At 61.5% G+C, this 57,671-nt stretch carries 47 protein-coding genes and 1 pseudogene (2 of these 48 running past the window's edge); 20 read left to right on the forward strand and 28 right to left on the reverse strand.

Annotated features, from left to right (window positions below):
• From ACLEJQ_RS03650 to ACLEJQ_RS03665, 4 genes are all read right to left on the reverse strand, one after another.
• On the reverse strand, nt 1-2,911 hold the 5' portion of the coding sequence (locus ACLEJQ_RS03650) for an efflux RND transporter permease subunit (RefSeq protein ID WP_440792277.1). Its footprint begins 263 nt before the window's first position; the window shows 2,911 of its 3,174 coding nt (coding positions 1-2,911); the start codon lies at nt 2,909-2,911; its stop codon lies beyond the left edge, outside the window.
• On the reverse strand, nt 2,911-4,077 hold the full coding sequence (locus ACLEJQ_RS03655) for an efflux RND transporter periplasmic adaptor subunit (protein ID WP_440792279.1): 1,167 nt from the start codon (nt 4,075-4,077) through the stop codon (nt 2,911-2,913). The genes ACLEJQ_RS03650 and ACLEJQ_RS03655 overlap by 1 nt, the downstream gene beginning before the upstream one ends.
• Before the next feature lie 27 nt (nt 4,078-4,104).
• Complete coding sequence (locus tag ACLEJQ_RS03660; protein WP_440792281.1) at nt 4,105-5,253, reverse strand: acyltransferase family protein; 1,149 nt, start codon at nt 5,251-5,253, stop codon at nt 4,105-4,107.
• 176 nt (nt 5,254-5,429) lie between these two features.
• Nucleotides 5,430-6,560 carry a serine hydrolase domain-containing protein gene (locus tag ACLEJQ_RS03665; RefSeq protein ID WP_440792607.1) on the reverse strand — a complete coding sequence of 377 codons (1,131 nt, stop codon included), beginning with the start codon at nt 6,558-6,560 and terminating at the stop codon, nt 5,430-5,432.
• 182 nt (nt 6,561-6,742) lie between these two features.
• On the opposite strand from ACLEJQ_RS03665, the gene ACLEJQ_RS03670 reads away from it, so the two are divergent.
• Nucleotides 6,743-7,621 (forward strand): LysR family transcriptional regulator, encoded by an 879-nt coding sequence (locus ACLEJQ_RS03670; RefSeq protein WP_440792283.1) that lies wholly within the window; start codon nt 6,743-6,745, stop codon nt 7,619-7,621.
• A gap of 36 nt (nt 7,622-7,657) precedes the next feature.
• On the opposite strand, the pseudogene ACLEJQ_RS03675 reads toward ACLEJQ_RS03670, so the two are convergent.
• A pseudogene (locus ACLEJQ_RS03675) lies at nt 7,658-7,831 on the reverse strand (ABC transporter substrate-binding protein); the annotation flags it as partial.
• Nucleotides 7,806-9,527 (reverse strand): AMP-binding protein, encoded by a 1,722-nt coding sequence (locus ACLEJQ_RS03680; RefSeq protein ID WP_440792285.1) that lies wholly within the window; start codon nt 9,525-9,527, stop codon nt 7,806-7,808. The pseudogene ACLEJQ_RS03675 and the gene ACLEJQ_RS03680, both read right to left, overlap by 26 nt.
• A 348-nt stretch (nt 9,528-9,875) precedes the next feature.
• Here ACLEJQ_RS03680 and ACLEJQ_RS03685 point away from each other — a divergent pair, with 348 nt between their 5' ends.
• Nucleotides 9,876-10,832: a LysR family transcriptional regulator gene (locus ACLEJQ_RS03685; RefSeq protein WP_440792287.1), complete on the forward strand. Its 957-nt coding sequence runs from the start codon at nt 9,876-9,878 to the stop codon at nt 10,830-10,832.
• Here the strand turns inward: ACLEJQ_RS03685 and ACLEJQ_RS03690 are convergent.
• Complete coding sequence (locus ACLEJQ_RS03690) at nt 10,822-11,091, reverse strand: hypothetical protein (RefSeq protein ID WP_440792289.1); 270 nt, start codon at nt 11,089-11,091, stop codon at nt 10,822-10,824. The genes ACLEJQ_RS03685 and ACLEJQ_RS03690 overlap by 11 nt on opposite strands.
• A 126-nt stretch (nt 11,092-11,217) precedes the next feature.
• On the opposite strand from ACLEJQ_RS03690, the gene ACLEJQ_RS03695 reads away from it, so the two are divergent.
• The 10 genes from ACLEJQ_RS03695 (at nt 11,218) to ACLEJQ_RS03740 (ending at nt 22,787) form a co-directional block, all read left to right on the forward strand.
• Nucleotides 11,218-12,129 (forward strand): dihydrodipicolinate synthase family protein, encoded by a 912-nt coding sequence (locus ACLEJQ_RS03695; RefSeq protein ID WP_440792291.1) that lies wholly within the window; start codon nt 11,218-11,220, stop codon nt 12,127-12,129.
• Entirely contained in the window at nt 12,122-13,639 is a 1,518-nt protein-coding gene (locus tag ACLEJQ_RS03700; RefSeq protein WP_440792293.1) for an aldehyde dehydrogenase, read from the forward strand. Before ACLEJQ_RS03695 ends, ACLEJQ_RS03700 begins: the two co-directional genes overlap by 8 nt.
• On the forward strand, nt 13,636-14,982 hold the full coding sequence (locus tag ACLEJQ_RS03705) for an NAD(P)/FAD-dependent oxidoreductase (RefSeq protein ID WP_440792295.1): 1,347 nt from the start codon (nt 13,636-13,638) through the stop codon (nt 14,980-14,982). Before ACLEJQ_RS03700 ends, ACLEJQ_RS03705 begins: the two co-directional genes overlap by 4 nt.
• A 72-nt stretch (nt 14,983-15,054) precedes the next feature.
• Complete coding sequence (locus tag ACLEJQ_RS03710) at nt 15,055-15,903, forward strand: glycine betaine ABC transporter substrate-binding protein (protein WP_440792297.1); 849 nt, start codon at nt 15,055-15,057, stop codon at nt 15,901-15,903.
• Between the two features lie 74 nt (nt 15,904-15,977).
• Nucleotides 15,978-17,096, forward strand: coding sequence for a quaternary amine ABC transporter ATP-binding protein (locus ACLEJQ_RS03715; protein WP_440792299.1), 1,119 nt, complete (start codon nt 15,978-15,980; stop codon nt 17,094-17,096).
• On the forward strand, nt 17,093-17,941 hold the full coding sequence (locus ACLEJQ_RS03720) for an ABC transporter permease (protein ID WP_440792301.1): 849 nt from the start codon (nt 17,093-17,095) through the stop codon (nt 17,939-17,941). Before ACLEJQ_RS03715 ends, ACLEJQ_RS03720 begins: the two co-directional genes overlap by 4 nt.
• Nucleotides 17,938-18,774: an ABC transporter permease gene (locus ACLEJQ_RS03725; protein WP_440792302.1), complete on the forward strand. Its 837-nt coding sequence runs from the start codon at nt 17,938-17,940 to the stop codon at nt 18,772-18,774. The genes ACLEJQ_RS03720 and ACLEJQ_RS03725 overlap by 4 nt, the downstream gene beginning before the upstream one ends.
• Before the next feature lie 13 nt (nt 18,775-18,787).
• The gene (locus tag ACLEJQ_RS03730) at nt 18,788-19,786 is read left to right on the forward strand and encodes a 4-hydroxyproline epimerase (RefSeq protein ID WP_440792303.1); all 999 of its coding nucleotides are present in this window, start codon (nt 18,788-18,790) and stop codon (nt 19,784-19,786) included.
• A gap of 17 nt (nt 19,787-19,803) precedes the next feature.
• Nucleotides 19,804-20,817: a GlxA family transcriptional regulator gene (locus ACLEJQ_RS03735; RefSeq protein WP_440792305.1), complete on the forward strand. Its 1,014-nt coding sequence runs from the start codon at nt 19,804-19,806 to the stop codon at nt 20,815-20,817.
• A gap of 227 nt (nt 20,818-21,044) precedes the next feature.
• Nucleotides 21,045-22,787 carry an OPT family oligopeptide transporter gene (locus tag ACLEJQ_RS03740; RefSeq protein WP_440792307.1) on the forward strand — a complete coding sequence of 581 codons (1,743 nt, stop codon included), beginning with the start codon at nt 21,045-21,047 and terminating at the stop codon, nt 22,785-22,787.
• A gap of 18 nt (nt 22,788-22,805) precedes the next feature.
• On the opposite strand, the gene ACLEJQ_RS03745 is transcribed toward ACLEJQ_RS03740, so the two are convergent.
• The 4 genes from ACLEJQ_RS03745 to ACLEJQ_RS03760 all read right to left on the reverse strand — a co-directional run bounded on the left by ACLEJQ_RS03745 (nt 22,806) and on the right by ACLEJQ_RS03760 (nt 25,427).
• Entirely contained in the window at nt 22,806-23,288 is a 483-nt protein-coding gene (locus tag ACLEJQ_RS03745) for a DoxX family protein (protein WP_440792309.1), read from the reverse strand.
• A complete protein-coding gene (locus tag ACLEJQ_RS03750; RefSeq protein ID WP_440792311.1) occupies nt 23,285-23,503 on the reverse strand; it encodes a tautomerase family protein in 219 nt (72 codons plus the stop codon). The genes ACLEJQ_RS03745 and ACLEJQ_RS03750 overlap by 4 nt, the downstream gene beginning before the upstream one ends.
• 92 nt (nt 23,504-23,595) lie before the next feature.
• The gene (locus tag ACLEJQ_RS03755; protein ID WP_440792313.1) at nt 23,596-24,789 is read right to left on the reverse strand and encodes an MFS transporter; all 1,194 of its coding nucleotides are present in this window, start codon (nt 24,787-24,789) and stop codon (nt 23,596-23,598) included.
• A gap of 11 nt (nt 24,790-24,800) precedes the next feature.
• Nucleotides 24,801-25,427 carry an isochorismatase family cysteine hydrolase gene (locus ACLEJQ_RS03760; RefSeq protein ID WP_440792315.1) on the reverse strand — a complete coding sequence of 209 codons (627 nt, stop codon included), beginning with the start codon at nt 25,425-25,427 and terminating at the stop codon, nt 24,801-24,803.
• Between the two features lie 201 nt (nt 25,428-25,628).
• Between ACLEJQ_RS03760 and ACLEJQ_RS03765 the strand changes: the two genes are divergently transcribed.
• The 3 genes from ACLEJQ_RS03765 (at nt 25,629) to treA (ending at nt 28,774) form a co-directional block, all read left to right on the forward strand.
• The gene (locus ACLEJQ_RS03765) at nt 25,629-26,129 is read left to right on the forward strand and encodes a winged helix-turn-helix transcriptional regulator (protein ID WP_440792609.1); all 501 of its coding nucleotides are present in this window, start codon (nt 25,629-25,631) and stop codon (nt 26,127-26,129) included.
• Between the two features lie 336 nt (nt 26,130-26,465).
• On the forward strand, nt 26,466-26,873 hold the full coding sequence (locus tag ACLEJQ_RS03770; protein WP_440792317.1) for a VOC family protein: 408 nt from the start codon (nt 26,466-26,468) through the stop codon (nt 26,871-26,873).
• A gap of 269 nt (nt 26,874-27,142) precedes the next feature.
• Nucleotides 27,143-28,774, forward strand: coding sequence for an alpha,alpha-trehalase TreA (treA, locus tag ACLEJQ_RS03775; protein WP_440792319.1), 1,632 nt, complete (start codon nt 27,143-27,145; stop codon nt 28,772-28,774).
• A gap of 204 nt (nt 28,775-28,978) precedes the next feature.
• On the opposite strand, the gene ACLEJQ_RS03780 is transcribed toward treA, so the two are convergent.
• Both ACLEJQ_RS03780 and ACLEJQ_RS03785 read right to left on the reverse strand, forming a co-directional pair.
• Nucleotides 28,979-30,205: a zinc-dependent alcohol dehydrogenase gene (locus tag ACLEJQ_RS03780; protein WP_440792321.1), complete on the reverse strand. Its 1,227-nt coding sequence runs from the start codon at nt 30,203-30,205 to the stop codon at nt 28,979-28,981.
• Nucleotides 30,206-30,387: 182 nt separating this feature from the next.
• Entirely contained in the window at nt 30,388-31,377 is a 990-nt protein-coding gene (locus ACLEJQ_RS03785) for an MBL fold metallo-hydrolase (RefSeq protein WP_440792323.1), read from the reverse strand.
• Nucleotides 31,378-31,790: 413 nt separating this feature from the next.
• Here ACLEJQ_RS03785 and ACLEJQ_RS03790 point away from each other — a divergent pair, with 413 nt between their 5' ends.
• Nucleotides 31,791-33,752 carry a methyl-accepting chemotaxis protein gene (locus ACLEJQ_RS03790; RefSeq protein ID WP_440792325.1) on the forward strand — a complete coding sequence of 654 codons (1,962 nt, stop codon included), beginning with the start codon at nt 31,791-31,793 and terminating at the stop codon, nt 33,750-33,752.
• Between the two features lie 187 nt (nt 33,753-33,939).
• On the opposite strand, the gene yghU is transcribed toward ACLEJQ_RS03790, so the two are convergent.
• The 5 genes from yghU to ACLEJQ_RS03815 form a co-directional block, all read right to left on the reverse strand.
• Nucleotides 33,940-34,779, reverse strand: a complete 840-nt coding sequence (gene yghU, locus ACLEJQ_RS03795) for a glutathione-dependent disulfide-bond oxidoreductase (protein WP_440792327.1) — start codon at nt 34,777-34,779, stop codon at nt 33,940-33,942.
• 80 nt (nt 34,780-34,859) lie between these two features.
• Nucleotides 34,860-35,594 carry a substrate-binding periplasmic protein gene (locus ACLEJQ_RS03800; protein WP_440792329.1) on the reverse strand — a complete coding sequence of 245 codons (735 nt, stop codon included), beginning with the start codon at nt 35,592-35,594 and terminating at the stop codon, nt 34,860-34,862.
• 24 nt (nt 35,595-35,618) lie between these two features.
• Nucleotides 35,619-36,962 carry a GGDEF domain-containing protein gene (locus tag ACLEJQ_RS03805; protein ID WP_440792331.1) on the reverse strand — a complete coding sequence of 448 codons (1,344 nt, stop codon included), beginning with the start codon at nt 36,960-36,962 and terminating at the stop codon, nt 35,619-35,621.
• 1 nt (nt 36,963) lies between these two features.
• Nucleotides 36,964-37,722 (reverse strand): substrate-binding periplasmic protein, encoded by a 759-nt coding sequence (locus tag ACLEJQ_RS03810; protein ID WP_440792333.1) that lies wholly within the window; start codon nt 37,720-37,722, stop codon nt 36,964-36,966.
• Between the two features lie 117 nt (nt 37,723-37,839).
• A complete protein-coding gene (locus tag ACLEJQ_RS03815) occupies nt 37,840-38,835 on the reverse strand; it encodes an aldo/keto reductase (RefSeq protein ID WP_440792335.1) in 996 nt (331 codons plus the stop codon).
• A gap of 117 nt (nt 38,836-38,952) precedes the next feature.
• Here ACLEJQ_RS03815 and ACLEJQ_RS03820 point away from each other — a divergent pair, with 117 nt between their 5' ends.
• Nucleotides 38,953-39,876 (forward strand): LysR family transcriptional regulator, encoded by a 924-nt coding sequence (locus ACLEJQ_RS03820; protein WP_440792336.1) that lies wholly within the window; start codon nt 38,953-38,955, stop codon nt 39,874-39,876.
• A 42-nt stretch (nt 39,877-39,918) separates the two neighbouring features.
• On the opposite strand, the gene ACLEJQ_RS03825 is transcribed toward ACLEJQ_RS03820, so the two are convergent.
• Nucleotides 39,919-41,538, reverse strand: coding sequence for an inorganic phosphate transporter (locus ACLEJQ_RS03825; RefSeq protein WP_440792337.1), 1,620 nt, complete (start codon nt 41,536-41,538; stop codon nt 39,919-39,921).
• 509 nt (nt 41,539-42,047) lie between these two features.
• Between ACLEJQ_RS03825 and ACLEJQ_RS03830 the strand changes: the two genes are divergently transcribed.
• The 3 genes from ACLEJQ_RS03830 to ACLEJQ_RS03840 all read left to right on the forward strand — a co-directional run bounded on the left by ACLEJQ_RS03830 (nt 42,048) and on the right by ACLEJQ_RS03840 (nt 45,344).
• A complete protein-coding gene (locus ACLEJQ_RS03830) occupies nt 42,048-43,145 on the forward strand; it encodes a carboxynorspermidine decarboxylase (protein ID WP_440792339.1) in 1,098 nt (365 codons plus the stop codon).
• Between the two features lie 25 nt (nt 43,146-43,170).
• Nucleotides 43,171-44,409: a saccharopine dehydrogenase family protein gene (locus ACLEJQ_RS03835; RefSeq protein WP_440792611.1), complete on the forward strand. Its 1,239-nt coding sequence runs from the start codon at nt 43,171-43,173 to the stop codon at nt 44,407-44,409.
• A gap of 434 nt (nt 44,410-44,843) precedes the next feature.
• Nucleotides 44,844-45,344 carry a GNAT family N-acetyltransferase gene (locus ACLEJQ_RS03840; protein ID WP_440792341.1) on the forward strand — a complete coding sequence of 167 codons (501 nt, stop codon included), beginning with the start codon at nt 44,844-44,846 and terminating at the stop codon, nt 45,342-45,344.
• Here the strand turns inward: ACLEJQ_RS03840 and ACLEJQ_RS03845 are convergent.
• The 9 genes from ACLEJQ_RS03845 to ACLEJQ_RS03885 all read right to left on the reverse strand — a co-directional run.
• Nucleotides 45,291-45,524, reverse strand: coding sequence for a DNA polymerase beta superfamily protein (locus ACLEJQ_RS03845; protein WP_440792343.1), 234 nt, complete (start codon nt 45,522-45,524; stop codon nt 45,291-45,293). The two genes, ACLEJQ_RS03840 and ACLEJQ_RS03845, sit on opposite strands and share 54 nt — an antisense overlap.
• On the reverse strand, nt 45,521-46,474 hold the full coding sequence (locus tag ACLEJQ_RS03850; RefSeq protein WP_440792345.1) for a DUF3829 domain-containing protein: 954 nt from the start codon (nt 46,472-46,474) through the stop codon (nt 45,521-45,523). Before ACLEJQ_RS03850 ends, ACLEJQ_RS03845 begins: the two co-directional genes overlap by 4 nt.
• Entirely contained in the window at nt 46,471-48,135 is a 1,665-nt protein-coding gene (locus ACLEJQ_RS03855; protein ID WP_440792347.1) for a J domain-containing protein, read from the reverse strand. Before ACLEJQ_RS03855 ends, ACLEJQ_RS03850 begins: the two co-directional genes overlap by 4 nt.
• Nucleotides 48,132-49,838: a molecular chaperone HscC gene (locus tag ACLEJQ_RS03860; protein WP_440792349.1), complete on the reverse strand. Its 1,707-nt coding sequence runs from the start codon at nt 49,836-49,838 to the stop codon at nt 48,132-48,134. Before ACLEJQ_RS03860 ends, ACLEJQ_RS03855 begins: the two co-directional genes overlap by 4 nt.
• Before the next feature lie 229 nt (nt 49,839-50,067).
• Nucleotides 50,068-51,732: a diguanylate cyclase domain-containing protein gene (locus ACLEJQ_RS03865; RefSeq protein WP_440792351.1), complete on the reverse strand. Its 1,665-nt coding sequence runs from the start codon at nt 51,730-51,732 to the stop codon at nt 50,068-50,070.
• 176 nt (nt 51,733-51,908) lie between these two features.
• A complete protein-coding gene (locus ACLEJQ_RS03870) occupies nt 51,909-52,607 on the reverse strand; it encodes an outer membrane protein (protein WP_440792353.1) in 699 nt (232 codons plus the stop codon).
• Between the two features lie 65 nt (nt 52,608-52,672).
• A complete protein-coding gene (locus tag ACLEJQ_RS03875; protein ID WP_440792355.1) occupies nt 52,673-53,149 on the reverse strand; it encodes an SRPBCC family protein in 477 nt (158 codons plus the stop codon).
• 40 nt (nt 53,150-53,189) lie between these two features.
• Nucleotides 53,190-56,603 (reverse strand): beta-ketoacyl synthase N-terminal-like domain-containing protein, encoded by a 3,414-nt coding sequence (locus tag ACLEJQ_RS03880; RefSeq protein WP_440792357.1) that lies wholly within the window; start codon nt 56,601-56,603, stop codon nt 53,190-53,192.
• A 78-nt stretch (nt 56,604-56,681) separates the two neighbouring features.
• Nucleotides 56,682-57,671, reverse strand: partial view of an acyl carrier protein gene (locus ACLEJQ_RS03885; RefSeq protein WP_440792358.1) — the 3' portion only. 93 nt of this gene lie beyond the right edge of the window; 990 of the gene's 1,083 nt are visible here — the last part of the coding sequence; its start codon lies beyond the right edge, outside the window — the gene reads right to left on this strand; the stop codon is at nt 56,682-56,684.

The raw sequence follows: 57,671 nt of genomic DNA on the forward strand, positions 1-57,671 counted from the left end.
CGGCTGTCAGTGGGTCATGACCCTGATGTTCGAGATCCCTGGCGAACTCGACGATCAGAATCGCATTCTTCGACGCCAGGCCCACCAGCACCATCAGGCCGATCTGGGTGAAGATATTGTTGTCGCCGCCTGTCAGCCAGACGCCTGCCAACGCCGAGAGCACACCCATCGGCACGATCAGAATCACCGCCAGAGGCAGTAAAAGGCTTTCATACAACGCCGCCAGTACCAGAAACACCAGCAAGGTACTCACGGCCAATACCCAGACGGTCGCGTCACCTGCCAGGCGCTGTTGGTAGGTCAGCTCAGTCCACTCCATGCGCACACCCTGGGGCAGGGTCTGCCGGGCGATGCGCTCGATGGCGGCCTCTGCCTGGCCTGAGGAATAGCCAGGGGCGGGGGCACCGTTGACGTCTGCCGCAGTGAACGCGTTGTAATGCACCACCATCTCCGGCCCGTAGCTCGGGTTCACCGACAGCAGCGTGGAGAGTGGGACCATGTCACCGTAGGTATTGCGGACCTTGAAGCGCATGATGTCTTCGGAGTTGGCCCTGAACTGTGCGTCGGCCTGCGCGCGGACCTGGTAGACACGACCGAACAGATTGAAGTCGTTGACGTACAGGGAGCCCAGGTAGATCTGCAGAGTCTCGAAGATTTCCGTCACCGAGACACCGAGTCGCTTGGCTTTGACCCGGTCCAGATCGACGTCCAGCTGCGGCACGTTGATTTGATAACTGGAGAACAGCGGCCCCAGTTCCGGTGCCTTGGCGGCTTCGGCCATGAACGCCTTGACCGCCGTATCGAGGGCCACATAGCCGACGCTTGCGCGGTCCTCGATCTGCAGTTTGAAACCACCAAGCGTCCCCAGCCCCAGGACCGGCGGAGGAGGGAATACCGCCGTGAAGGATTGGCTGATGCCACGGAATTGCGTGTTGAGGTCGGCGGCAATCTGATTGGCCCCGAGGGCTTTGCCAGGGCGCTCGTCGAACGGCTTGAGAATCACGAAGATGATGCCTGAGCTGGAGGAGTTCATCAGGCCGTTGACTGACATTCCCGGAAACTCGAGGGTATGGGCGACACCTGGATGCTTGAGGGCGATGTCGTTCATCTGCTGGATGATCTGCTCGGTGCGATCCAGCGAGGCCCCCGCAGGCAGTTGAGCGAAACCGACCAGAAACTCCTTGTCCTGGGCCGGCACGAACCCGGTCGGCAGGCTATGGCTGAGCCAGGCGCATGCGCCAAGCAGTACGCCAAACAGCACGAGTGTCCTGCCTTTGTGGGCCAGGACGCTCTGCACGCCAGCGCCATAGCGCTCCTCGGCCTGGCGTGAGCGGCGGTTGAACCCGTTGAAAAATCTTCCCAGCACCTTGTCGATCCCACGCTCCAGTACATCCTTGGGCGCACCGCGTGGTTTGAGCAGCAGGGCGCAGAGCGCCGGCGACAAGGTCAGTGAATTGAACGCCGAAATCACCGTGGAGATGGCAATGGTCAGGGCGAACTGGCGATAGAAGCCGCCGGAGAGACCGGGCATGAACGCCAACGGGATGAACACGCAGACCAGCGTGAGGGTGATGGCGATGATCGGCTTGCTGACCTCGGCCATTGCCTTGTGGGTCGCCTGTTGCGGTGACAGTCCCTGGGCGATGTTACGTTCAACGTTCTCCACCACCACGATGGCATCGTCGACCACGATGCCGATTGCCAGCACCAGCCCGAACAACGACAAGGCATTGATGGAGAAACCGAACGCCAGCAGGAACGCGAGTGTCCCCACGATCGATATCGGCACCGCCAGCAGCGGAATCACCGAGGCCCGCCAGGTTTGCAGGAACACGATGACCACCAGCACGACCAGCACGATGGCTTCGAACAGGGTGCTGATGACGGCCTGGATGCTTGAGCGAACGAATTGGGTCGGATCGAAAACGATCTTGTAGTCGACCCCGGTCGGCATATCGACCTTGGCCTGGGCCATGATTTCACGGGCTTGCCTGGAAATATCCAGCGCATTGCCACCGGCCATCTGGAACACCCCGAAGCCCACCGCAGGCTGTCCGTCCACCAGCGAGCGAAGGGCATAGGTCGAGGCTGCCAGTTCGATGCGGGCGACATCGCGCAGGTACGTCACGCCCCCATCAGGCACCGTCTTGATGACAATATCGCCGAACTCCTGCTCGGTCTTCAGCCGGCCCTGGGCATTGACCGAAAGCTGCAGCGAGACCCCGGCCTGCATGGGCGATGCGCCGATGACACCCGCTGCAACCTGGATGTTCTGCTCACGGATCGCCTCGACCACTTCACCGGCGGTGAGCCCACGCTGGACCACTTTGTCGGGGTCGATCCAGACACGCATGGCATAGTCGCCACCACCCCAGATCCGCACCTCGCCCACGCCGGGGATGCGTTCGAGCTGGCTTTTGATGTTGAGGATGCCGTAGTTGCGCAGGTAATTGGCGTCGTATTCGTTATTGGGCGATACGAGGTGGATCGCCAGGGTCTGGGTCGAGGAGGATTTGCTGGTGGTGACCCCCAGGCTCAGCACATCGGCCGGCAGTCGCGGCAGCGCTTCCGAGACGCGATTCTGCACCAGCTGCTGGGCTTTGTCCGGATCGGTGCCCAAGGCGAATGTCACATTGATCGCCAGTGTGCCATCGCTGTTGGCCTGCGACTGCATGTACAACATGCCTTCCACGCCATTGATGCGCTCCTCCAGCGGAGCAGCGACGCTTTCAGCCACGACCTTGGGATTGGCCCCGGGATACTGTGCATTCACCACGATCAGGGGCGGCACCACATCCGGGTATTCGGACACCGGCAGGCGCGCGAGCGAAAGCAGGCCTGCGAGCAATACCAGGGCGCTCAGGACGCCCGAGAAAATGGGGCGCTGGATGAAGAATCCGGAAATATTCATCATTGTTGCGCCTGTGGTTGTGACGGCGCCGGTACTGGCGCGACCTGGGTGCCCGGCATTGCCAGGTGCAGCCCACTGATAACCACCTGTTCCTGGGGCTCGAGCCCCTGGTCAATGACGCGCAACGCGCCCTGGCGGATGCCAGGCTTGACTTGCCGATACTGGACGCGGCCCTCGGCGTCCACCACCAGCACATATTTCTTGTCTTGATCGGTGCCGATGGCGCTGTCTTCCACCAGCGTGGCGGGGCGGCTGGCGCTGCCTTGCAGCAGAACCCGTGCAAACAGCCCCGGACGCAATTCCCCGTTGCTGTTATCAAAACTGGCCCTGACCCGAATGGTGGCCGATCGGGTGTCCAGCCGGTTGTCCAGTGAAGTCAGGGTCCCCTGGCGGGGATAACCCTCTTCATGGGCCAGGCCCAACATGACCTGCACCGGGTCGCCGGCCGGGCGGTTTCCCAGATAGCGCAGGAACGTTTGCTCATCCACATCGAAGTCAGCGTAGATCGGGGAGATCGATACCAGATTCGTCAGGGCCGTCGAGCGCTCTCCGACATCGACAATATTTCCCGGCGTCACCTCGACGCGTGAGGCCCGGCCATCGAATGGCGCCAGGATACGGGTGTGTTCCAGATCGAGCCGGGCCAGCTCGACCCGTGCCTGGGCTTCGTTGACTCGCGCCTGGGCCTCATTGGCGCTCTGTACGCGCTTGTCGAGGTCGGTTTTGGCGATGGCGTTGCTGGTTATCAGGTGCTCATAGCGCTCCAGCTCTTTCTGGGCGAACAGGCTCATGGATCGGGCGGCCACCAGCGCGGCCTGGGCTTGTTGCAGAGTCGCCGCGTAAGGACGCGGGTCAATCTGGAACATCAGGTCGCCTTTGCGCAGCAGTGCTCCATCCTTGAAATGCACGCTCATCAGCGTGCCCGCCACCAAAGGCTTGATGACCACGGTATCGGTTGCAACCAGCCGACCGGTGTAGCTTTGCCAGTCGACCACATCGCGCTTGAGCGCTGGCATGACTTGCACCTGGGGCAATGGGGCGGGCTCGGTCCTGGCCTGGACGGCAGGCGAGCGCACGCTGATTGCGAATCCCGCGAGTGCCGTCAGTGCGATCACGCCAAGCGCCCACGCCGGTACGCCGGACAATCTTTGAATAAACGATGACATGGTAAGAATCCCTTCTTAATGGAGAGCTCAGATTTGAGAGGCGACCACGGGCTGTTCGAGGCGATGGGCCTTGCCCCAGCGGCGCATGGCCGGTCGCTCCACGAACGCGAACAGCATCCAGCCACCCACCAGCGACAGGCAAAAGGTTGCGGCAAGAATCAGCGCGGCCGGGACGACGGCGAACCGCTGCCCATCAATGAAAGAAGTCACGCACATCATGATCAACAGATGGATCATGTAGAAACCGAACGAAACCTCACCCAGCCAGACCATCACAGGGTGGCGGAACCAGGATCGGTGTTGCGCGACATCGGTGGCAGCCAGGCTGGTGATCAGAAGGGCGATTGGAATGACGGTCGTCAGCGACAGGCTGTAGATGAAAGGTACTTCGCCGGCAGCGTAGTAAGCGATTGCCATCAAGGCCAGTGCCGGTGCGACCGGGATGCTCGGCCAGCGTCCAGCCATCAGGATCCGCGCCATCAACATGCCGAGCACGAACTCGAACAGTCGCAGCGGTGGAAAGTAATAAGCCAGCCACCACTGATTGAGGGAGATCGGGTACTCGGCGATCTGCGGTGTACCGTTGACGAATCGGGCGATCAACCACTGGGTCGCAGCCATTGCACCCACTGCCAGGCCAGCGGTCAGCCAAAGCCGGTCCTGGGGGATTCTCCACAGTGCGCGTAGCAGGAAGGGAAACGCCAGGTAAAAGACCAGCTCGCAGCACAGCGACCAGGAGGGGCCGTTGACACTCAGGAAAACCGACATGTCCGGAACCCAGGCGTGAATCAATAGCAGGTTGGGCAACCAGGCGCTGACGACCGTCAGCGGTACGGCGAACAGAATCATCGCCAGGACAAAGGTCACCAGGTGGTTGGGGTAGATCTTGACCAGGCGCCGCCGCCAGAACGCGCCCAGGGTGTCGTTCCGGCGTGCCGACCAGGTGATGACAAAACCACTGAGCACGAAGAAGAACGACACGCCGAGCCAGCCTCCCACGCTGAATAATCGCTGGAAGACGGCGATGACATCTTGGTCGGCGAATGGGTTGAAGCCGATGATTTTCGTCAACGAAGCGTGAAAGAAAAACACCGATGCAGCGGCGACGAATCGAAACCCGGTAAGGGAGTCCAGGCGCACGTTGGCGTGGTTGTGATACAGCTGTGAATGCGTCATGAGTCGATACCTTTCAATAAAGATCCGCGGCACGGTCGGGATCGACGTGCCTGATCGTTTCCAGAGGGCAGATAGCCAAGGCAAAGCTGAACAACTCAAGCTGCATTCTCATCGAGGCCGGCTTGCGAGCCGGTCCTATCCGTCATGTCTCCTTTCGCAGCACTGGATTGGAGGCTTCAGACGCCGTAGACGGCGTTGCACAGATCCACGGTGAATTGGCCGAACATGCCTTCGAAGGCGGTGTTGGTGAACGCTACAACGGACAGTTGCTGCGCTGGATCGACGAACCACGAATGACCAAAGGCCCCGCCCAGGCGCCAGGTGCCGACGGACTCCGGCGCCTGTGCCGCTTGCGGATCGGTCAACACGGTGAACCCCAGGCCGAAGCCACGGCCTGGCCAGTTGGCCAGTTCCAGGCTGCCGGTCTGCACGGTGCCCATTTCCTTGGCCAGGCTGGCCGGCATCAGTGCGCCGCCGCCCTGGCGCAGGGTTTCGAGCAGCGTGAGAAACTCTTCAGCGGAGCCGATCATCCCGGAGCCGCCGGAGTCATAGGCGCTGTCATCCAGCGCTCGATCAGCGTCCATCCGGATGCCGGCGGTGTTTTCGAAAACCTCTACCACCTCAACCCCTTTCATTCGCCGTGGAGCGGGGTCGTCATTGAGGTAGGCGGCCGTCAGGCGAGCGTGATCCACAACGCGGAAGCGGGTGTCGGTCAGCCCCAGCGGCTCGCAGACCAGGCGCTCGACAGCCTCGCTCAGGCTGGTTTCACACACCCGTGCGATCAGCGCACCCAACACGTCGGTGGCAATCGAATAGCCCCAATCGGTGCCTGGACGATACAGCAGCGGTGCGCTCGCCAGCCGGCGGATATTTTCATCGAGGGTCAGCGGTGCGTTTTCCAGCCCATCGCATACACCGGCCCGCGCATACGCTCCGCCACCTGGGGCTTCGAGGAAACCGTAACCCAGGCCCGCGGTATGGCTGAGCAACTGGCGTACGCTGATCGCAACACGGGTGCCGTCCGCCAGGGTTGGCTGGAATTCCGGCAGCCAGCGGGCGATGGGGTCGTCCAGGCCAATACGGCCTTGGGCAACCAAGGCCAGGGCGGCTGCCGAGGTGATGGGTTTGGTGACCGAAGAGAGTCGGAACAAGGCATCGGTGCGCATGGGGATGCCAGCCTCCCGGTCGGCCAGCCCCGCGGCTTGGCGATAGATGATTTCACCACGCCGGGCAACCATCACCACGGCCCCCACGAGGCGTTTGTCCTCGAGCGCGCTGTTCAAGGCGGCGTCGATTCGCGCCTGCATAGGTTCGGTGGCAACTGCACTGGATAAAACAATGGACGCTTTGACGGTCATGATCCCGATTCCCTGCTGGTAGTAGACGCCGTCATGCTAGGTCGCAGACGTGAGGGGAAACAGAGGCTAGAATTCCGGACACATCGGACGTTTCGTTCCGCAATTCAACGCGCGGAACTCAAGGAGAGTGCGTGGATAACCTCAGCGGAATCTCGGTTTTCGTGCAAGTGGCCGAAACCCGCAGCTTTGTAGCGGCGGGACGACAACTGGGCGTGTCGTCCTCGGCCGTGGGTAAAAGCATCGCGCGCCTGGAGCAGCGCCTGGGCGTCAGGCTCTTCCACCGCAGCACGCGAAGCATCAACCTGACGGCAGAAGGCACGCTTTTCCTGAGCCGGTGCCAGCGGGTGCTCAACGAGCTGGAAGCGGCGGAGCTCGAGCTGTCGAGCAACAGCAGTGAGCCTCGGGGTAAGTTGCGCGTGAGCCTGCCGTTGGCCGGGCAGTTCCTGTTCACCTTGCTGTCGCGATTTGCCAAGCGCTACCCGGACATTCACCTGGAACTGGATTTCAGCGATCGCCTGGTTGATGTGGTAGAGGAGGGTTTCGACGCGGTGGTCAGGACCGGCGAGTTGAACGACTCGCGCCTGGTGGCGCGTCGGCTGGGGGCTTTTCGCTTTTTGCTGGTGGGGGCGCCGGCCTACTTCCAGACCCAAGGCGTCCCTGCGGATGCTGGCGACCTGAGCCGCCATGACTGCCTTCTCTATCGCGTGCCGTCTACCGGAAAGCTGGAGCGCTGGCCGCTGCCGGACAACGCCGCCAATGGTACGCAGGATCTTAAGGCGGTGATGGTCTGCAACAACATCGACATGCTCTTGAACGCGGCCATGGAAGGGCGTGGCATCGCCTGCCTGCCTGAATTCGCCGTCAAGCAGGCCATTGAATCCGGCGACCTGCAGGCCGTACTGACCGAGGAAGTGACCCGTACCATCCACTTCAGTGTCCTGTGGCCGCCAAACCGGTTCATCATCCCTAAGCTGCGCTGCTTCGTGGATTTCATCTCGTTGCATATGTGAGCATGGAAGCGATGTGGGGTTCGGTCGGGCATCGTCTCAAGGTGCCCAGATCTCCACATCTTGGGTATTCACCGCCTTGGGCAGCAATCCCGCGGCAAAAAAAGCATCGGCAATCTTCTGTTGCTCACCCAACTGATCGGCGGATACCCGCTGCACCTGATAGCTACGGTGGGCGTTGGCCGCCTCAACGGTTTCCATGTCGAGATTGCCCCCGCTGTGGGAAGTCTTCTTCGAAGTGTTCTTGCGCGCCGCGTGTCCCGCTCTGGCGGCGTTGCACTTCCATCTGCCGCAGTTCCACCCGGCGGATTTTCCCAGAGATGGTCTTGGGCAGTTCGGTGACGAACTCGATGCGGCGCACCCGCTTGTAGGGCGCCAGGTGCTCACGGGCGAAGGCCAGGATGTTGCCGGCAAGTTCCGCATTGCCGGGTTCGCCATGGGCCAGGATCAGGAACGCCTTGGGCACGGCAAGGCGCACAGGGTCGGGACTGGGCACCACGGCCACTTCCATCACCGCCGGATGCTCGATCAGCGCGCTCTCCAGTTCAAACGGGCTGATGCGATAGTCGGAAGCCTTGAACACGTCGTCGGCACGGCCGACGAAGGTGATATAGCCGTCTTCATCAATCTGCGCGGTGTCGCCGGTGCGGTAGTAACCGTCGCGCATCACTTCGGCGGTTTTTTCCGGACTGTCTTCGTAGCAGAGCATCAGGCCAAGGGGACGCACGTCGAGCGGCAGGGCGACTTCGCCTTCATCGCCTGGAAGGCCATCGGGGTCGAGCAGGGTCACCTGGTAGCCCGGCAATGGGCGCCCCATGGAACCGGGCTTGAGCACCTGGCCGGGCGTGTTGCCGACCAGGGCGGTGGTCTCTGACTGACCGAATCCGTCACGCAGCGGCAGGCCCCAGGCGTGCTGGATCTGCTCGATGATTTCCGGGTTGAGCGGCTCACCGGCGCCCACCAGTTCCCGCAGGCGCAGGCGGTCCTTGATCCCGGTCAGGTCCTCCTGGATCAACATGCGCCACACGGTGGGCGGGGCGCACAGGCTGGTGACGCCGTAGCGCTCCAGGGTGGCAAGCAGCACCGGGGCGCTGAAGCGCGCGACGTTGTGAATGAAGATGCAGGCGCCGGCGTTCCACGGCGCGAACAGGCAACTCCAGGCGTGCTTGGCCCAGCCGGGTGAGGAAATGTTCAGGTGCAGGTCACCGGGCTTCAGGCCGATCCAGTACATGGTCGACAGATGGCCGACCGGGTAGCTCTGGTGACTGTGCAGCACCATTTTCGGTTTGGAAGTGGTGCCGGAGGTGAAGTACAGCAGCATCGGGTCGGTAGCCAGGGTGCTGCCCTCGGCTTCGAAGTGCTCCGGGTATTCATTGGCAGCACTGTGGGAGACCCAGCCGGTGCAGGATGGACCGACGCAGACGCGGCTGCAGCCGTCGCCCAGTCCGACAAACTTGTCGACATGGGCGCTGCCGACCACCAGGTGCCTTACCCGACCCCGTTCGATACGGTCACCCAGGTCTTCGGCGGTGAGCAGGGCGGTGGCGGGGATGACCACGGCGCCGAGCTTGAACGCGGCCAGCATGGTCTCCCACAGGGCGATGTCGTTGCCGAGCATCAGCAGGATGCGCTCGCCGCGCCGCACGCCGAGGGCGCGCAGGTGGTTTGCCACTTTGTTGGAGCGCGTGGCCAATTGCTGGAAGCTGTAGCGCTGTTCGCTGCCGTCTTCTTCGACGATCCACAGGGCATTGGCATCATTGCCCTGGGCCATGGCATCGAAGTAATCCAGCGCCCAGTTGAACTCGCTCAGCTGCGGCCAGCGGAAATCCCGCACGGCCGTGGCGTAATCGGTACGGTGGGCCAGCAGGAAATCGCGAGCGGCGAGGAAGGGTTGGCTGTTGTTATTCATGGTTCGCCCTGATTGTTATTGTGGGGGCTTGCTGGCTTGGAAACGGCGCTGGTCACGCCAGCCTGAGCACGAGTATAGGGTGGCTTTTTTTCGATAAGTATTGGCAGAAAAGCCTGATCAACATGCAAAAACACGCGATGCCGAATCAGGTAAGCCGGCCTTCATGCAGGTTCTTTCACGGCATCGAGTAGCCAGGTTAAAGGCTGTCGTTGCCTGCGCCCGATCGCTGATGGGGCTATAGCCAGCCGGGTGTTTTCCGCTAATCTCGGCCCAGCGCCGCAAACTGACGGTCACTCCTCTTCTATGCAGGCCCGCGGGCCTCCAACCGGGAATCAACTACCCCAGGCTATGGTCAAGCACATCGAACCCGACATGACGCTGCTGAAAATGCCGTCTCTCAAAGCGGTAAAGTCGTTCGTAGCGGCTGCCAAATACCAGAGCTTTACCCGTGCGGCGGAAGCCCTGTGCGTCACCCAGGCCGCGATCAGCCGACAGATTCGTGAGCTGGAGGGTTATCTTGGGGTCAATCTCTTCAAGCGGGTCGGCCGGGCAGTGGAGTTGACCGAGGCCGGCGTGATTTTCTTCAACGCGGCCCAGATGTCTTTCGTCAATATTTCACAAGCGGCCGAGCGCATCCGCACGAAAAACTCCGGCAAGAAGATCCTGACGCTTTGCTGTTCCCCGGCGTTCTCCGCACTGTGGTTGTCAGCGAGGTTGCCAACGTTTTTCTCGCAAAATCCCGACATCGACCTGAATCTCATCACCACCCAGAGTTTCCTGTCGATGGAGCCTGGGATCAAGCCCGACATATTCATCACCAAGATGGCCAGGATCCAGGATGGCTATCGCAGCTATCCGTTGTTTCACGACATCATTTACCCCGTCTGCACGCCCCGATACCAGGCCGACCATCCTGAGTTGTCGAGCCTGGAGGCCTTGCGCGATGGCGTTCTGTTGAACCTGAGCCCCTATGGCCGCGCCCAGGTCGCCGAGCACGTCGACTGGGGCGTCTGGCTTGCGTTCCACCGTATCGTCATGGACGAGCGTCCCCATGACAGCCCGCACGTACTCAATGCCAATGACTACAACCTGATCATCAGCATGGTGCTGACTCATCAGGGCGTGGCGCTCGGCTGGAATCACCTGGTCGCGCACCTGATTGAAAACGGCACGCTGGTGCGTCCGGTCCCCGACGAGATGGTGCTCAAGGAAAGCCAGCATTACCTGACCTTCAGGGAAGACCGCCAGAGCGATGATGCCTGCTGTCGTCTCAGAGACTGGCTGCTATCCCAATTCAGCCAGTAGCACCCGTTGCACGCCACCACGGCTCGATTGATAACATTTTGTTATGCATTGATCGGCGTAAAGGTTTCTTGTCGAGGCGCAAGGGCGCGACGTAATCTTGATCCAAGCCGCAAGCAATAACCGGCGTTAGTTTAAATAAGATCTGGAACTTACGATTGCCATAGTCGTAGGTTTTAAAATAAGAAGCCGTCGTCACTGCCAATTGGGATAGATACGGTCTGAAAATATTGAAAGCTGCATGAATCCATCCAGCCTGCATCGAAAGAATCTTGCCAACGGATAATCATCTGTTCCGATGACATGATGGGCCAGATTCTCTGGCGCAAAGTTCGCAGGGCTTACTGATTGTTGAAACTTCCGGTCACTCATATTCGGAGAAATCGTCTTGAGATTCGAAGGCATTTATACACCCGCCGTCACGCCGCATAAACCAGGTGGTGACATCGACTGGAAGGTATTTTCAGAAGTCCTGGAATATCTGGTAGAGGCGAAAGTCCATGGAATCATTATTGGCGGCTCTACGGGTGAGTATTATGCGCAAACCGCAGAAGAGCGTCTGAAACTTGCCGCTCACGCCAAGGACGTCATTAACGAGCGTGTGCAGCTGATCATCGGTACTGGTGCGATCCGAACCGAAGACGCCGTGTTGTTTGCCCAGGACGCCAAGGCCATCAAGGCCGACGCCATCTTGGTGACTACCCCGCCTTATGCACTTCCGACCGACCAGGAAAACGCGATCCATGCGTTGACCATCGACCGTGCGGCCAATATGCCGATCATGTTGTACAACTATCCGGGACGGATGTGCGTACAAATGAGCGAGGAGTACCTGGCGCGCGTCGGCAAATCAAAAAATGTTATCGCGATCAAGGAAAGTTCCGGTGACATGGGGCGTGTCCATTTGCTTGCCCGTGAGTTTCCACATATTGCACTTTCCTGCGGCTGGGATGATCAGGCGCTGGAGTTCTTTGCCTGGGGCGCAAGAAGTTGGGTGTGCGCGGGTTCCAACTTTCTGCCCAAAGAACATGTCGCGCTATACGAGGCCTGCGTGATTGAAAAGAACTTCGATAAGGGTCGCCAGATCATGTCCGCGATGATGCCCTTGATGAATGCGCTGGATGGCGGGAAGTTCGTTCAATCCATCAAGTTCGGTTGCGAATTGAATGGACTCAAAGTAGGCGATGTACGTGCGCCGCTACGGCCGTTGAATTCAGACGACCAGCGCGGCCTTCAGACCGTTATCGCCAATGTGAAGCGCACCGTCGCCCACATCACCTCGGGAGCCAACCATGCGTGATTTACTGACTGCGGTCGAATATGCGGCCATTGCCAAATCGATGACGTTTGCGTCGAACGCGTTCATCGATGGTTCGTTCAAACCCGCGATTTCGGGCAATACCTTTACCACCCTCAACCCCGCCACGGGGGAGGCGCTTGCCGAAGTCGCCGCCTGCAATGCAGACGATGTGAACTTCGCCGTCAGCAAAGCCAAGGAGGCTTTTGACGATGGTCGCTGGCGGTCGCTGCCGCCCGGTGAGCGCAAGGCCGTGCTGTTGAAGTTTGCCAAGTTGTTGGAGATCAACAGCCATGAACTGGCGGTCCTGGAAAGCCTGGACAGCGGCAAGCCAGTGCGCGAGTGCCAGTTGGTGGATGTGCCGGACACTGTCCATACGTTGCGCTGGCACGCCGAGTTGATCGACAAGATTTACGACAACACCGCCCCCGTCGGCAGTGGCGCGCTGGCCCTGGTGGTGCGCGAGCCGATCGGCGTGGTCGGTTGCGTCCTGCCGTGGAATTTCCCGCTGCTGATGTTGGCCTGGAAAATCGGCCCGGCGCTGGCCGCCGGTTGCTCAGTCATCGTCAAGCCCGCCGAGCAAACCAGCCTGACCACATTGCGGGTCGCCGAACTGGCCCATGAAGCGGGCGTGCCGGCCGGTGTGCTGAACATCGTCACCGGCACCGGGAAGGAAGTCGGCGAGCCGATCGGCTTGCACAAGGATGTCGACATGGTCAGCTTCACCGGCTCGACAGCCACCGGCCGGCGTTTCCTGCACTACGCCGCGGACTCGAACCTCAAGCGCATCGTGCTCGAATGCGGCGGCAAGAATCCGGCCGTGGTCATGGACGATGCCGAAGACCTCGACCTGGTGGCGGAACAAGTGGTCAATGGCGCGTTCTGGAACATGGGCGAGAACTGCTCGGCGACTTCACGCCTGCTGGTGCATGAGTCGGTCAAGGACGAGTTGCTCGAACGAATGGGCGCTTACATCCGTGAATGGAAGATGGGCGACCCGCTGGACCCGCACAATCGCGTTGGTGCACTGGTCAGCCCGGAACACTTCGAAAAGGTGAAGTCGTACCTTGAGTACGCCACCGCCGGAAAACTGGAAGTGGCCTATGGCGGTGAAACCGAGGGCGATGCCTTCGTCCAGCCCACCGTTTTCGTCGGAGTCGATCGCGAGAGCCGGCTGTTCCAGGAAGAAATCTTCGGTCCCGTGCTATCGGTCACGACTTTCAGTTCGATCGCCGAAGCGGTGGCGCTGGCGAACGACTCGGTATACGGCCTGGCGGCGTCGGTCTATACCGCCAGCCTGCGCAAAGCGATCAGGCTGTCTCGGGAAATCCGCGCCGGAATCGTCACCGTCAATTGCTTCGGCGAAGGCGATGCTTCCACGCCGTTCGGTGGTTACAAGGAGTCCGGTTTCGGTGGTCGGGACAAGTCTGTTTTCGCCCACGACCAGTACACGGAGCTGAAAACCATCTGGATCGACGTGTCCGATCGCTCTGTGGACGAGACCGTAAAATGAGCCGCCATTCCATCAAGCGCCTGCCGGTGGACACCGGGGTTTCCGGGTGGGAAGCCATTTCGACGCGTGTCACGCCGGTGCGCATGCTTGATGGCGATGTCACGGCGGACTGGTTGATCATCGGTGCCGGCTTTGCCGGCCTGTCAGCCGCACGCCGGCTGTCTCAGTTGCGTCCCCAGGACTCCATCGTCGTGGTAGACGCCCTGGAGATCGCCAAAGGGCCGGCCGGGCGCAACTCCGGCTTTATGATCGACGTTCCTCACAGCCTGTCATCGGGGGAGTATTCGGTGGCCGGAGAGTCCGCCACGGCGCTTGAGATCGCCCAGAACCGTTTCGCCATCGGGTTTGCAGCGCAAGCGGCGCAGGAATACGGCATGACCGCCGAAACGTTCGATCCGTCCGGCAAGATCAATGCGGCGGCCACCGAACGGGGCATGAAGCTGAACCTCAACTACGCCAAGTCCCTGCAAGGCATTGGCGAACAGTACGAGCTGCTCGACGCGGCCCAGATGCGCGAGATCACCGGCTCGAATTATTACCACGGCGGGCTCCATACGCCGGGCGCGGTGATGATTCAACCGGCGCAGTACATCAGGGACCTGGCCCAGGGCCTGGCTGACAAAATCAGCCTGTTCGAACGCTCCCCCGTGATCGAGTTGTCCAGGCAGGGCAGCAGTTGGCTGGCCCGGTCCCATCGCGGTCGGGTCAGCGCCGGCAAAGTGATCCTGGCGGTCAACGGCCATGTCGAGGATTTCGGACACTTTCAGGGGCGCCTGTTGCACGTGTTCACCTACGCCTCGATGACCGCGGCCTACAGCCATGCTGAGTTCGATCGGGAAGTCACCGGTCGCGCCCGGTGGGCATTGTTGCCCGCCGATCCGATGGGGGCCACCGTGCGAAAAATCAGCGCCAACGGGCTCTCGCGTATCGTCATCCGCACCCGATTCACTTACGACCCGAGTATCCAGGTCTCGCTCAAGCGTGTCGCCCAAGTGGCCCAGGAGCAGCGGCATTCCCTGGACGCGCGTTTCCCTGAATTGAAATCGACACCGCTGGAGTTCAGTTGGGCTGGCCGTTTGTGCTTGAGCCGCAACAGTGCCCCGGCGTTTGGAGAGGTGGAGCAGAACCTGTTTTCGGCGTGCTGTGAAAACGGCCTGGGTACCGTGAAAAGTACCTTGGCCGGTGTCATGGCCGCTGAGCTGGCAACCGGTACGGATTCAAGGTTTCTCGAGACCTTCAGCCGCAGCCCCGAGCCCAGCAGGCTCCCGCCCAGAATAATAACCAACCTGGGGGTCGGCTCGGTCATCCGCTGGCAAGCCCTCAGAGCCGGTCGAGAAGGTTGACTGCCCTGTACCACAACGGCTTTCGGTCCCCGCAAGCCATCACTCTCTGTTGACATGTAGATGAGGAAGACCATGAAAAGAATGTGGAAGGCGCTGTGCGCCATCGCAATGGTGGGCTTGATGAGCATGTCCGCCCAGGCGGAAGAAAAGACGATCACCATGGGGACATTGTCGTGGGAAGACCTGACGCCCATCACAGGCATTACTAAAAAGGCCCTGGAAAATTCCGGCTACACCGTGAAGGTCGTGGAGTTCTCGGAGTGGGGCATTGCGTATGCCGCACTGACCAAAGGCGACATTCAGGTGCTGGCGTCGCAGACCGACTATGCGGCCTACGACTACTGGAACAAGAACAAGAACCGTCTTGAAAAACTCTCGCCGGTTTCGTTCGGTCTCTACCAGGGCATCGCCGTACCGAAATACGTGAACATCGATTCCATCGACCAACTTAACGATAACGCCGACAAGTTCAGCAACAAGATCATCGGCATCGAGCCGGGTTCGGGCCTGATGAGCGATGCCACCAATGCGGTGAGCAGCTACGGCCTCAAGCTCAAGTTGCTCGAAGGCAGCACCGCAGCGATGACCGCAGCGCTGAAGTCGGCGGTGGACCGCAAGGAGTGGGTGGCGGTCACCGTCTGGGAACCGTCGTGGATGGCGGAGAAATATGACCTCAAGTTCCTCAAGGATCCCAAAGGTGTGTTCCCTCCGGCACAAGGTTACTACTGGGTCGGCCACAAGGGCTTCTCCGAAGCGTTCCCTCACGCCCGTGAGGTGATGGCAGGAGTCTATGTTCCCCTGGCCGACATCACCCGGATCAACACCGAGGTCAAGGACGGCAAGACTATGGACGAAGCGGTCAAGGGTTGGACCGACAGCCATGCCGAGCTGATGAAGCGCTGGGCCAATATCAAGAATTAAGACGTAAGTAGTTTGCCACTGCCGCCTTTCGTTCAATGAGAGAAGCCAGCAACACTGGCTCGATGGGTTACCAAATGACAACGGCTCATATCGACACCAACGAAGTACTGATAGATTGCCAGGCAGTCTGGAAGATTTTCGGCCCCAGGGCTCCGGCGGCAATGCAGGCCGTGGTCGAGCGGGGCCTGAGCAAGACCCGGGTCCTGCAAGACTACAGCTGCGTGGTGGGCGTCTCTGACGTCACTCTTCAGGTTCGTCGTGCAGAGATCTTCTGCATCATGGGGTTGTCCGGCAGTGGCAAATCCACGCTGATCAGGCTGCTCAACAAGCTGATCACACCCAGCGCCGGGAAGGTGCTGGTCAAAGGCAAGGACCTTTCCTCGTTGACCCCGGCGCAGTTGCGCGATGTGCGGGCGCGCAACATCGGTATGGTGTTCCAGAGTGTGGCGTTGTTGCCCAACCGGACCGTGCTGGAAAACACCGCCTTCGGCCTGGAGGTCCAGGGTGTCGGCAAGGCAGAACGCTACAACGTCGCCGAGCGTGCCCTGGCCAAGGTCGGGCTCACCGACTGGGCTTCGCGTTACCCGAGCGAGCTGTCAGGCGGTATGCAGCAACGCGTCGGGCTCGCCCGGGCGATTACAGCGGATCCCGAAGTCATTTTGATGGACGAGCCGTTCAGCGCGCTCGATCCGTTGATCCGTCGGCAACTGCAGGACGAGTTCCGCCAGTTGACCAAAGAGCTTGGAAAGTCAGCGGTATTCATCACCCACGACCTGGATGAAGCGATCCGCATTGGTGATCGCATCGCGATCATGAAGGACGGGGTCATCATTCAGGTCGGCACCGCAGAAGAAATCGTCCTCAATCCGGCGGACGACTACGTCGCGGAGTTCGTCGCGGGCATCTCGCGCCTGCACCTGGTCAAGGCCCATTCGGTGATGACGCCGGTGGAGTCATATCGGGCGGCGAATCCCGGCTGTGATATTTCCAGGTTGCTCAAGACCACCCTCAATGCCGACATCAACGAGTTGATCGGTCTGACGATGAAGTCCGAGCGCGATGCGCTGGCCGTGGTCGAAGCCGGCGCGGTGGTCGGAGTTGTCACGCCGCGTGACCTGCTGCGCGGCGTCCAGGGTATTCCAAACGAATTCACTGAACGTTCGAGCAGCGCATTGGCGGAGACATCCCCATGAGCACGCCCGACTTTTCCAGCCAGTTCGACGCGGCGATAGACGCCGGGCTGGGCTGGCTTGCAGACAACGGTGAGTTTGTATTCAACGCGGTGAATGCGGCGCTGGCCGGCGTGTATAAAGGCGTGCTGTGGTGCATTGCATCGCCCCCGCCCTATGTCATCGCGCTGCTGATCGCATTGCTCGGCTGGCGCGCCGTTGGCCGGCAGTTCGCACTGTTGTCCGGGCTGGCGTTGCTGTTCTGTGCCTTTATCGGCTTGTGGACGGAAACGGTGAGCACCCTGGCGCTGGTCCTGACCGCGACGTTCCTGGCCTTGCTGGTGGCGATCCCCCTGGGCGTGCTGGCGGGGTTGGCGCCGTCGATCGATCGGGTCGTCGATCCGTGCCTGGACCTGGTCCAGACGATGCCGCCCTATATCTACCTGCTGCCGGCCATTGCCCTGTTGGGGTATGGCCCGGCGACCGCGTTGCTGGCGACGTTCATCGTCGCGGTGCCGCCGGCGCTGCGCCTGACGTCGCTGGGTATCCGCATGACGCCCAAGGCATTCATCGAGCTGGGCGATGCCAGCGGCGTGACCGGTTGGCAGATGTTCTACAAGATCCGCCTGCCGTTCGCGCTGCCCAGCATCATGGCCGGCGTGAACCAGAGCCTGATGATGGCGTTCGGGATGGTGGTGATCGCCGGTATCGTCGGCTCCGGCGGGCTGGGTGAATCGATCTACGGTGCGGTTCGCACGCTGGATATCGCCAAGTCCATCAACGCGGCCATCGCCATTGTGATCCTGACCATGATTCTCGACCGACTGGCGCAAAGCGCCGTGCGATCAACCAACGGGGAGCAACCATGAACTTTTCTCCTGGCGCATTCCTGGCCCCTGTCGTCGATTGGCTCAATGCCAACTTCCACGGATTGTTCGTGGTCATCAGCAAGGTCATCGAGACCGTCCTGGGTGCTGTGGAAAGCCTGCTGCTCGCTCCCCATCCTTACGTGCTGATTGGCCTGGTGGTGATCGCCGCCGTGGTATTCGCCAACAAGAAGGTCGCGGCCTATGCCGCAGCGATGCTGGCCTTCTGTTTGTTTTCCGGGCTCTGGAGCGCCTCGATGCAGACCATCGCCCTGGTGGCGGTGGCGGTGCTGATCTCGGTCGCCATCGCGTTCCCGTTGGGCGTTCTGGCGGCGCGGGTCAAGCGCGTCGACGCGGCGCTGCTGCCGGTGCTGAACATCATGCAAACGGTGCCGCCCTGGGTTTACCTGATTCCTGCGGTCATGTTGTTCAGTCTGGGGCGCGTACCGGCGATCATCGCGACGATTGTCTACGGCATCCCGCCGATGCTCAGGTTGACCACCCTGGCGTTCAAGCAACTGCCCAAGGACTTGCTGGAACTCGGCCAGGCTTCAGGCGCGTCACCGCGAGACATCTTGTTCAAGATCGAGTTGCCGACGGCTGCGCCGACCCTTCTGGTGGGTCTCAACCAATGCATCCTGCTGTCGCTGGCGATGGTGGTGCTGGCGGGGCTGGTGGGGGCAGGTGGATTGGGCGCCGAAGTGACGCGGGGCCTCACGCGAATGGAAATGGGGCTGGGCTTGCGCGCGGGCCTGGCGATTGTTGCGGTGGCGTTACTGCTGGATCGGCTGTCGCGTGGTGCGTTGCAGCGCCATTCGCCTCGTAGACTGGTTTGAACAGGGAGTTGCCATGAGACGCAGTTTTTTCTGTATCGATGCCCATGCGTGCGGCAACCCGGTCCGGGTGGTGGCGGGGGGCGCTCCTTTACTGCCTTCGGTGCCCATGGCCGAGCGACGGGAGATGTTCGTCCGCGATCATGACTGGATCCGCACGGCGCTGATGTTCGAGCCACGGGGGCACGACATCATGTCCGGCGTGATCCTTTACCCACCGTCCCGCGGGGACTGTGACGTTGGCGCGCTGTTTATCGAAGTGAGCGGCTGCCTGCCAATGTGTGGCGCAGGCACCCTTGGCTTCAGCACCGTGGTGATCGAAGAAGGGCTGGTCAGTCCTCGTGAGCCGGGCAGACTGGCAGTCGAAACGCCGGCCGGTCGTGTGGTTGTCGACTACACGATGCAGGGCGAGTCAGTGGAATCCGTACGGTTGTTCAATGTGCCCAGTTACCTGCACAGCTCCGATGTCCAGGTCGAGGTGCCAGGCGTTGGCACCTTCACGCTGGACATCGCCTTTGGCGGTAACTTTTATGCCGTGGTGGAGCCGCAGGCCTGCTGGGCCGGGCTCGAGGGGCAAACGACGGCCGAGATCATCGCCTTGAGCCAGAAACTACGCACGGCTCTGGCGGATGTCAGCCATCCGGTCCACCCGGAAAATGATCGGATCAGTGGCGTGCATCACGTCATCTGGTGCGACAAACCGAAAAACAGCAGCGCCCATGGTCGTTGCGCGGTGTTCTACGGCGACAAGGGCATCGACCGTTCCCCGGGCGGAACCGGAACCTCGGCGAGAATGGCCCAGTTGTTTGGCAAAGGGCGCCTGCGGGTCGGCGAGATCTACCGCCATGAGAGCCTCATCGGCACGATATTCGAAGGCAAGGTCGAGGCGGCGGTGCCGGTCGCCGGTTTCCAGGGCATCCACCCCAGCGTGGGCGGCTGGGCGGAAATCATCGGCCACAACACGATTTTCGTCGACGATAAAGATCCGCTCGCCCACGGATTCCAGTTGGCTTGAGCGAGACGGAGCAGGGTGTGAACACACGACGTCAGTTCAGTGGCGTGATGAAAGGTAAAAACCTGCGTTTCCTGCAAGAAGACAGGACAGTGCCTGCGCGGCAAACACGCGCAGGCTTTCTGCTGCTTGAGCATTTTTCGCTGCCGGCGTTCACGCAGGTCCTGGACACCCTCGTCACCGCGAACCTGCTGCGTCCGGGTCTGTTTTCGACCACTACCTTCGGCCTCGACGGCGCAGAGATCGTCAGTGACCTGGGGCTGGTGATTCGTCCCGACGCGGTGTTGGCCCAGGATGCGCTGGAAGGGCTGGACCTGTTGGTGATCTGTGGCGGTTATCGCACGGCACTCAAGGCCGATGATGACCTGATTGCATGGCTGCGCGGCGCCGCGGCACGCGGTATCAACCTGGCGGGCTTGTGGAACGGTTCGTGGTTTTTGGGCGTTGCCGGGCTGCTCGACGGCTACCGGTGCGCCATCCATCCCGAGCATCGCCCGGCCCTGGCGGAACTCGCCAAAGCGACCCAAGTGACCAGCGAAGCCCAGGTCATCGACAACGATCGACTCACGGCGTCGAGCCCGGCAGGCGCTTTCCAGATGGCGCTGAACTGGATCGGCGGGCTGCATGGCAAGGCCTTGGTGGAAGGCATCGAAGACATTCTGTCGTTCGAGGAGTCGCGCTATCGACGGATAAAGGTTTCGCCATTGGTCAGCGTCAGCGCGCCATTGCGTGAAGTCATTTCGCTCATGGAAGCGAACCTGGAAGAACCGCTGGAGATCGATGAACTGGCGCTCTTCGTCGGGCGCTCGCGGCGTCAGCTGGAGCGGCTGTTCAAAGAACAATTGGGCACGCCGCCCCAGCGTTACTACCTGGAACTACGGATCACCGAAGCACGGCGGCTGTTGCAGCACACCGAACTCTCCCAAACCGAGGTCCTGGTAGCGTGCGGGTTTGTCTCACCCAGCCATTTCAGCAAGTGCTACAGCGCGTACTTCGGCTACCGTCCCTCGAGGGAGAGACGGTGGATCAGGTGAGCCGACCGGGTGACGAGGCCATACCACATTCATGACCACCCTGGCGTTGTTCCAGATTGAAAAGCCCAGCGGTGGAGTGGGCGTCGGCAATGTTCCGCGCGCGTTACAGCTCTCGGTCACGGTCGATTTCTGACGCTGATGCCTCGTGTGAACCTTCCGACAGTACAGCGCTCCCTTGTTAAGTCGCCGCTACAAGTGAACGCTGTCACTGTCGATAAGGAATTCGCATGTCCCCAACTTCGTCACCGATTCCGCTGCACGGCCCTGTCGAACGCGAGCTCAGCCCGCGTGCGGTGTGTACCGGAATCGTGCTCGGTATTTTGCTGACACCCTCGAACGTCTACGCCGGGTTGAAGATCGGCTGGTCGTTCAATATGTCGATCATCGCCTTGTTGATCGGCTATGGCCTCTGGCAAGGCCTGGCCAGGCGCTCGGGCACCGGACTGCCCTGGACCCTGCACGAAAGCAACATCAACCAGACCGTCGCCTCCGCGGCAGCTTCGATCATTTCCGGTGGGCTGGTGGCGCCTATTCCGGCCTATACCTTGCTGACCGGTCAGCAGCTGGATGCGCTGCCGATGGTCGCCTGGGTGTTCTCGGTGAGCTTCCTGGGGATCTGGATCGCCTGGTATTTACGTCCGTCATTGCTCAATGACGAGGCGCTGAAATTTCCCGAAGGCATGGCGACCCTGGAGACGCTGCTGCACATTTATAACCACGGTCGTGAAGCGGCGACGCGTCTGAAAGTGCTGCTCGGCACCACATTGCTGTCGGCGCTGGTCAAGTGGATCGACAGTTTTCTCTGGGCCTTGCCGCGCTGGTCGCCCAGCGCCCAGCTGGAGCGCCTGACGTTCACGGCGGACCCTTCGCTGCTGCTGGTGGGGTTCGGTGCGATCATCGGCATTCGCGTCGGCCTGACCCTGCTCCTTGGTGCGGTGCTGGCATGGGGCGGGCTGGCGCCGTGGCTGTTGGCGCAGGGGCTGGTGCGGTTGCCCGAGGGTAGCAACGGCCCGCAGTTTGCGGCCTTGGTGGAGTGGTTGTTGTGGCCCGGGGTGAGCCTGATGGTCTGCTCGACGTTGGCCTCGCTGGCGATCCGTTTGTGGGCCTTGCACCGGTCTACCCGGGCTGGAGGCGGAGCGATCTGGGTGATGCCCAAGTTCGGACCCGCCGCTGGATTCCTGCTGGCGATCCTGTTGGTGGTGAGCCTGCAAGCACTGTTGTTCGGCATCAACCCGTGGATGGCGTTATTGACCATCCCGTTGGCGATCTGCCTGGCCGCCGTGGCCGCCCGGGTGGTCGGCGCCACGGGCATCCCGCCCATCGGTGCCATTGGCCAGCTGTCGCAGTTAAGCTTTGGCATCGTTGCACCGGGGCAGGTGCCGATCAACCTGATGAGCGCCAACACCGCCGGCGGTTCGGCCGGGCAGTGCACGGACTTGATGAATGACTTTAAAGTGGGCAGGGCCATTGGCGCTACGCCGCGCAAGCAATTGGTCGCGCAGACCCTGGGGATTTTCATCGGCAGCATCGTCGGTGTGTTCGCCTACCTGGCTCTGATTCCGGACCCGCAGGCGATGCTGCTCACCGAAGAGTGGCCGGCTCCGGCGGTCGCTACCTGGAAAGCGGTTGCGCAAACCCTGACCCACGGTCTGGACTCGCTGTCGGTGAGTATTCGCTGGGCGATTTTCATCGGCGCCCTGGCGGGTCTGCTGCTGGGCATGCTCGACAGCCTCTTGCCTGCCCACCGCACACGCTACCTGCCCAGTACGGCGGCGCTGGGGCTGGCGTTTGTCCTGCCAGCCTCAGTGTCGTTGATGATGGCCCTGGGCGCGGTGCTCACCTGGCTGGTCAGTTGTCGCTGGCCAAGCCTGACCGAGCGCTTTGCCATTACTGCTGCCGCAGGGTTGATCGCCGGGGAGAGCATTACTGGGGTAGGGGCGTCGTTGTGGCAGATGCTCGGGAACGGCTGACGGCGAGCAAATGGGTGGTCAGCCCAGGCGTCCACCCAAACGCGAGTCCAATGAAAAGGCTCCACCTCCGCGGGCGACGATATAGAGCGCCAGAAAACCCATCAGCACCGCGAATTCGATGCCTCGATCGATCCAAGGCCAGTTCGGCCCGAGGGCATAACTGATTGCAACCATTTGCATGGCAATCAACAGCGCGACGCACCTGGTACCCAGGCCAATGGCGAGCAGGAGCGCACCCCCCGTTTCCAGCAGCATGACCAGAAAGGCCAGTTGAGGTGCAAAGGGCAGTCCCAGCACGCTGTCGATCAGGTGAATCGATCCGGCCATCGGGTCAGCCATCGACCCGTGGGATGTGCCGAGCGCCTTTGGCAGGCCGTGGGTCAGTAGAACGACCGCGAAGACGATCCGCAGCAGGGCATACAGATAAGGCTCTGCCCGATTAGCCCGTTCACCCATGACAACGATGCGTGTGCGCACCGCCGACGCTTGCCGGGTGATCATTTGCGATCCCTGACGATGCCCATTTTCTCTAGCGTCAGCGTTTCATCGGCGCGCCCCCAGCCACCGTCGGCCACTTCTTCGACCAGCACCATGCTGAACGGGCGGACCTGCTCGCCGAAGTATTCGACGAACATTTGCGTGGTGCGATGGATGATCTCCTCTTTGCGCGCGTGATCGAGGGTGCCTTCGGGAAATTTGTAATTGGCAAACGGCATGGGATGACTCCTTGGAAAGGGCGACGTGCCCTGGGAGCCCATTCTTCTTGTTCAAACCTGTGAGATAAATGCCGTTGGGTTGCCATGTGTATTCAACGTTGCGAAACAATCGATGCGCTCGACTCACGAGGCGAGTGGGCATTGATCGTCGCGGCCGCGAGCGCGAGCAAGGCACCTGTCGCGGCGAGGCCAAGCCAGCCGGCCCGGTGCACGCCGTAGTTCGCCAGTGCCGCGCCAGCTGCGCCTCCAAGGAAATAAGCACTCATGAACACCGTGTTGAGTCGGCTACGGGCATCGGCGCGTAACGCCTGCACCCGGGACTGGTTGGCCATCAGGCTGGCACGGTTCCCGAGGTCCAGCAGCACCATGGCCGGGATCAGCCAGACCAGGCCCGACCCGGCCCCAGTGATGCAGACGTAACCCCCGATCAGGCTCATCGTGCCAGCGCATGCAACTGCACGAGCGCCCAGGTGATCAACCATTGCGCCAATGCGCGACGAGACGACGATGCCCGGCAATGTCGCCAGGCCAAACAGGCCGATGACGGCCGGGCCGAAGCGGTAGGGCGGCTGCGTCAGCAGAATCGCGAGTGTGGCCCACAGGGCGCTGAACGCCGCGAAGGTGAAGAAGCCGCTCGCCGCGCAAAAGCGCAGTACCTGTTCTTCTCTCAGCAGGCCGACCAGCGAGCGCAACAGTGTGCAGTAGCCTGTCGAGGTGGTCTGTGTCGCGACCGGCAGGCGCCTGACGATGATCACCAGCAACAGCAGATCGATCAGTGCGGCCACTGCGAAGACGGCCCGCCAACCCAGTTGTTCGCCGAGCAGGCCGCCGACTGTGCGTGCCACCAGCAGACCGGCAGAGAGCCCACCCAGCAGAGTCCCGACGATCTGGCCGCGTTTGTCAGGCGCGGCCAGGCCGGCGAAGACCGGGATAATGATCTGTGCGGTAATGGCCGTCACGCCGACCAGCAAACTGCTCACGCATAGGAGCACGAAACCCGGCGTGACGGCGCAACCGAGCAGCGCGATGGCATTCGCGACCACCACCAGCGAGGCAAGCCGGCGAGGTTGATGGCTATCGGCCAGCGGCACAATCAGCACCAGGCCCAGTGCGTAGCCCAGTTGCGTCAACGTGGCAATCAGGCCCGCCTGGCTCGGCGCCAGGCCGAACGAGGCGGCCATCTGCGGCAGGAGCGGCTGATGGTAATAGAGCGTCGATACGGCGAGGGCGCAGGCCACCGCCATCATCGTGACCAGGCGGGTAGGTAGCCCCGGCGCTAACGTCATGGCCCGACTCCTCAATGCGGTTGCAGGGCCTGGAGGAGCCCGGCGGTGTCGAGGATATTGTGTGCGTACGTGGGGCCATTGAGCGTATGCGCGGCATGCATCATCTCCTGGCTGAACGCCGCCGTCGCATCACGAACCAGGGTCACGTGGTAGCCCAGTTCCATGGCGAAGCGTGCCGTGGATTCGATACAGGTATTGGCCAGCAACCCGACGACGATGACATGGCTGACGCGTTGCTGCTTGAGCTGAAAGTCGAGGTCTGTATTGGCGAACCCGCTCTGGCCCCAGTGTTCGTGGACGATGACATCGCCGTCCTGCGGTACGAAATCGGGATGCCATTCGCCGCCCCAGGTGCCTTTGGCGAAGGTATGGCGCTGCTGGATGAGACGTTGGGTCGGATTCGGATGATCCCAATGGTCATAGTCCCCCGGCTGCCAGCGGCGATGCGGCACATAGAATACCTGGATGCCCTGGGCCCGGGCGGTTGCGACGCAGCTTCGCAGGTTGTCGAGCAGGTTGACCTCACGGGCGACGTTGCTCAGCAAGGGGAACAGCTTTCCGCCGTCAGAGAGGAAATCGTTGTAGGGATCCACCAGCAACAGGCCGGTGCGCGCCGGATCATAGGCAAGCTCAGTCATTTCAAGGCTCCAGTCGAGACAGTTTTGAGGTAAGTGCGTTGCTCGCCGATGACGCGGGGAGGTGACGCTCTTAATACATTTCATATTAAATATGAAAATCATAGTGTCAATAAAAACGTAGCCTACAGAGGATTATTTAACGCAGGCTGGATTTCGAAGCCCTACTATGAAAACAATAGTGATCTTGACGAGAGCCCGGTGATTGCGATGCACAATGAGACGAGCGAGACGGTGTGCCCGGTGGCACGCTCGGTGGACATAGTCGGCGACAAATGGACGATCCTGGTGCTGCGCGAGCTGTACATGGGCTCGACGCGTTTCGAAGAAATACAGATCCAGACCGGTGCCACGCCGCAGATGTTGGCCTCGCGCCTGAAGGCACTGGAAGCCGACGGTATGGTCGAGCGCCGGCCCTATAACCAGAAGCCGATGCGCTATGAGTACCAATTGACAGAAAAGGGCTGGGCCTTCTACCCGGTGCTCTACGCATTGCGCGCCTGGGGCGAGGGTTGGTGCAAAGAGGAGGGCGAGGGGCTGGCGATGCATTTTGTCCACCGGGCCTGCGGTCATGACGTCGGGTTGGCCAGTATCTGCCCGCACTGCGGCGTGCCTGTGCAGCGCAGGGACCTGGAGGCCACGATCAGCCAACGTTTCCTGGGCGAGCGTACCGCCCGCCGGGAAGCGTTCAAGCGTAAGTCGTGAGCAGCCACCCGCAGTCCGATACGAAACCGCGACCGCCGCCGCTACTCGCACGTCACCGTCTGGTGAAGGAACTGGGCGACTGAACCTGTTCGTGTACACGGACTTCGCCCCGACAGGCTGAAAAATATTATTCCAGGCGGTCGATTTCCCCCTCGGCCGTTCGATTATCCATACAGCCGTAACCAGGACGGCTTATCGACCCTGAGAAGATAAGACCCTGCGCTTTATGGTAGTCGTCAAAGCCGGCCCCCGAATCGGACGCCGGAGGATTGCCGAGCGAAGAACGGCTGACCGCCATGGGCGCAATCGTGAAACCCGAGAACAGGAGATCCCACCATGAGAATCATCCCCTACCTGACCTTTGACGGTCAGTGCAAGCAAGCCTTTGAGCTGTACCAGAGCGTGCTGGGCGGCGAGCTGTTTTCCATGACCTTTGCCGAGGCACCTGAAGACGTCGGCATGCCCAAGGACGCCGACCTGATCATGCACACTTGCCTGACCGTCGGCGACTTCAGCCTGATGGCGTCCGACTGCCCGCCGGGCCAGCCGTATCGCAAGCCGCAGGGCGTATCCGTTTCTCTCAATGTCGACAGCGTGGCCGAAGCCGAGCGTCTGTTTCAAGGCTTGAGCGCCGGCGGTTCGGTGCACATGCCGTTGGCGAAAACCTTCTGGGCGGAACGTTTCGCGATGTTCGAAGACCGCTTCGGGATTGCCTGGATGGTGAATTGCGAAGGGGTGAAGTAGTCGACGGCTAGTCGCTGGCCTGGAGTCGAGACCAGCGACCTGACCTGGTTATGCCGAACCTGTCGCCGCGCTATTTCATTAAGCACTTAAAAACTGTGAGCTCTGACAGTAGTGGCGTGGCCGCGTTGCAGCGAGCGCTATGAGTACGCTGACAGCAGCGCAGGTTTCGCTGCGCATAACCTGATCACCCCAAATCCGACTCATTTAATGAACCCAGCTCCATCGCCTCCTGTCCCCTGTCTGTCAGGAACGACAACATGGAGCCGCTGATGCGACAGATCTATCTCAACAGTCTTTCTTTTGCCGCCGTGTTCTGCGCGGCCTGTTCAAGCCAACCCACCGCGACCTGGAGCTACCAGGACGCCCGATCCCGTACCCCTCAACCGCCCGACCAAGCCTATCCCGAGCTGTTTGAAGCGGTGCAGCGCCAGCAGGTGTTCTCCGACCAGAAGCACTTCGTGGATGCGCTGCCCAAACGGGAGCCGGCGCAGATCCGCGCCGACTACCTGGCCCGGCGGGCCGACGCGGGCTTCGATCTCAAGGCCTTTGTGGAGGACAATTTCATCGAGTCCGGCGAGGTCGAAAGTCCGGCGCCGAAGCCTGGGGCGCCGATCGAAGAACACATCGATAAACTCTGGCCGGTATTGAGCCGCACCTATCGCGAGGTGCCGCAGTACAGCAGCCTGCTGCCTTTGCCGCAGCCCTATGTGGTCCCCGGCGGGCGTTTTCGCGAGATGTATTACTGGGATTCCTACTTCACCATGCTGGGGCTTGAACGAAGTGGAGACAAAGCCCAGGTCCGCCAGATGACCGACAACTTTGCCTACATGATCGATACCTACGGCCACATTCCCAACGGCAACCGCACGTATTACCTGAGCCGGTCGCAACCGCCGTTCTTTGCCTACATGGTCGAGTTGCAGGCGCATATCGAAGGTGATCAGGCCTATGGGCGCTACTTGCCACAGTTGCAGAAGGAATACGCCTACTGGATGGACGGCGCCAGCACCCTCAAGCCTGGTGAGGCAGCCAGACATGCCGTCAAGCTCGCCGACGGCAGCGTGCTCAATCGCTACTGGGACGCCAGCCCGACGCCGCGCCAGGAATCCTGGATGCAGGATGTCAAGACCGCCGAGCAGGCCCCGGGCCGACCTAGGGAGGAAGTCTGGCGCGACCTGCGTGCGGGCGCCGAGAGTGGCTGGGACTTCAGTTCCCGTTGGTTGGGCGATGGACAGAACCTGGCGACCATCCGCACCACGGCCATCGTGCCGGTGGACCTGAACAGTCTGGTCTATCACCTGGAACGCACCATCGCCAAGGCTTGTGAAACGGTGCAGAACACGCCTTGCGTCCAGGCTTATGGGCAGCGTGCCGAGCGCCGTCAGCAGGCCATCGAGAAGCACTTATGGAATGCCGAAGGTGGCTTCTATGTGGATTACGATTGGCAACGGCACCAGCAACGCCAGCAGTTAAGTGCCGCCACATTGTTTCCACTGTACGCCGGGCTTGCCTCGGTCGAGCACGCCAATCGCACCGCCGATGCGGTGCGTGAGGGTCTGTTGCGTCCAGGGGGCATTGCCACCACTCAGGTCAATAACGGCCAGCAGTGGGACGAACCCAATGGTTGGGCACCGTTGCAATGGGTGGCGCTGGAGGGGCTGGACCGCTACGGGCAATCGGCGTTGGCGCAACAGATCGGCAGTCGCTTCTTGCAGCAGGTCCAGGACCTCTACGGCAAGCAGAACAAGCTGGTGGAGAAATATGACCTGTCCGGCCAGGGTGATGGCGGGGGCGGTGGCGAATATGAGTTGCAAGACGGCTTCGGTTGGACGAACGGGGTGACGCTCAAACTCATGAGTAAATACTCCGGCGGCGTCCCGCAGCGCATGGCCGGGGAATGATTGGGGGGAGCGGCCAGGTTCGCGAAAGTGTCGGATCAGCAAGCACTGAGTGACTGACCCACCGCTATCGCGAGCAGGCTCGCTCCCACAAGGGAACCGAGGCGAGTAACAGTTTCGTATGGCACCACGAAACTCTGTGGGAGCGAGCCTGCTCGCGATGAGGGCGGCACGTTCCCGCTCGCCCTCAGCTCCCAGACAGCGAACTCAAGTCACCGGCACCGGAGTCGGGCCGCCATCCTCGGGCAATGCAATGGCGCTATCGTTGCCCGGCGTCAGGATGACCTTGCGGCAATCTTCCTGCTTCTTGTCGAATATCTTGTAGCCCTCGGCTGCCTGCTCCAGTGACAGGCGATGGCTGATGATCACTTCCGGAGATAGGCGCCCGGTCTCGATGTGCCCGAGCAATTCGGGCAGGTACCGTTGTACGTGGGTCTGGCCCATCTTGAAGGTCAGGCCTTTGTCGAACGCATCACCGAACAGGAAACCGTGGATAAAGCCGGCATAGACGCCAGGCACGCTCACGGTGCCGCCGCGCCTGACGGCTGCGATGCACTGGCGCAGCGCCTTGCCGCTGCTGCCTTCGAGCTTGAGCGTTGCCAGTACCGTCTCGGTGGTGCTGCCCTTGGCTTCGAAACCGACCGCATCGACCACACCGTCCACCCCGCGCATGCCTTTGGTTTGGCGGATGATGGTGTCGGCAGGGTCGTCGTCCTCATCGAAATTGATCGGGATCACGCCATAGGTTTTCTGCGCGTAAGCCAGGCGGTAGGGGTGATGATCGACCATGAAAATCTGCTCGGCGCCCAGCATCCTGGCGCAGGCGGCGCTCAACAAGCCGACCGGGCCGGCGCCGTAGATCGCGATGCTCGAGCCATTGCCTATTCCGGTATTGGTGACCGCTTGAAACGCGGTGGGCAAGATGTCGGAGAGGAACAGGACCTTTTCATCCGAGAGTGTCCCCGGCACTTTGAAGGGGCCGGTATTGGCTTTGGGTACGCGCACGTATTCGGCTTGTCCACCGGGTACGCCGCCATACAAATGGCTGAAGCCGAACAGCGCTGCCCCCGGTGGGATCGCCTTCTTGTTCAGGATCGCGCCGCGCCCGGTGTTGGTGGTTTCACAGGCGGCGAACAGGTCCATCTGGCAGAAGAAGCAACTGCCGCAGGCGATCACGAACGGAATCACCACACGGTCGCCCGGTTGCACGGCGGTCACCGCGGAACCTGCATCTTCGACGATGCCCATGAACTCATGCCCGAAGATGTCGCCGTGTTCGACGGTGGGGATTTTCCCGCGATAAAGGTGCAGGTCGGAACCGCAGATCGCCGTTGCGGTGACCCGCAGAATGATGTCGTCGCTGTCCACCAGGATCGGGTCAGGGACCGTATCGACTTTCACATTGTGTGCACCGTGATATGTAAGTGCTCTCATGACGTCCTGCCTCTCTCGATAGCGTGATGGTAAAGGGCAGAGGGGCCATGGCCGGAGGAAGTTCAGCGTGATCGCAGGGGCACGGGACTGACGGTTGTTTTCCAACTGCCCAGGCCGCCCCTTCAGCGCGGGGAGACGCTTTCCCCGTGCTGAAGGTCGGCTGGGCCAGGTCTGGCGAGCCTTCAATAATCCCAGAACGCCGCCACCCAGCGGAAGGCATCGCCGTCGACCGCCACACGGCCCACCGACGGGAAGGGCAGGTGAGTGGCGACCAGCAATTCGCCGGACGCCGCCGCTTCCTGCATCAGACGGACCCGCACACGAACCGATTCCTCGGGATCATGTTCAAATCCGTTGTGCCAGTCGGGATGATCGAAGGCGACCGGGAACAGCGCGTCGCCGGCGAACGTCAACCGCTCGTTGCCGGATGTCACGTGAACCACGCAGTGCCCTGGTGTATGGCCGCCGGTGAGCCGCGCGACCACGCCGGGTGCCACCTCGCACGTTTGCTCGAATGTATGCAGCTTGCTGCCATAAGCCTTCATGAACTGCTCGGCGGTGGAGCGCAAGACGTCCGGCACGGGTGAGGGCATGGAGGTCCTGGAGAAGTCCGGCGACTTCCAGAACGCTACCTCTGTCGCGGCCACATGGATGCGCAGGTCCGGACGCAGCCGGTTCTTCACCTCGTCGACGAGCAGCCCGCCGATATGGTCCATATGCATGTGAGTAATCACCACATCGGTCACGGACGCCAGGTCAATCCCGGCGGCGGCCAGGCGCTTGGGAAATTGCCCGGCCCTCGGGAAGCCGGCGAACTGCCCGCCCAGTCCCGCGTCGACCAGGATGGTCTGCTCGCCGCTACGCACCACCAATACGTTCAGCGCCCAATCGAACGCGTCCGGTCCGAGGAACATCTCCCTGAACCAGGCGGCACGGGCGGCCGGGTCGGCGTTGGTGGACATTGTCGTGGTCGGCAGCGGCAATACCCCATCGCTGACCACCAGCACATCGATTTCACCGATCCGTAGCGCATAGCGCGAAGGCACCAGTTCCTCGAATCCCGTGTCACCACGCTCGACTGGAGCGTCCAGGCGCACGTTCAATGGCTGCTGACTGTTTCCGTTCTGATGTGTACCACTTTTTTGGGTGGGGTAATCCTGAGGTGTTGTCATGGGATGTTCTCCAGTGCGTGGGGGCAAGAGTTCCAGGCGTACACCGCGTACCGGCGTGAGGGCGGCGGCTGGCCTGGAGCGTTCAGTTTGCAGGCCGACGCGGAGCGTTCGATACCATACGGGGGTATGGTTCGAATGCGCTTTAGGGTGATGATCCTTAGCAAAAGGTATGAAAATGCCTGGCCGATGAGCCGGCAGACCGTCGCAAATAAATGGTCCGCGATTGATCCAGATCAAGGCACTTGCGGATTTACCGTCCGCAACCGGCGTAAGCGGAGCGCGCTTCGATATTAGTCGTGATGGCTGTTTGATATTGCGCTAAGATCCCGGCAGGAACAGCGCGGATACAATCACCTCATAACAAGTTCACGCGTCAATACATTCGATTGAAATGGAATGAGGCTTGAACGCAGATGCTCAAGAATGCACCGCTACGTCTGAAACTTTTACTGATCCTACTCCTTCCCTTACTGGGGTTTCTGACGTTGGCTGGCGTCTTTGTGGTCGATAACTACAAGACGCTGCAGGATATGAATGCTACGGTAGCGGCCAGCGCCAAGGCACAAAAGTTGAGCCAACTGATCACCACGCTCCAGCGCGAGCGCGGTGCCAGCGGGGTGTTCCTGGGCAGCAACGGCAAGGCCATGGGCGAGCGGATGGCTCGGATGCGCGACGACTCCAGCGCTTCGGTCGAAGTGGTGCGTAGGCTGGCGCAGCCGGGGAACGAAGAATTGGCCAGTGTGCTGCGCGCACTGAACGAGCTGCCGGCCATCCGTGCCCAGGTCGACAAGTTGAGTATCGGCAGCACTGAGTCCGGTGTTCGCTACACCGAAATTATCCAGGCCCTTGTCGGCTACACCCACTCTCTGGAAGCCACGATCGATAACGCCTCCATTGTTCATGCACTCGGTGCGCTCAATCAGTTCATCGAGATGAAAGAGCGCGCCGGACGGGAGCGGGTCGTGCTCGGCCTGGTATTCAGCCAGGGGCACTTTGACGAGGCGTTGTTATCGCGTTTCAGCCGCAACCTGGGAGAATTTGCCGCTTACTCCGACGCGTTCCGGCGCAAGGCCCCGCCTGCCTTGCTCCACCAGTTCGACGAGCAGATGCAGAAGCCGGCTGCGGCCCAAGTGGGCAAGTTGCAGCGCCTGGCGTTCGAGGTGCCGTTGGGACAACCCCTGGACGTCCAGCCGCAAGCCTGGTTCGAACTCTCCACGCAACGCATCGACCTGATGAGCCAGGTGGAAGAAGCCCTGGGCCAGAGCGTCAGCCACTTGGCGATGCAAGCGCGGGATGAGGCGAGTCGTGCGTTATGGCTGACGATCGCGGCAGTGATCGTGGCGCTGGCGGCTGTCGCGGTGCTCTCGTGTCTGATCATCCGCATGATCGATCTGGCGGTCCGGGATGTGAATCAAGCCCTCGATGGCCTGGCCCAACGCGACCTCACCGCTCGGGCAAGCTATGTAGGCCGGGACGAATTCGGCCAGATCGCCCACAACCTCAATCGCATGGCGCAGGAAATCGGCGTCGTCGTGCAGGAGATCGGCAATGCCACGGCCCAGGTGGCAACCGCGGCGGAGGAGTCTTCCACGGTTACGGTCCAGACCAGCCAGAGTGTCGAGCAGCAGCGCCAAGGCACCGAACTGGTCGCCACCGCAATCAATCAGATGAGCGCGACCGTACGCGATGTGGCGCACAGTACCAACGATGCCGCGCAGATGTCCCGGCAGGTCAACCGCAGTACTGAGCAGGGCCGTGAAGAGATTGAAAGCACCATCGGCCTGATTCGCCAGCTGTCCGGGCAGGCTGAGGAAACCGCGCTCATCATTGGTGATCTCAAGCTGGAAAGCGACGCCATCTCCTCGGTGCTGGATGTGATTCGTGGTATCGCCGAACAAACCAATCTGTTGGCGTTGAACGCGGCCATTGAAGCAGCGCGGGCTGGTGATCATGGCCGTGGGTTCGCGGTAGTGGCCTCGGAGGTGCGGACTCTGGCGCAGAAGACCCAGGAGTCCACGGGCAACATTCAACAGATGATCAGCAACCTGCAAGCGGGCTCGGACCGGGCGGCCGTTTCCATGCAACAGACCCTGGGCAAGGCCCAGGACGGCGCGAGCAGAGTCGAGCGGGCCGGCGAGCTGTTGGTGGAAATCGCCGAGGGTGTCGCCAGCATCAGCGACCGCAACACCCAGATCGCCTCGGCTGCGGAAGAGCAGAGCGCGGTTTCCGAAGACATCAATCGCAACGTGAACGAAATCAACGACCTGGTTATCCAGGTGAGCGCCGGCGCCGAGCAGACCGCAATCACCAGCCAGGAACTGGCGCGCCTGGCGGAGTACCAACAACAACTGGTGAGTCGCTTCAAGGTGGCCTGAAGCGGTGATGTAATTTGTAGTGAGTAACAATCCCGTGGCGAGGGAGCTTGCTCCCGCTGGGCTGCGCAGCAGCCCCGGATCCGGCTCCTGGAGTATCAGGGGACCGCAAGCGGCTTTTCAAGGGGCGCTTCGCACCCCAGCCGGAGCAAGCTCCCTCGCCACGGGAGTTGTGTTGGCTGAACGGGGATCAGTCCAGATCCTCGGCCTCATGCCGCTCCGGCACCTGGCTTGCCTCGTCGCCCCAGGTCCGATTGACGCGTTGTCCACGGATGACCGCCGGGCGCTTGGCGATTTCTTCGGCCCAGCGCTGCACATGGGTGTACTCGTGCGCTGCCAGGAACTCGGCGGCTGAGTACACATTGTTGCGCACCAGTTGCCCGTACCAGGGCCAGACTGCGATGTCGGCAATGGTGTAGCTGTTGCCGGCCAGGTATCGGCTTTCGCCAAGACGGCGATCCAACACATCGAGTTGGCGCTTGGTTTCCATGGTGAAGCGGTTGATGGGGTATTCCAGTTTTTCTGGCGCGTAGGCGTAGAAATGTCCGAAGCCGCCACCCAGGTAGGGCGCCGAGCCCATCTGCCAGAACAACCAGTTCAACGTTTCGGTGCGACCCGCCAGGTCGCTGGGCAGCAAGGCACCGAATTTTTCCGCCAGGTACAACAGGATCGAACCGGATTCGAACACCCGCACCGGCGGTTCGGCACTGCGATCCAGAAGCGCCGGGATCTTGGAGTTGGGGTTGACCTCGACAAAGCCACTGGAGAACTGGTCGCCCTCGCTGATGCGGATCAACCAGGCGTCGTATTCGGCGCCCTCATGACCCAGCGCCAGCAGTTCTTCCAGCAGTATGGTGACCTTGACGCCATTGGGCGTGCCCATCGAATAGAGCTGCAAGGGGTGCTTGCCGGTGGGCAATGGCTTGTCGTGGGTCGGCCCGGCGACCGGGCGGTTGATGCTGGCGAACTGGCCGCCAGACGGGGCGTCATGTGTCCAGACCTTCGGTGGAACATACGGCGTTTTGCTCATGGGACGTTCCTCGTCGTTTGCGAGTCAGGGCAGGTAGACCGCGAAACCGAACCACGGTGCGGACTACGGGGCCCCAGAGCTTAACGCTTTTCGCCCATGATTCGCCCCACTTCACCTTCAGCCTTGAGCTGTTCGAAGGCGCGTCGGGCATTGGCGACCACCCCATCCGGCGTGTTCAGGCTGAAAGCCAGGTAGACCCGGTGGGGCTGCTCGTCGAGGATGTAGACTTCTTCCAGCGAAGCGAAATCCATCTGCGCATCGGCGCTCAACAGGCGTGCGGTATTTTCAGGCATCGGCACCAGTTGCACCTGCTGATTCAAGAGTTTCTGAAAGTTGTCATGGTTGTTGGCCGAGATGACCAGCCGGGTAAAGCCGCGATCTTGTAGATAGATCTGTTTGGCGTCGTTGCGCACCACACCAATGCTGTATTGCTTGGCGTCTTCGAGACTGTTAACGGCGATGTCGTTGCGCCCGCGCAGTTTGTAGAGCTTGCTCGCCACCCGTTGGATTTCGCCGACCCATTTGAACAACGATTCCCGGGCCGGCGTGCGGTCCAGCGGGAAAATCAGCACGTTGGGTTCATGCAGCGCTTTGTCGTAGGCCCGGGCCCACGGGTAGAGCGACACACTGAAATCGGCCAGACCTGCGTTTTTCAAGGTTTGCTCGGCGATGCGCGTACCTGGCCCGACCACCTTGTCCTCGCGCATGAACGCGTACAAGGAGTCTTCAGTCACGACTTCGACTGTCTCGGCCTGGCTCTTCAGGCAGATCATGGCCAGGAACAAGCATGAGCAGAGCCTCAGACGATCGTACATACAGACCTCGAAAGATGCGGTGGTTTATCGGGCAACGCGGTTGCGCCCTTGGTGTTTGGCCCGGTACAGCGCCTGGTCCGCGCGTTGCAGCAGTTGGTCGAAATGGTCCATGGCGTCCGGGTCCAGCTCGGCCACGCCAATGCTCAGGGTGACAAAAGGCGATATCTGCGAACCGCTGTGAGGCAGCTCCCGCTCGGCCAGGCTCGCGCGGACCCGCTGGGCCGCTTCGTACGCTTGCTCGGCGTCAACGTTGGGCAGCACTACGACGAACTCCTCACCCCCGATGCGTGCGGTGACTTCGCCGGAGCGGCCGAAAACGCTGCGCAGGGTCTCGGCGATCTGCTTCAAGCACTCGTCACCCTGAATGTGGCCGTAGGTGTCGTTGTAGATCTTGAAGAAATCGACGTCGCACATGAGCACGGCCAGCGGAGTCTTGTGACGGATCGCCCGACGAAACTCGATTTCCTTCAATTCATCGAAGTAGCGCCGGTTCGCCAGACCGGTCAAGGCATCGTGGCGCGACAAGGCTTCCAGGGACTGGTTGGCCGCCTTGAGTTCGGCAGTACGTGCTTCGACCAGTTCAGCCAACTGATCCCGGCTGGCGGCGAGGGCCAGTTCATCCGAATGCTGGCGCGCCAGGTGCGCATTGAGGTTGTCTTGCAGTTCGTTGACCTGGGATTCGAGCAGGCTCAGTTCATCCTGGCGATAGGCGGCGCGCTGCAGCTTGAGGTGGCGAGAGAGCGTGTGCGGAGCGAGTTGCCCCAAGTGGTGGGCGATGTGCACCACGTGCACGGTCACCAGCCGGTTGAACATGGTCATGACCAATCCGGCCAATAGCAGCGACTGGATCACCTGGGTGATGACAATACTCCGCGCTTCACCCCAGAGACGTTCCCAGAGCAGTTGATTATCGCCTTCGATGATCAGCTCACCGACCTTTTCATGAGCGCCGGCGTAGGGCTGTGCGACCAACTGGCGATGCAGCACCGGCGCGTCGCTCGATTGTCCGGCCGGGTATCGATTGAGTTCGATGACTTCCGGCAACTGGCCCGGCCGGAGGATATTCAACACCACGCGTCCCACTGGCGCGGCGCTCGCCACGCTGGTGATCTGCTGGTTCAGGGATTCGCGATCCATTTCCCAGATCGCGTGGGCGAGGGTGTTCTGGAACACCTGGTCGATCAGGGCCAGCTCGGAGTTCATTTCCGCCAGGTTGCTTTCCCAGGCCAGCCAGGTCCGCCATGTGACCATGGTCAGGGTGAAGATCAGGCAGAACAACAGCGTTGCAAGGACCAGGCGGCGCCCCAGGGAGCTGAATGCCCTGGTCGGCGTTCGTTGGGAGGCGTTCGCGCGCAAGCGTCCGTCCATGTCACAACCACTTGCGCACGATGGCATCGTAGACGCCATTGTGACGGATGGCCTCCAAGCCTGCCCGGAACTTCTCGACCGTCTCGACCGGCGTCTTGCGGCTGAACGCCATGTAGAAGCCGTCTGCGCGGCTCAATTCGGGCAGCGGCAACGAGCGGATCAGCACTTTGTCCGGATCCTCGCCATTCTGGCGGGTCAGGTACAGTGCATTGAGTTCGTTGGAAATCCACATCTCCACATGGTCGACCTTGAGCTTGCGGTAGTTGTGCTCATAGCGGGTGCTCGACTGCAGTTCCTCGCCGATGCGAAAACCCTTGGAGACCAGGTATTGCTCACCCACGTCCTGGTTGACCGTGGCGATCTGGTGACCGTGGGCGTCGGCCAGGGAGTTGAGTTTCACCGGCCGGTCGGCCAGGGAGTAGAGATACCACTGGGTCGAGGCGATGGCCCCGACCCAGTGGAAAAGCGATTCGCGCTCAGGTGTGCGGACGATGGAATAAATCAGCACATTGCTCTCGTTGAGCGCCAGTTCGTACGCACGCGCCCAAGGCATGGGCTGGATCGGTGCCTGCTCGCCGATCTCCTTGAGGACGGCCTGCACGACTTCGGTGCTCATGCCCGTCACTTTGCCGTCCTGGGTCATGTTGAACGGCGGCAGTTCCTCGGTCACGATGCGCAATGGCTCATGCGCCGCGCAGGAGCTGGCGGCGAGGAGCGTCAGGGCGCCCCACGTCAGGAGGCGATTAAGCAGCGAAACCATCGATAAATAACCCTATGCAACCGTATTCCGGCCAGGCTCGAGGCCGTCATTCATAAGGCTATCGGCTGGACTGCCCGCTGCTTGAGCCTGGACCGATATCGGCGCCCGACGGTTCGCTCAGCCGTCGAGCAGCGTCATCGTCTGGGCATGGTAGCGATCACCGGCGACCGCGCCTTCGCCTGCGAAGATTTCATCGAGCTGAGCCAACTCTCCCATGCTCAACTCGACCCCGATGGCCGCCACGTTGCTTTCCAGGTATCGGCGCTGCTTGGTGCCGGGGATCGGGATGATATGTTCGCCTTGGGCCAGGACCCAGCCCAAAGCCAGTTGCGAGGCGCTGACGCCCTTGGCGGCGGCCAGGGCCTTGACCCGTTCCACCAGTGCCAGGTTGCGATTGAAATTGTCACCCTCGAAGCGTGGGTTGGATCGGCGATAGTCATCGGCGGCAAAATCCTGCGCCGACTTCAGTGCGCCGGTCAGGAAACCTCGGCCCAGTGGGCTGTACGCGACGAACGCGATGCCCAGGCGTCGGCAGGTATCGAGCACGCCATTGTGTTCCGGATCGCGGGTCCACAACGAATATTCGCTTTGCACTGCCGCCAGCGGGTGCACGGCCTGTGCCCGCTGGATGGTCTGGGCGCTGGCTTCGGAAATGCCGATATGACGGATTTTGCCGGCCTTGACCAGTTCGGCCATGGCGCCGATGGTTTCTTCGACCGGCACGTCAGGGTCGATACGATGCTGGTAATAAAGGTCCAGGTAGTCGGTCTCCAGACGCTTGAGGCTGCCGTCGATTGCCTGTCTGACGTACTCGGGGCGCCCGTTGACGCCTCGGGCATGGGGATCGCTGCTGCGCACCAGGCCGAACTTGCTTGCCAGGTAAATACCGTCACGCTTGCCGCGCAGGGCGCGCCCGAGCAGTTCTTCGTTGGTATGTGGGCCGTACATGTCGGCCGTGTCGAACAGTGTCACGCCCAGTTCCAGCGCACGGTGGAGCGTGGCGATGGCTTCATGTTCATCCACACCGGTGGTGTAGAAATCCGACATGCCCATGCAGCCCAGGCCGATGGCGGAAACGTGTGGGCCGTGATGACCGAGTTGGCGGGTCTTCATGCGAGTGACTCCTGAGTCGATTGAATACCCGATCAGTCTCTATCAGGCCTTTTTCTGGATAAAGCCGCGATGATTGGTTTAACTATTCGTGATTTCTAAATAGTTGGGGGCGAGTCGATGGACCGATTACAGGCCATGCAGGTGTTCAGGCGCATCGTCGAACTGGGCGGCTTCGGCAAGGCGGCCGATGACCTGGGCCTGCCGCGGGCGACTGTCAGTCTGTTGATCCAGCAACTGGAAGCTCACCTCGGTGTGCAACTGCTGCAACGCACCACGCGTCAGGTGCGGGCAACGCTCGATGGTGAAGCGTATTACCAGCGCAGCGGGAAATTGCTCGACGATCTCGATGACCTGGAAAGCTCTCTTTCTGCGCAGCGCAGTCAACCGCGCGGCACGTTGAAAGTGGACATGCCCATCGCCTTCGGTTGCGCCTGGATCGTGCCACGCCTGCCTGAGTTCTATCGGCGCTATCCGGCATTGCAATTGGATCTGGGCTTTCACGACCGCCAGGTTCACCTGCAACGCGAGGGTGTGGATTGTGCGATCCGTGCCGGCAACATCGTCGATCAGGCACTGGTGGCGCGGCCGATCGTGAAACTGCATCAGTTGACCTGCGCCAGCCCCGATTACCTTGCGCGCTGGGGCAGCCCGCAGCAGTTGGAGGACCTGAAGGCGCATCGCATGATCCAGTTTTCAGCCGGCAGCGGACGCTTTTTCCCATTCGAATTCGAGGTGGCGGGGCAGGTGCGCGAGTGGCAGCTGCCCGGCGCATTGACAGTCAACAATGCCGACGCCTACGTGGCGGCGGCCGAAGCGGGTCTGGGCTTGATCCAGGTGCCGCGCTATCACGTGCAACGGCAACTGGCCCAGGGTCGGCTGATACCCGTGCTGGAGGAGTACCGCGTGCCGTCCTGGCCGATCTCGGCGGTGTACCCGCCCCATCGACAGCTATCGCCGCGGGTGCGGGTGTTTATCGATTGGCTGATCGAACTGCTGCATGGCGTGGCGCACGTGCAGCCAACGTTGATGGCGAAGGTGTGAGCGACGAGGCCCCCACTGACGTGAAGCCTCGCAGCGACAGACTCAGAACAACTTGGTAAACAACCAGTACAGACTCCCGGACAACAGAATCGCCGCAGGCAGTGTCAGGACCCAGGCCATCACCAGATTGCGGATCGTGCGCATCTGCAAACCGGAGCCATTGGCGACCATGGTCCCGGCCACGCCCGAGGACAGCACATGCGTGGTCGAGACCGGCAAGCCGAACACGTCGGCAGCGCCAATGGTCATCATCGCCACGGTTTCTGCCGAAGCACCCTGGGCGTAGGTCAGGTGGCTCTTGCCGATCCTTTCACCCACCGTCACCACGATGCGCTTCCAGCCGACCATGGTGCCCAGGCCGAGGGCAATCGCCACCGCGATCTTCACCCACAGCGGAATGAACCGCGTCGAGATGTCGATCTGTTGCTTGAACAGTTGCAGTTTATCGGTGGTATCGGCGTCGAAACGACCGACTTTGTTCTTGTCCATCAGGCGAATGGTTTCGCTGGTCAGGTACATGTCGTTACGCACGTTGCCCACGGCCTCGGCGGGCACCCTGGCGAGCGAGCCGTAGCCCTTGACCTCGGCGCCGATGCTGCCGGTCAGCGCGGCCAGGGCCGGTACCAGTTGCGGCGTGGCCTGCTTGCTGCTGATGAAGCTCGACAGCACCGCGCGAGGATTGGCCGGTGCCGGTTGGGGTGAATGTTTCACCAGGGCCTGCTGGGTCACTTCAGCCACGGCGGCAAATTGCAGCGCCTGGTCGGCCGGCATGGTGCGGTTCAGTGCATAGGCCATCGGCAGGGTGCCGACCAGAATCAACATGATCAGCCCCATGCCTTTCTGACCGTCGTTGGAGCCGTGGGCGAACGACACGCCGGTGCAGGTCAGGATCAGCATGCCGCGAATCCACCATGGCGGCGGGGTGTTGCCTTCAGGGGCCTTGTACAGCGAGCGATTCTTGACGAAGGCCCGCAGCGCCAGCAGTAGCAGCGCGGCGCAACCGAAGCCCACCAGCGGCGATAACAGCAAGGCGTAGCCGATCTTGCTCGCCTGGACCCAGTCCACGCCGCTGGTGCCGTCGCGACCGTGCATCAGGGCATTGGCGACGCCGACGCCGATGATCGAGCCGATCAGGGTGTGGGACGAAGAGGCCGGCAAGCCCAGCCACCAAGTTCCAAGGTTCCACAGGGTGGCGGCGATCAGCAGGGCGAAGATCATGGCGAAACCGGCGGATGAGCCGACCTGCAGGATCAGCTCCACCGGCAGCAGGGCGATGATGCCGAAGGCCACCGCGCCGCTGGACAGCAGCACTCCCAGGAAGTTGAAGAACCCCGACCAGGCCACTGCAAGGTTCGGCGCCATGGAGTTGGTGTAGATCACCGTGGCCACCGCGTTGGCGGTGTCGTGGAAACCGTTGACGAACTCGAAGCCTAGGGCGATCAGCAGCGCCACGCCCAGCAGCAGGAACGGCGTCCAGGTGGTGACTACCGTGCCGAATTCGTTCATGTCGTGCATCAGGCTGTAGGCAGTAAACAGCAATCCGCTGCCCAGCACGGCGAAGAACACCACCAGGGTGAACACGCTAGGCTTGCGATTGAGCTGCGGTCTTGAACGGTGGGCGACTGGACTCGATGGGTCCAGGGCCAGGGTCGGGTGGGTCATGATCAGACTCCGGTTCATTGGGCTGTGGAGGCTCGACTCACCCTAGTTGCAATTTGTTACACAGTCTTGACGGTCACCCTTGCGTCTGACGGTTTTGTGACTACTAAAACGTTTTATTCCAGAAGATGCCGCCACATGTCTGCCTGTGCCTCGATGTTGATCTATCTCGACACAAAAGCGGTTTCCACAACAGACGGCGGCTTTCTGAAGAACATAAAAGTGTCATGCGTCTGTCATCGCAGTGATGCCAGGCTTGCCCGGCGCTCTGGTCGTAGTCGTTAGAGGGTATCGTCAGCCGGTTCTCAAGTGCCCGCGTCGAAGCCTCTTGGGTTTGCTGCTTCGCCGGGCTTCGATCATTTTCTTTAAAGAACAATGGGTAAACCGATTATCGGAAGCCTGCGCGTGGATCGGGGTGATTACGCCAACGGGGCTTTTCGCTCTTTCGATATGCAGTCAGTGAAGGCACAATGCGCATCCTTTTTTGGCTCGCCTTGCCGGAGGCCGCGAAAATGATCAAAACGCCGTACTACCTCATCGATAAACAGAAACTGCTGGCGAACATGCAGAAGATCGCCTATGTGCGTGAGCAGTCCGGGGCCAAGGCCTTGCTGGCACTCAAGTGTTTCGCCACCTGGTCGGTGTTCGACCTGATGCAGCAGTACATGGACGGCACCACTTCGTCGTCGCTCTACGAGCTCAAGCTCGGTCGGCAGAAGTTCGCCGGCGAGACCCACGCCTACAGCGTGGCCTGGGCCGACGATGAGATCGAGGAGATGCTCGCCAACTGCGACAAGATCATCTTCAACTCCATCGGCCAATTGCAGCGCTACGCCGAGGCGTCCGCCGGCAAGGTCCGTGGCCTGCGGGTCAATCCGCAGGTGAGCAGTTCGGATTACCTGCTGGCCGACCCGGCGCGTCCGTTCAGCCGCCTGGGTGAATGGGACCCGGTGAAGGTCGAGCAGGTCATCGAGCAGATCTCCGGCTTCATGTTCCATAACAACTGCGAAAATGGCGACTTCGGCCTGTTCGACCAAATGCTCGGCACTATCGAAGAGCGCTTTGGTCACCTGTTACATAAGGTCGAGTGGGTCAGCCTGGGTGGCGGCATCCACTTCACTGGCGAGGGCTATGCGCTGGACGCGTTCTGCGCACGTCTCAAGGCGTTCTCGCAAAAGTATGGCGTGCAGGTCTACCTGGAGCCGGGTGAAGCGGCGATCACCCAGAGCGCATCGCTGGAAGTCACCGTGCTCGATACGCTCTACAACGGCAAGCACCTGGCCGTGGTGGACAGCTCCATCGAGGCGCACATGCTCGATCTGCTGATCTATCGCCTGAACGCCAAGCTGGCGCCGAGCGAGGGCGAGCACACCTACATGATTTGCGGCAAGTCGTGCCTGGCCGGAGATATTTTCGGCGAATACCCATTCGATCGTCCGCTGTCCATCGGCGATCGGCTGTCGTTCATCGACGCAGCAGGCTACACCATGGTCAAGAAGAACTGGTTCAACGGCCTGAAAATGCCGTCCATCGTAGTGAAGCAACTCGACGGCAGCGTCGAAGTGGTTCGCGAATTTGTTTACGACGACTATCTGTCCAGCCTTTCTTGAGCTGGCGGAAGGAGACTTGAAGAAATTGAAGAAGAACGTACTTATCATTGGTGCAGGAGGTGTCGCCAAGGTGGTGGCCCACAAGTGCGCGCAGCACAACGACGAACTCGGTCGTATTGCTATCGCGTCGCGCAACATCTCCAAATGCCAGGCCATCATCGACAGCGTCAAGGCCAAGGGTAGCCTCAAGCAGCCCGCCGACATCAAGGCTTTTGCGCTCAACGCGCTGGATGTCGAAGCGACCAAGGCGCTGATTCGCGAGACCGAGTCGCAGATCGTCATCAACGTCGGCTCCGCTTTCCTCAATATGTCGGTGCTGCGTGCCTGCATCGATACCGGCGTGGCCTACCTGGACACCGCCATCCACGAAGAACCGGGCAAGGTCTGCGAAACGCCGCCTTGGTACGGCAACTATGAGTGGAAGCATCTGCAGGAGTGCCAGGAGAAGAACATCACCGCCATCCTCGGCGTGGGTTTCGACCCGGGCGTGGTCAATGCCTATGCGGCACTGGCCCAGCAACAGCATTTCGACCGCATTGATTCGATCGACATTCTCGACGTCAATGCCGGTTCGCACGGCAAGTATTTCGCCACGAATTTCGATCCGGAAATCAATTTCCGTGAATTCACCGGACAGGTGTGGAGCTGGCAGGACAGCCAGTGGACCAGCAACACCATGTTCGAAGTCAAGCGCACCGACGACCTGCCGGTCGTGGGCTCGCAGAACCTGTACCTCACCGGCCATGACGAAGTGCATTCGCTGTCCAAGAACCTCGACGTGCCCAACGTGCGTTTCTGGATGAGCTTTGGCGAACACTACATCAATGTGTTCACCGTCCTGCGCAACCTCGGCCTGCTCTCCGAGCAACCGGTCAAGACCGCCGAAGGCCTGGAAGTCGTGCCGCTGAAAGTGGTCAAGGCCGTGCTGCCTGACCCGAGCTCGCTGGCGCCGGGTTACACCGGCAAGACCTGCATCGGTGACCTGGTCAAGGGTGTCAAGGACGGCCAGCCGCGGGAGATGTTCATCTACAACGTGGCCGACCACGAAGAGGCCTATGCCGAAACCGACAGTCAGGGCATCTCCTACACCGCCGGCGTACCGCCAGTCGCCGCAGCCCTGCTGGTAGCCCGTGGCGAGTGGGACGTGCGACGCATGGTCAACGTCGAGGAACTGCCGGCCGAGCCGTTTCTTGAGGCATTGGACGTAATGGGCCTGCCGACGCGCATCAAGGACGAGCAGGGCGATCGCCCCTGGAACGGCTGATAAGCGACTGATGCCGAGCGGTTTGCCGTCAGCATGAAGACCTGGCAAGCCTCGGGAAATGCCCCGTATCGAAAGGTACGGGGCATTTTTCATTATGGCTGACTCTGACCCACCGCCATCGCGAGCAGGCTCGCTCCCACAGTGATCCTGGTGTACATACAGATTTCGCATCCGCCACAAAACCCCTGTGGGAGCGGGTTTACCCGCGAAAGCGGCAGCCAATTCAACATCTGCTTGGCTGACCCACCGCCATCGCGAGCAGGCTCGCTCCCACAATGGATCTGGTGTGCATACAGATTCCGCACCCGCCACAACACCCCTGTGGGAGCGAGCCTGCTCGCGATGGCGGTGGATCAGCCAATGAGATGCCGACTGTTCCCATAGCCCCACATTCGCCCTTACGATTGCCATCGGAACCCAAGGAGAGGTCACCAGTGCAATCCATCAATATTCGCGAACTGAAAATGACCGATGCCCAGGCACTACTGGCATTCGAAGCCGACAACCGCACCTGGTTCGAATCTCACATCGACCCTCGCGACCCTTCGTTCTATTCGCTTGAAGGCGTCACAGCGCACATCGAAAGCTATCTGGCTGATTTCGCCGCCCAGACCTGGCATCCGTTTGTGATCGAGGATTGCCGCGCAAGGATCGTCGGTCGGGCAAATCTGAAAAGCATCAACTCACCGCAGGGCTCGGGGGAAGTGGGCTATCGGATAGATCAAGGCGCCTGCGGGCAGGGGTTGGCAACGCTGGCCTTGAAGCGCCTGATCGAGGAAGCGCGCCAGCGCTGGGGTCTGACGCAGTTGGTGGCGTATGTGTATCAGGGCAACGCGGGTTCGAGAAAGGTTGTCGAGCGGTGCGGGTTCGTACCTGAGCCGCTAGCCAACGACAATACATCCAGAGGCGAATGCCGTTTCGTGCTTGCGCTCTGACCTGTAATGGCCGGCCGGTTTGCGGTGGGTCACCCCCAGCTTTCGTTCAACAGGCGCGGGTGTGCCGAACTTCTCCAGTCCCCGCACCGACAACAACGGACGCAGCCCATGGAAGTATTTCTTCAGAGGCACTTCGCAAGCCTGCAAGTAATCTCTGTAGTAGGTTTTCCGGCTGATCAATACTGCCCTTGCACCGCAGCGTTATAGCGCCTGCGCAACTCATCGTATCCAGCTTGTGCCGCCGCGAGGTCCTGGTTCAGCTGCGCGGCATCGGCTCTTGCCGCCCAATGTCGCTGCAAGCGTTCCAAGGTGGCGATCCATTCCTTGGCAGCGAGGCTGATTTTGCTCCATACGGGCGGGCCGCCGTTGGCGGAGCGTAGGCGGGGTAGCGCCTGTACGGCAGAGTCGGCGTCCGTCCAAGTGGCCGCCAGGGTTTGTTGCATGGCGAGCAACTGTTTTTGGGTCAAGGGCGTGCCTGCCGTCATGGCATCCAGGGCATTGATGGTTTGGCGGGCATCGATCATGAAACGCAGCGTGTACCAATGCTGATCGCGTCCCAGACGTTTCTCGATGGCTGCCAATTGCTCTTCCCGAACCTGCAGTTGCGGCTGTTCCAGTGCCTGGCGCAGCGGTACTGCCTGGGCGCGCACATCCTGCAAATGCGTGGTAAAGGACCGGTCGAGTGTTTCCAGGCCCCGATCATCCCGGTCGGCCGGCCGTTCTGCCAGCCACTGCTCGACAGCCAGCGCGTCCGGGCGCAGGCGGTTATAGGCCTGGACGTAGTTCCTGGCCAGGGCACTGAGTCCGGGATCACGGTGGCTAAGCCAGGGTTTACACGGCGATGGTTGGGCGTCCTGCGGTCGGGTGAGACCGCCTGAACCCATGCCGAAGCCGGGGAAGAACCAGCCAAACGGCCATTTTTCCCTGGGTTGGGAAACCAGGGTGCGATAGCTGACATAACGCTCTTCAAGAAGCTCGGCACCGTCGATCAGGCAGGTGTTGATGTCCTGGACTTCGGACCAGCGCGACAGTGTTTCGCGATCAAGGTCGGGCGCGGACAAGCGCAGGACCATCCAGCTCATTGTCAGCAGAACGACAACGGCAGTGAAAAAGGCTCGGGTGCTGATCATGGTTGGCTCGTGCTATGCCACTGTAACGTGGACAGTTCCGAAGGGCAGGGCGGGGGTGTCAGCTGGCGGGCGATGCAGGTTCGCTGCGGCCAGGCCTGGAGGCCCTGGTTTACAGCGAGGGCGCCGTTGCTGGCCAGGGCGTTACCCAATAGCACAAGGGGCACGAGCAGGCCCAGGCACAAGCCGATGAGCACGTCGCCAGGGATGCGTTCATAGAGCCGGGCGAACACAGACGGGCCGCGTCCGAAGGTCCTTCGCCGGCTCATGACGGCCAAGGCACCGAGGATGCCGAAGTACGTCCCTGCGGCGGGCGTTCCTCCCGCCAGATAAATGAGCCCACCCAGCAGCCCGACCCAGAGACTTTCGCGGATCGGCAATGGCGCGGGCCGGCGCACACTCAGCCAGTGACCGAAGCGAGCGTGGAGCGACTGGTCCAGGCGCCAGGCGCCCCGACACAGGACCTTGCAGCAGGCGCTGAGCCCCCAGGCGACCACACCCAGCAGCAACGCACGCATGAGCATGTCGAGTACACTGCTGAAGAACGACCCGCCGAGTAGATATTCGAATTGCCAGCTCATCCAGGTCGAGGCGCCCAGGATCGCCAGCGGCACGGCCATGATCGGCGGTTGCCGACGCAGCGGGCGCCAGGTGTCCGGGGCCAGCTCGGGTCGATCTTCAAGCAGTTCCGGGTGACGACTCTCAACCGTACGGTACAGCGCCTCGCAGGCCGCCCAGTCCTGCGCGCCGAAGGTCATGCTCAGGCGCATCCGGGCGTCTTCGTCGAGCCTGCCAAACAGCATGCGTGCGGCCTTGGCGTCGCTGCTGTCGGCGGTGGTTGCGAGGCGCGTCTGCTGCTCAAGGAACGTTGCGCAATGGCTACGGGCGAGCAATTGGCTCCACCAGGGTTCGGGGCAGGGGCTGTGATGGCCGGTCTGCTTCCAGCCCTGTTGCGCGCAGATCGCGTCGAACCACGCTTCAGACCAATGCGGTGCCTGCAACAAGGCCATGGCCAGGCATCGATTCAGCCACTGTCGCGCATCGAGCGTCTGCAGCCAGGGGCTGGCACCGAGTTGTCGGGCCAGATCGAGAAAGCGCTGGTTGTCGTGGCTGGCTCCGGTCAGGCGCGACCATGCCAGCCCCATGAGCTTGTTGCGCAACTGCTCGGTGGCGCCAACGGGTAGATCCTCGCGCTGCCACGGTGTCAGCCAATGCAGCTGTCCGATGGCGGCTTCAGTCAGCGCGTAGCTGTCTTCTTGCGCCAGGCAATGCATGAGCAGGCCGTGTTCGAAGTCTCGCTCGCATCCGTAGAGGCGCGCTTGGGCCACGCGGTCGGCGAGGTTGGTCGCACTGATCGCTTCTAGGCATTGCATCGCCAGGCGTTGGCTCGGGGACGGGCCTTGCGGTTCTGCTGGCCTGGGTTCCGGGCGCGGGGCCTCGGGCTGCGTTTCAAGCCAATCGACGGGAATCGATTCTTCAGCCTCGACCACCACTTCCTGTTGCCAATCGGCCCAGGCCAAGGCTTGCTCGTAGGCCTCGCGCAAACGCTGGAAACCCTCGGGATCTTCATCTGGCCGATGCTGTTTGAGCAGGTTCGCATACTGGCGCTTGATGCTGCGTTTGTCGGCGTCCGCCGGCAGGCCCAGGACTTCCCAGCAGCTCATCGCCAGACACCTTCTTCCAGCGCGTCGAGTTGCGCGCTGATGTGCAGCCGTAACTCGCGAATGTCATGCAGCTCCTGGGTCTCGAGCACCCGGGCGAAGCGCGTGGCCATCTCATCGAGCTGCTGGCGCAGGTCGCCACGGCTTTCCTGGTACAGGCGCTCGAGCCGGGCGATCAGCAAGGTGTTGGGTTGTTCGTCCCGTGGATGGATCTTCAACGCTTGCAAAGCCTCGAGACGCTGCTGGATCTGCGCGCTGTCCAGCACGCCTGCGTTATTGGCGATCACCAGATTGCGTCGCTCCCCGGTCTGGACAATCTGCGCGTCAGCCTCCAGCAGGCCGTTGGTGTCGTAGGTGAAACGTACGTCGATGCTGACTTCTCCGGCGGGCATCGGCGGCACGGCAATCTCCAGTTCGCCCAGAAGAATGTTTTCGCTGATCCGCCGGCTTTCGCCCTGGTAGACCTTCAGCAGCACGACCTTCTGCTGATCCTTGAGGGTGTACACGCGCTTGACCTTGCTCACCGGCACCACGCAGTTGCGTTCGATGATCGGCAGATAGTGGCCGTCTTCGAGCGTGCCGCCATATTCGACGGCGATCTCGACGCCCATGGAATAGGGACAGACGTCGGTCATGACCACTTCTTCGAGCGCCGCGTCACGACTCTTCAAGCCGGCCTGTACCGCCGCGCCCAGTGCCACGGCTTCGTCGGGGTTGAGCTGGATCGAAGGGAAGCGTCCGAACAGACTGGCCGCCAGCTTTCGCACCAGCGGCATGCGCGTGGTGCCGCCCACCAGCAACACTTCGTCCAGTTCGCTGGCGCGGATCCTTGCGTCGCGCAGGGCGGTCTCGATGGGAGCCCGAAGCCGAGTGAACAGGGGTGCATAAAGCTCGGTGAGCGCCGCCTGGGTGTATTCACGACGCCATTCACGCTCGCCCTGGCGTACCGAGAAGATCGCGCTGGCGTCATGGCCCAGGGTTTTACGCACACGTTCGGCCTCACGCCGCAGCCGCCCATAAAGCTGCGCGTCGCTAAGGGCCAGTGGACCTTCGGAGCTGACGGCCTGAGCGGCGACGAAATCCTGGAGCAACAGCGTGTCGAAGTCTTCCCCGCCCAGGTAGTTGTCGCCGGCACTGGCGCGCACTTCCATGACGCCTTCGAACAGTTCCAGGATGGAGACGTCGAAGGTCCCGCCGCCAAGGTCGAAAACCAGGAAGGTGCTGGCGTTGTCGCGCTGATGCAGGCCGTAGGCGAGGGCGGCCGCGGTGGGTTCGTTGATCAGCCGCTCGACCTTGAACCCCGCCAGTTCACCGGCAATGCGCGTGGCCTTGCGCTGGGCGTCGCTGAAATAGGCCGGGACGCTGATCACGGCTTCTTCCACCGGTTCGCCGAAATGCCGTTCGGCGTCCTCGCGCAAGCTGCGCAGGACCATCGCTGAAAGCTCTTCGGCGCGAAACTCACGATTGCCGAGGGTGGTGATACGCGAGCTACCCATATAACGCTTGAACAGCGAGGCGGTCAGCTGCGGATGCGTCTGTAACCGCTCCAGCGCCGCACGACCGACCATGACCCGGCCTTCGTCGTCCAGGCCCACCACGCTGGGGGTGAGCCACTCGCCCAGCGCATTGGGGACCAGCTGTGCCGCGCCGTCGCGCCATACCGCGATCAGGCTGTGGGTGGTCCCCAGGTCAATGCCGACAATCATGTCCGTTGAATCTCCCTATCGTTGCTTTTTGCTAGGCGCCACCTGCGAGCCCGCAGCTTATCAGGCCTGTATCGGCGGATTCGTGAAAATCTTTCGCCACACAGCGTTGCAGTGATTCGGTCATGTGGCGTCTGCGTGCCGTTGCCAGGCTGAAACTACCAGCGCATCCTGGGTTGTGACAGCCCGTGACAAATCTTTGCTCATTCTCTTCAGCTGCTGGCGTGGCGTGTCAAGGCGCCAAGGCCTCGGCTTCGATACCTGGGGCCGTGGACCCCGAGGACTGATGAAACATCGCTTGGGACTTACCGGCGCGTTTGGCCCGGTAGAGCGCCGCATCGGCCTGGGCCAGCGCGGCAGTGAAATCGCCGCTGGTCCACAGTGTGGCGCCGATGCTGCAGCCGATCTTGATGGGTTCTCCCGCCAGCAGCACCGGTTCGGCCAGCTTCGCGATGATCCGTTGGGCTGCACTCTGCAGGTTGTCCAAGGATTCGCCTGTCCGCAGGCGCAGCAGAAGCACGAACTCATCGCCGCCGTGCCGCACGGCAATGTCGCCTTCGCGTACGGCCGACAGCAACCGGGTGCCGACCTCGCGAAGCAGTTCATCACCGACGGCGTGGCCGAAGCGATCATTGACCGGTTTAAAGCCGTCGAGGTCCAGGCACAGGACGCCGAACTCAGGTGGAGCCTGCACTTCGCTGCCCAGCGCCTCGATGTACTTGTCCAGCGCCGCCCGGTTGGGCAGGCCGGTGACGACGTCGCGGTAGGCGATACCCTCGACCAGCGCCAGCTGGCCGCCTTTACGGGTCAGGCTGTCGACCAGATGACGGATCGCGATACTCAGTGTTTCGACTTCACGGGCGCCCTTGAGCAGCGGGATGCTCACATCGGCCCCTTCGGAGAGGCGAGCAGCCGCGTCGGCAATGAGGTTCACCGGGCCTGTGAGAATGCCTGCGACAATCCAGCCGATGATCGCAAACACGATGGACAGGATGCCGCCCCACAGGAGTATTTCGTTGCGTAGCGAATGGGCCTGGGCGAAGGCGGCTTCAGCAGGCTGGCGCGTGATCACGGTCCACCCGAGCCCCGGATAACCATCGACCCCGACGCTTTGTGCCGCACCGGCCAGGTACAGACGGCCGTCCTGCCAGCGCTCTACCGACCCACTCTGCCCGCCACCGGTATGCAACGCGATTCCGACGGGTTTGCCGATCATCTCCTTGGGGCCAAGCAGCACGGTACCGTCCTTGCTGATGACCAGAAACTCCAGGCCCGGCAGGCGCTTTTGCAACGGTTCGAACAACGAACGCCCAACCTCGGCCGCCCATTCCCAGGAGAGGTGCGCGGCGAGGACGCCGGTCAGTTGCCCGGCGTCATTGTTGATCGGCATGCTGATGTCGACAAACTTCATCGCTTCCCCGGACGGGTTGGGCAGTAGCTTGGCGAGCATTACCGCCTCGTGCACGTCACCGATGAAAGTCTGTTCGCGGGCGTTGCTGAACACCGGCCTTTTCGAGATGTCCGCGCCCAGCAGCAGGCCGTCGGTCGAAGCGAGCACCTTGCCCTGGGCATCGGTCAGGCCGATCCATGAATAGCTCGGAAACTGCTCGCTGAGGTGATCGAGCAGCGCCCGTGCCTGATCGATATCGGCAGTGTTGCGCAACGCCTCCAGCTGACTCAGCACGGTCAGTCCCTTGGCGCGGCTGCTCATGTCGCGGTCTAGACGATCCACCATTGAATAGGCGTACTCGCTCAGCTGACGTCCGGTCTGTTCCTTGAGCCTGGAGATGGAGGATTCGCCGATCACGGCGCCGAAGATGCAACTGAGCAGCAGCACGACCAGCGCGACGACGATGGCAAAGCGTGCCCGTAGGCTTTGAAAGAGGAGGGAATACATAACGGTGTTCCAGGGTGTAATCGAAAGGCCTGAGTTCCCTGGCGTTTTTTTTGTTTATGGTCGCAGAATTTGTCTGTCTAGGGTACTGGGCATTGGAACGAATCAACCGCTCCGAGGTTATGTCGGCGAGCCAGGGCAGGCGCCCCGCAGGGCAAGGCGCCGACCTGTCGTGGTAATTACAGCCAATAACGCAGGCCAAGCATCAAGGACTGCGCGTTGTACTCGGTACTCACATCACCCTCGGGCAGGCCCGAAATGTTGCCGTAGTGGGCTTCGCGGGTCTTGAAATACCGGTAATCAAGGGACATGGACCAGTGCTCGGAGAGTTCATAGCCCAGCCCCGCACCGAGTTGATAGGCCGGGACGGTGTCGCGATGGGTCCCGCCGAACTGGACGCCGCCAGCTTCCAGGCCACTTATCGTCAGCACCGCATAACCCAGGCCACCGCCCACATACGGGGTGAGCCGGCTCAATGGAGCGGGCAGGTTGGTGACGTCATACCAGAGGTTGGCCATGATGCTGCTGGCTTCCTCCTCGCCTTTGCCCTGGATACTGCCGCCGCCCTCGTAGACGCGGTGATTGAACTGGTCCAGGGTGTTCCGGCGATAGGCGACTTCCACTTCCGGCCTCAGCCCGACCGGGAAACCCCAGCCCACGGCCAGCCCGGTGGCGTAGCCCGAATGCAGCGGCTGGTTGTACTGCATTTCGACGAAGTCGAGGTCGTTCTGGGTCAAGTCCTGTCTGGCGACCCAGTTCACGCCACCCATGGCACTGACATAGGGGCCGAGCGTGTCGGCGACGCTGATCGCTGGTGCGAGGACACCCAGGCCGACGATGCCCATCGCGAGGTACTGGGTGCTTTTCTGTAAGTTCATGCTAGGTCCATGTAAGGCGGTTATTGATAAGTCAGCAAAAGATTTGCGCAGCGAGCGCGGTGCGTTCACACCAGGTGCAGGTGCGAAGGATTTTTCTCCGGGCTCGTCGCGCCCTGTGCATGGGTGCGCTGCTCAGCCAGGCTGCACAGGTTGTCCAGCGCCTTGGTCATTGCTGCGCTCAGTGCTTTGCGCAGCAGTGCGCGGTACAAAAAACTCAATGGGCCGCAGATCCGCGCAGTGTGGATGACCTGGGTTTCATCGGCGGAAAGCCGGCGCATCCGGTGATCGAACTCAAGGTCGATCCACAGCAGTCTCGCGCTGTTGCGATAGCTCTCATGCAGGTTCACGGCCTGGAGTTTCAACGGCATGGTCAGGCCATTGCGCAGCACACACTTGCCGCGGGTTCCGGCGATGAATGGGCCGTCGAGTTCGCAATGGCGCACATCGGTGTCCCATAAGGGCGCCTGGGCAAAATCGCTCCAGATCTTCCAGATTTCCGAAGGCGGGGACTTGACTATGACTTGCACTTTTACGTCGTTCATGGCGACACCTGGTTTGAGGTGAGGGGGCACATTCGTCGCCTCAGGCGGCTGGCGCTGACTGGCTCAGCACCTGGGCGGTAATGGTGGCTTGACCAATCTTCTCGCCCCGGTTGAACAGGTCGATATAGATACGATTGGTTTTGAATGACTGCAGTTGCGCTTCAAAGCCGGCTTGCGGGGCCAATGACAACGGACTGTTGCGCGGGATCGGACGCTCCAGGGTGAACGTCAGCGCCAGCAGGTTCATGGGCGTGTCGAGGGGAATGCGCAAATGACCATGGGCAATCTGCATGTAGCACTGGCGGGCGACCTCCAGGAAATACACCATCGAACAGTGGTCGGGATCCCCGTCGCGGAAGAAGTGCTCGTCCGGCAGCCTCACTGTGTCCACGCTCAGGCCCTGGGCGACGCTGCTGATGTCGCTGACGATCACGTTCTCTTCCCGATGCTTGTGCAGCAAGGCTTTGTCATGGCAGCGAGTGGCCGGGAAGTCACCGGCCGGCTGTGTCTCGAATGCCGAGCTGTAGGCCATGCCGAGCACACAGGTACACATCAGTTTTGCGCCTTGGGTAACCCTGGCGTTGAACACCTGCGGGTCGTCACCCTGCTGCAGGTGCAGCTCGATCGGCGCGTCTTTTTGCACGTACTGCTGGAACTTGATGTTCAGGGTTTTGACATAGGCCACCCGACCGCTCAGGGGCGGCGTCGCCAGCTCGATCAATTGCAAGACGCCTTCAAGCAACAGGATGCCGGGGATATGGTCCAGCGGGTGATCGAAGAAGTACGGATGCGTTTCGTCCACCCGTAACCGCGCCCGCAGTGACCCGGCGCTGCGCTGGATGTCGGTGATGACCTGGTTTTGGGCTCGGCGCGGCCACTGCGCCGGGCGTTGGGCTTGGCTACCGCGGTGCAGGGCGAACAGGCTTTCCATGGCGAGAACCCGGACACGCAGCCCGGAAAGCACCGTACTGGTCAACATGTCGCTGAGTTGCAGCACATCAACGCCGGCATGGCGCGGCTCGGGAGCCCGGCTGACCTCTCGGACCGCGGTAGCGACCGATTGCAACGCTCGGGACGCGCCATGGGCGAAGCGCAGCATGAACGGGTGTTTGATAGAGGTGGGGGTGTTCGCCGCAGGAGTCCATTGGCGAAGCTTCTCGGTAAACAACCACATCACTGCCTTGGCGCCTTCCCGCACTTCGATCACGCTGTGAGTCGGCCCCCTCAATGCCACAGCCAACAAGGTATCGATGCCACTGGCTTCTGCCAGGTAGCCGGTGATTTCCCGTAGCGACCCGCTAGCCGGAGCCCCTTGGGGTTTGAGCTCGCAGACTTCGGCGTTCGCGTACCGACTGCGCGCGTTACCCGACAGTCGGCAGGCCTCTTCCAATGAGCTGGCGGCATGGGCGAGCACCGCCGAACGGATCACCAGCAGCGGTGGGTCGTTGCTGTCCGCCTGGTAAGGACGCAGGGCAACCACGCCCAGGCCTTCCCCTTGCAACGTGGTGGAGCGCCGCGCCCGTTCGACCTCGATTTCAGCGCTCAGAAAACGGCCTGCACCGAGCAACAGCGTGGTGATGCCTTGCTCGAACCAGTGCCGGGAGGCCAGCAGGGTTTGCCAGAACAGGCCTGCGCTGCCGACCAGGGTCTGGTGGAAACCCTTGAAGTCAAAAATCTGCGCCGGGTAGCCGGACAGCATATTCGGCAACATCGTCGCCACGTCACTTACCTCGACGCCCGGTGCCCTGCCTTGGCCCTGGGAATAGAAGTGCTGTGCGCTGCTGTAGGCATTGCTGAAGCGTTCGCCGCCCATGTTGCAGCACATGACCATCGCCGTGCCGGCGGAGCCCGCCACATCTGGCAGACGTCGCAGCAGATGATTGACCCGGTCGGTGATCAACAGCTTGAACGGATCGACATGAGCCAAGGGCTTGGGCCCCATGCCGTAACCGTCGATATCGATGAGCTGATCCTGCGCCAGGAATTTGCCCAGCAAAGGTCGCGTAGCGGCAACGGTGTAATCGACGAAGCGCCCGTAAGGGAAGGTCACCGGCGCTTCTGGCGGTTCGTCGAGCTGTTGCGCGAATGCCTCCAGGCCCTTTTGGCCGCCGAACGCGGCTTCCGCCTCGACAACGGCAAGGTCCAGCATCAGCACACCGGGGGTGGCCCTGGGCGCGGCGGGGTGGTTGCCAGGAAGATATTCATCCACCACCAGATGCGCGTTGGCGCCGCCGAAGCCGAAACTGGAGATGCCGATCCGGATCGCTGACTGCCGATCCGCCAGGGATTGCACCTGTTCAGTGGCAAGCTTCAGGCAGGTCGCGTCGACTTTCGCGCTGGGAGGGTAGTCGGGTTGGGGCGGGATGCCTTTATGTCGCAGAATCATCAAGGCCTTGGCCAGCGAAGCGCCTCCGGCGGCGGCCAAAGGATGGCCGATCACCGATTTGATCGAACCGATGGTGATTTTGCTGGCGCCGTTGCGGTGCGGGCCGAAGAAGCTGTCGAGCGAGGCCAGCTCGGTGGCGTCGCCCAAGGGCGTGCCGGTGCCGTGGGTCTCGATGTAGTCCACAGCGCTTGGGTCCAGATCCGCGTAGGCACGTTGGTAAGCCGAGTACTGCGCCTGTTTGCCTGGGGCGAACACCGAGCCTTCGGCACCGTCGGCGGAAAGCCCCAACGCTCGGACGATACCCAGCGGCTCGCGCCGGGCGCCCAGTGCGTGCGCCATGGGCTCCACCAGGAACGCCACCGCGCATTCACCCGGTACGATGCCGTCGGCGTCCTGGCCGAACGCTTCCATCCGGGCCCGGGCGGAAAAAGCTGTCAGCTGTGAAAAACCCAGGAACAGCGCTGGGGGCAGCACGGTGTTGAGCGCCATGACAATCGCGTTATCCGCCTGGCCGCTGTTGACCAGCGCCTGGGCCATATCGATGGCGTAGGGAAATGAGCTGCAAGCGGTATCCACCGACAGTGCCGGCCCGCCCAAGGCGAACGCCGCAGCCAGCTCGGCCACTTGTTCGCCCGGTGTGTAGCCGCGCAGCGCGTCGTCGTGTCCGTTCGCGCCAGTTGCGAAATAACTCTCGTCACTCCAGGACGTCGCGACCACCAACGCGGTGCGGCCAGTGGTCAGCGCAGCGCCCTGGGCGGCGAGCTGGGCAAGCAGCGTGCGTAGCACTTTCTTGCCAATGGCCACCTGTCGCCCTTCGTGGCGTGAGGGTATCGAGGGTTCATCGGCCAGGCAGAACGCGCTGTCCAGGTACACGCGGTCCTTTTCGCCGGCCTTGGGCGAATAAATGGATGCCTTGTCCAATTCCCAACGCGTCGGCATCGATTCGATGGGCGCTCTGTGCCCCTGGGACAACAAATGCCAGAGTGCGTCCGTAGACGGTGCTCCTGGAAATTCGCCGGCCATTGCGCTGAAGCAGAAATCATCCGCTGTTGTGACTGCGCCACTCATACCTTGTCTCCTGATCGCCTGATGCTGGGTGCTCTGTTCGAGCACCCGGATTCCCTTCCTGTATCTGCCGCGCCCCGCTCAACTCAGCCTTTGCAAAAGGGCCATGGCATCCTGCGGTGTGCGACGGGACATCAGCGCTTCGCCGGCGAACTCGCTGGTTGCGCATTGCTGCGCCATGGATTGGCAAAGGGTCTCGCGAGCGAACCCGTTGAGGCCCAGCTGTGCGAAAGGCATCTGAATGTCGATCGACCCTGCCGTGTCGGCGACCAAGGGCGAAAGGGCGCCGATCAGCGGGTGGGTGTCCTGCTCCCGAGCGTCCGTTGCAGCGCCCTGTTGCCCGTCGACCGGAGCCGCCACCGGGGCGGGATTGGCCAAGGCTATGGTGATCAGGTCAATGGTCGCCTGGGGGAACTTCGCATTGGCCAGTTCGCTGCCGTTGGCCTTGAGTTGCGGCCACATTGCGACAACCGATTCGAGGAAGTCCAACTGCACCAGCGAGTCGAGTCCCAGGCTTTCGTAGCTCTGGCTCGGGTCGATCTGCTCGGCGGTAAAGCCGGTGATCGCTGCCAGTTGCTCAAGTACCCAGCCTTGGACGTCCACCGCAGGCGCTTGAGAGTCGGCTTCGAGCCGCGCCAGCAGCACCGTGGGCGTGGGCGCATCGAACAACTGGGAGGTCAGGGCTTTTTTCTGCGGGAAGTGCTGGCCGAGGGATTCGAACAGGTCCACCAGTCCGAGGGAGTCGATTCCCAGGCTTTCGAAGCTCTGGTCGAAGTCGATCTGTTCCGGTTTGAAGCCGGTGACCGAACTGAGTTCGGCACGCAGCCAACCGGCGTAGTCGAGCGTCGGCGTCTGTTCAATGATCGGCGCGGCAGCCAGCACTGCTGTATCCGTGAGCACCGGTTCCAGCACCGCAACGCCGCGGTCGACCGGAGCCTCGGTGCCATGGGCGTAGACGCCTTCGAGTACCTGTTGATGGGCATTGAAGTAGTGCGCGGTGACGGATTCGGCCTGCTCCAGCAGACGCATCAGGATCGATTCCTTGGCGATGTTGGATTCGCACAATGATTC

Source organism: Pseudomonas sp. SMV71, from assembly GCF_052042015.1.
Taxonomy (GTDB): domain Bacteria; phylum Pseudomonadota; class Gammaproteobacteria; order Pseudomonadales; family Pseudomonadaceae; genus Aquipseudomonas.

Bases quoted from the DNA above. Each gene is read 5' to 3' on its own strand.
- ACLEJQ_RS03715 (WP_440792299.1), top strand. From the start codon at position 15,978: ATGACAACGGCTCATATCGACACCAACGAAGTACTGATAGATTGCCAG.
- treA (WP_440792319.1), top strand. From the start codon at position 27,143: ATGCGACAGATCTATCTCAACAGTCTTTCTTTTGCCGCCGTGTTCTGC.
- ACLEJQ_RS03725 (WP_440792302.1), top strand. From the start codon at position 17,938: ATGAACTTTTCTCCTGGCGCATTCCTGGCCCCTGTCGTCGATTGGCTC.
- ACLEJQ_RS03700 (WP_440792293.1), top strand. From the start codon at position 12,122: ATGCGTGATTTACTGACTGCGGTCGAATATGCGGCCATTGCCAAATCG.
- ACLEJQ_RS03830 (WP_440792339.1), top strand. From the start codon at position 42,048: ATGATCAAAACGCCGTACTACCTCATCGATAAACAGAAACTGCTGGCG.
- ACLEJQ_RS03685 (WP_440792287.1), top strand. From the start codon at position 9,876: ATGGTCAAGCACATCGAACCCGACATGACGCTGCTGAAAATGCCGTCT.
- ACLEJQ_RS03720 (WP_440792301.1), top strand. From the start codon at position 17,093: ATGAGCACGCCCGACTTTTCCAGCCAGTTCGACGCGGCGATAGACGCC.
- ACLEJQ_RS03790 (WP_440792325.1), top strand. From the start codon at position 31,791: ATGCTCAAGAATGCACCGCTACGTCTGAAACTTTTACTGATCCTACTC.
- ACLEJQ_RS03660 (WP_440792281.1), bottom strand. From the start codon at position 5,253: ATGACGCATTCACAGCTGTATCACAACCACGCCAACGTGCGCCTGGAC.
- ACLEJQ_RS03710 (WP_440792297.1), top strand. From the start codon at position 15,055: ATGAAAAGAATGTGGAAGGCGCTGTGCGCCATCGCAATGGTGGGCTTG.
- ACLEJQ_RS03705 (WP_440792295.1), top strand. From the start codon at position 13,636: ATGAGCCGCCATTCCATCAAGCGCCTGCCGGTGGACACCGGGGTTTCC.
- ACLEJQ_RS03655 (WP_440792279.1), bottom strand. From the start codon at position 4,077: ATGTCATCGTTTATTCAAAGATTGTCCGGCGTACCGGCGTGGGCGCTT.
- ACLEJQ_RS03800 (WP_440792329.1), bottom strand. From the start codon at position 35,594: ATGTACGATCGTCTGAGGCTCTGCTCATGCTTGTTCCTGGCCATGATC.
- ACLEJQ_RS03880 (WP_440792357.1), bottom strand. From the start codon at position 56,603: ATGAGTGGCGCAGTCACAACAGCGGATGATTTCTGCTTCAGCGCAATG.
- ACLEJQ_RS03815 (WP_440792335.1), bottom strand. From the start codon at position 38,835: ATGAAGACCCGCCAACTCGGTCATCACGGCCCACACGTTTCCGCCATC.
- ACLEJQ_RS03665 (WP_440792607.1), bottom strand. From the start codon at position 6,560: ATGCAGGCGCGAATCGACGCCGCCTTGAACAGCGCGCTCGAGGACAAA.
- ACLEJQ_RS03680 (WP_440792285.1), bottom strand. From the start codon at position 9,527: ATGAATAACAACAGCCAACCCTTCCTCGCCGCTCGCGATTTCCTGCTG.
- ACLEJQ_RS03825 (WP_440792337.1), bottom strand. From the start codon at position 41,538: ATGACCCACCCGACCCTGGCCCTGGACCCATCGAGTCCAGTCGCCCAC.
- ACLEJQ_RS03760 (WP_440792315.1), bottom strand. From the start codon at position 25,427: ATGACTGAGCTTGCCTATGATCCGGCGCGCACCGGCCTGTTGCTGGTG.
- ACLEJQ_RS03780 (WP_440792321.1), bottom strand. From the start codon at position 30,205: ATGAGAGCACTTACATATCACGGTGCACACAATGTGAAAGTCGATACG.
- ACLEJQ_RS03740 (WP_440792307.1), top strand. From the start codon at position 21,045: ATGTCCCCAACTTCGTCACCGATTCCGCTGCACGGCCCTGTCGAACGC.
- yghU (WP_440792327.1), bottom strand. From the start codon at position 34,779: ATGAGCAAAACGCCGTATGTTCCACCGAAGGTCTGGACACATGACGCC.
- ACLEJQ_RS03750 (WP_440792311.1), bottom strand. From the start codon at position 23,503: ATGCCGTTTGCCAATTACAAATTTCCCGAAGGCACCCTCGATCACGCG.
- ACLEJQ_RS03730 (WP_440792303.1), top strand. From the start codon at position 18,788: ATGAGACGCAGTTTTTTCTGTATCGATGCCCATGCGTGCGGCAACCCG.
- ACLEJQ_RS03855 (WP_440792347.1), bottom strand. From the start codon at position 48,135: ATGAGCTGCTGGGAAGTCCTGGGCCTGCCGGCGGACGCCGACAAACGC.
- ACLEJQ_RS03865 (WP_440792351.1), bottom strand. From the start codon at position 51,732: ATGTATTCCCTCCTCTTTCAAAGCCTACGGGCACGCTTTGCCATCGTC.
- ACLEJQ_RS03785 (WP_440792323.1), bottom strand. From the start codon at position 31,377: ATGACAACACCTCAGGATTACCCCACCCAAAAAAGTGGTACACATCAG.
- ACLEJQ_RS03870 (WP_440792353.1), bottom strand. From the start codon at position 52,607: ATGAACTTACAGAAAAGCACCCAGTACCTCGCGATGGGCATCGTCGGC.
- ACLEJQ_RS03755 (WP_440792313.1), bottom strand. From the start codon at position 24,789: ATGACGTTAGCGCCGGGGCTACCTACCCGCCTGGTCACGATGATGGCG.
- ACLEJQ_RS03745 (WP_440792309.1), bottom strand. From the start codon at position 23,288: ATGATCACCCGGCAAGCGTCGGCGGTGCGCACACGCATCGTTGTCATG.
- ACLEJQ_RS03805 (WP_440792331.1), bottom strand. From the start codon at position 36,962: ATGGACGGACGCTTGCGCGCGAACGCCTCCCAACGAACGCCGACCAGG.
- ACLEJQ_RS03820 (WP_440792336.1), top strand. From the start codon at position 38,953: ATGGACCGATTACAGGCCATGCAGGTGTTCAGGCGCATCGTCGAACTG.
- ACLEJQ_RS03810 (WP_440792333.1), bottom strand. From the start codon at position 37,722: ATGGTTTCGCTGCTTAATCGCCTCCTGACGTGGGGCGCCCTGACGCTC.
- ACLEJQ_RS03690 (WP_440792289.1), bottom strand. From the start codon at position 11,091: ATGCAGGCTGGATGGATTCATGCAGCTTTCAATATTTTCAGACCGTAT.
- ACLEJQ_RS03850 (WP_440792345.1), bottom strand. From the start codon at position 46,474: ATGATCAGCACCCGAGCCTTTTTCACTGCCGTTGTCGTTCTGCTGACA.
- ACLEJQ_RS03875 (WP_440792355.1), bottom strand. From the start codon at position 53,149: ATGAACGACGTAAAAGTGCAAGTCATAGTCAAGTCCCCGCCTTCGGAA.
- ACLEJQ_RS03860 (WP_440792349.1), bottom strand. From the start codon at position 49,838: ATGATTGTCGGCATTGACCTGGGGACCACCCACAGCCTGATCGCGGTA.
- ACLEJQ_RS03770 (WP_440792317.1), top strand. From the start codon at position 26,466: ATGAGAATCATCCCCTACCTGACCTTTGACGGTCAGTGCAAGCAAGCC.